This window comes from Bacillus sp. B2-WWTP-C-10-Post-4, from assembly GCF_009183805.1.
Lineage (GTDB): Bacteria > Bacillota > Bacilli > Bacillales > Bacillaceae_G > Bacillus_A > Bacillus_A cereus.
In genome coordinates this window covers 172,833-229,284 of the sequence record NZ_WEII01000001.1, presented here as the reverse complement: position 1 = coordinate 229,284, position 56,452 = coordinate 172,833, and the positions used below count along the sequence as shown (strand labels likewise).

Sequence of the window (56,452 nt, the reverse complement as noted above, 5' to 3'; positions counted from 1 at the left end):
ATTCTTAAAGTATTATAGCACGACTGTACATAATACTTTACTAATGTGCATTTCCGTTATATCATATTGGATATAACGGAATTAAATTAAAAGCGGGAGAGATGTTGTATGCCATCAGTAGAAAGCTTTGAATTAGATCATACGATTGTAAAGGCACCTTATGTAAGACATTGCGGAGTTCACAATGTAGGTAGTGACGGTATTGTAAATAAATTTGATATTCGTTTCTGTCAACCGAATAAACAAGCAATGAAACCAGATGTTATTCATACGTTAGAGCATTTATTAGCATTTAATTTACGTAAATATATTGATCGTTATCCGCATTTTGATATTATCGATATTTCACCGATGGGCTGCCAAACAGGATATTATCTTGTAGTGAGCGGAACGCCGACAGTTCGAGAAATCATTGATTTATTAGAACTAACATTAAAAGATGCGGTTCAAATTACAGAAATTCCGGCTGCAAATGAAACGCAATGTGGTCAAGCGAAGCTTCACGACTTAGAAGGAGCACAACGCTTAATGAACTTCTGGTTAAGCCAAGATAAAGATGAACTTGAGAAAGTTTTTGGATAAAAAGAAAAACTGCCTGTGAAAGGGCAGTTTTTTATTTTATTAAGAGCGAACATGTTCTTTTTTTATGAAAGTATACTAGACACTCCAACATATAAAACAAAGGCAGAACAGAGAAAATAAACAAATGCTTTCGTTTTTTGCTGCTTCTTTATTTCATCGATTCCAAAAAGGATACACATAATACTTAAAAGGATAGACACGTAAGGTAAAAGAATAGTGAAGTTTGCAAAGAAGCTAAATAGGGCGAGAGAAAGAGCGATAGTGGCGATTATAATTTGAATGTTTTTTAACATGGAATCCCCCTTAAGTAGAAAGAAATAGTTACTGAGAGAAAATAATTATAAATGCTAAATTGGTCAAAATTTCATTCTACATATAACGAAAGTAGTTTGATATTAAAAAGAAGAATATGAGACTGGAAACGAAAAAATACGGGATACTCATTGATTTTCGTCCGGATTTCAATTCATTAATTCCTAGAAGAATAAAGAAACAACTGAGAATAAATTGTACGTATGGGAGAAGTGAAAAATTATCGGTAACATGGATATAAGTGCTTAGAATGAGTAAGAGAAGCATGAGAAATGCTAAAAAACTCCGTAATATAGTTAGAGTTAGCATTGTATAGCCTCCTTTAGACCATTTACTAGAATATTTCTGTGAAACCAATAAATAAAGCAGCGGCCCCTGCTAGTAGAGCGAGCAGACTACCTCCTGTTTGTCGTTTTAATATTTCCTCTAAACTTATGGTGAGGGCCATACCTCCTAAAAAGATGAACATATAAGGCATTATTTCTCTACTACCAGTAAAAAATCCATAGATTGCTATAGATAAGGCAATAAGTGATAAAGTAATCCGACCCCCTTTTAGCATAAAAGACCTCCTCTATTTTATGTAGGTAATAATGAGAACTATCCAAATGAAAGCACCGGCAATAATACAAATAAATCCAGTTGCTGCCTCCTTTTTCTTTATTTGTTCAAATGCGATGAGAAACATTAAAGCCCCTAATAGAAATTGTGAAAGAGGTAAAAAATTATTTTGACCTGTATATAATCCAATTGCCGACATAACGATCACAGTGAGTGCTACTATGATGCGAAGTATACGAAGCATATTAGGAATTCTCCTTATTCTTTTTTGTATAAGGATTGTCTTCTAGTTTATCGACGGAATGTTTATAAGCATAGCCTTTATTAATTGTCATGATGGAGAGTACGAGGATGATTAGGACGATGATAATACCGATAATTAATATTTTGAACATAAAATCCCTCCTTTTCTTTATTTTACATAATTTTGTAATTGATGAAAACAATAGAAAATAAAAGGATGAAAGAAGGGTGTTACATGGAGACGAAAAAAACATATTATATATCAATAGGAAATGGTCAAATTTCACAAGTGAAGACGGCAGATACGTATAATTTTGAGATTTCCGCAAATGATGAGGAAATTACGGAATTAAGAGAGCACTTTGATCAAGCATATGTAGAAGATTTAGGGTCATTTGTACGCTCCCACGTTCCATTTGTTGAGTATCATCACGATTCAAATAATGACCGATATGATGAACAACTACAAAAAGCATATAAAATGATTTACGATTTAGGAAATCATGAGACGAAAGAATTAGTCGCGCAAATGGGAATAATCAATGGATTGTAATTGGATAATATTATGCAGAAAAGCGAGAATATGCTACAATTTGTGGTAGGAAAAACTTGTAACCATCAATAGGGGAGTAATGGCATGTACAAATTTAAAGATTATTACCACAACACTGTACAATTATCGTTTGAACGTTATCCATTTTCTCCTGAGCCAAAGCATGTTTGGGTTGTATGCCGGTACGGGGATCAATGGTTATTAACGCATCATTTACGTCGCGGTCTTGAATTTCCAGGTGGTAAAGTAGAACTAGGGGAAACACCGGAAGAAGCGGCAGTTCGAGAGGTTCATGAAGAAACCGGCGGCATAGTTTCTGATTTAACTTACTTAGGACAATACAAAGTATCTGGAAAAGACAAAATAATCATTAAAAACATTTATTTTGCAACAATTAGTGCGGTAGAAGAACATACGCATTACGAAGAAACGAAAGGGTCTGTTTTATTAAAAGACATTCCTGACAACATTAAAACGAATAGAAAATTTAGCTTTATAATGCGCGATGACGTATTAGCGCGTACGATGAAACATATAGAAGAAATCGGCTGTTTTACGAAGTAAAGTAGCCGGTTTCTTTTTTTGTATGTAAGAATAAATGTAAATATATCTTTACATTATTTTGGGTATATTATACAATTTTGTAAAGATATATTTACATTTTAGGAGGGGGAAGATGGATAAAAGAAAAGAAACGACTGTTACTGTTTCGATGGTTAAATTAAACTTTTCTTTATTTTTTATAATAATTGCTTTGTCGTTTGGAATTGGTTATTTGCATATATTTCTTTCAGGTGGGGTTCAAGTTGAAGTTACATTATTAACGATGTTTCTTTTTATTATCGCAATGATTGTTCTCGTTTGTATTCATGAGGCGATACATTTAATTGGCTTTCGCTATATCGGAGGTGTTCCGTGGAGTGAACTAAAATGGGGCGTTAATTGGAAATTAGGTGTTGCATATGCTCATTCTAAACAGGCGGTTACAGTAAAGCAAATGAAGAAAGTGTTAATGCTTCCGTTTTTACCAACTGGAATTTTGCCAATTGTATTGGGAGTAGCTATGAATCTGGAGCCACTCTCATTTTTAGGAATTCTACTAACAGGAGGTTGTATCGGTGACATTGCCGTATATCAAAAAGTTTCAAAGTTTCCAGATGATGCGCTAGTAAAAGATCATCCGAGTAAACCTCAGTTTACAGTGTATGAATAATAAGAGGAGGCGTTTGTGAAAAACGCCTCCTCTTATTATTGTTACTTTTGGTTGGTGAATTGATATATTGTGAAAATCGCTGATATAATTTATTTGTTATTATTGTGTTGATACCTCCACCTCTAAAAACGAAAGCACCCCCAACAAATCATCTACGATACGTGAATGCTTAAAATCACCCCAAAACGAATCTTTTTTCCAAACACCAAGAATCCCTACTTGTTCAGAACCAAGCACATCGTTTTCTGGATGATCTCCAACATAAAGACATTCTTCTGCCTTCACATCTAGTCTTTGCAAAGCACGTTCGAAAATTTCAGGATGAGGTTTTTTAATACCTTCAGCTTCTGAAACGAGAATGGTGTTTGTATACGTATGTATATGTAGTGCTCGAAGGTTGCTCATCTGAAATTCAGTAAAACCATTTGTAATAATACCAATTTTAATGTTTCGCTGTTTTAACTGTTGAAGTAGTTCATGCGTGTTTTTGAAAGGAATACAATGATGTTGGAAGTTTGTAATATAGTCGTGTAGTAGTTGTTCTTGCGTTAAAGTAGTAATGTTGTATTCGGAAAGGAGAGTAGCATATACTTTATCCTTCCACGTATAGCCATTATTATCGAGTTCAAGAAATCGAGAACAATACTTTGATTTCTCTATGCTCTTCAAATGTGAGGCGAAGCGATTATATTGCTCACAAATAAATTGTTCTAAAGATTGGCGCCGATCTAATAGTGTTCCATCTAAGTCGAATAAGATTGCACGAATCATGGGAAGCCTCCTTGCAGTTTTTATAATTAATTATCGCATATTCGCAAAAAAATGATTATGATATTTTGTAGAATGGAATAATGGGGGATTGTATGAAGAAACTGTATGGCAAGTTAGTGTGTTGTATTATAGCAAGCAGTTTAGTTGCAGGATGCGAGAGTGCTATCGAGGTTACGAAAGAAAAAGAAATTTGTAAAACAGAAGAAGAGTGCACGCAAATAGGAGATAAAACATTACAAAAAGTATATAAAAAGATAGAGGGACTTTCAGAACTTGAAAAAGTAGAGGATTATGACATAGAAGAGTATGAAAGTATGAATATGAAAGAGGCGGAACAGAAAAAAGAAGAGGATGACAATTACTTCTTTTTAGCTTCTTATTATATCGATGATGATGAAATTGTAGATCCTTATTTTGAGAAATTGGATCGTAAGAGATTGAATAAAGTTTTTGCAGATGATAAAGTAGCAAAAGATGATTTGTTAAGCCAGCGGCAAGATAGAGAGTATCATGAAACGTTATGGGACATGTATCGCACTCTCATTCCAGTGAAATATCGTGAGAATATAACAGGGTTGGATTTAATAACGGATGGTTATGACGGCGTTGTTGCCCATGTCATGCCAAGTATGGATGACCCGAGAGATTGGTTGCTTAGTTTAGACGTGCTCGATTCTGGGGTGAATATAGATGAAGTGATGAAAACATTAATTCATGAAACGGCTCACGTATTAACGATTGGGCATAAACAAGTACCAGTGGATAGGAAATATTTAGAGGCGTTTGATGAAGAGAAAGACATTTCATCATATCGAAATAAATGTAACACGGTGTTCTTGAAAAATGGATGTGCGAGAAAAACTTCGTATATTAACCAATTTTATAATGAATTTTGGAAACCAATTGAGCAAGAGTGGACAGAAAAGAAAGTAGAAGAAAGTGAAGAGGCACAAATTGAATTTTATAAAGAAAAGCATGATGATTTTGTATCGCTGTATGGAACAACAAATGTAACGGAGGATATCGCAGATACATTTACAGCGTTCATTTTACAAGATTCAAAAAAGGTGAAAGAAGGAACAGAGTTAAAATATAAAAAAATTGCTTTCTTCTATCAGTTCCCTGAGCTTGTAAAAATGAGAGCGGAAGTGCTGTCGGGATTATATGATGTTTCAAAAACGATAGAACAACAAAGTGGAGACTAATGTGAGTTATGCTTTCGATATAGTTTCGTTAAAGAAAAGCGTGAAGAATTTTTAATTCTTTGCGTTTTTTTATGTTGATAAAATTGAAAATTCTGTATTTTTATTAAAAAGAAGAAGGAACTTGCGGTATAAAATAGAATTAGTATAAAAATGTCACAATTTAGACACAATTATAATGCGCGTGTTGTAGGGACTATAAGTTTACTCTCGAGGAGGTAATGAAACGTATGAAAACGATTCTTGCTGTTGCTGGTCTCATTTGGGTAATGTCTCACGGTTTTCCGATTTTTGAAGGGGAGCAAATTCGTAGTGCTTTGAATGAAAAGTTTAATGATTATCATGTGATAGATCGAAAAGATAATGTCGTTACAGTACGTGTGAAAGACTGTTTCCATACAGTTACGGTTGCGGATGGAAACATTACAAATGAAACGAAAATGTGTGATAAAAGGTAAAAGAAAGAAGCTGACTATAGCGCACTGTTTTGAGTCAGCTTCTTTTTCTTTTTCCAATTAGAATTTTTTCAAATGCCTCAACAAATACATACATAAGAGTTGCAAGAACACATGTGAGTAGTACGCTAAGTAAGACGAGTGTGAAGTTAAAGACTTGGAATCCGTAGCTAATTAAGTAGCCAAGTCCTTGTTTGGAAACGAGAAGTTCTCCGAAAATAACACCGACCCAGGATAAACCAACATTTACTTTTAACGTTGAGATAATTGCTGGAAAGGATGCAGGGAGAACGACTTGCTTATAACATTGCCATTTATTTGCGCCAAATGTGTCCATCACTTTTATATAGTTAGAATCGACTTCTTGAAATGCACTGTAAATAACGAGAATGGTAATGATGATGGAAATGATTACTCCCATTGCGATAGAAGATGAAATGTTTGGACCGAAAATAACGATGATGATTGGACCGAGTGCAACTTTTGGCATTGCATTTAGGACGACGAGGTAAGGATCAAGTACGCGGGCTAGAAGTGGCATCCACCAAAGAAATGTGGCAATAATAGCACCGAGTACCGTTCCGAGAATGAAACCTACTCCTGTTTCCAGCAATGTCGTCCATATGTGGACCCAAAGTGAACCGTCGATCCATTTCGTTAAGAAGAGATCCCAAATACTCGAAGGAGAACTAAAGAGCAAAGGATCGATCCATTCTTTTTTGCTAGCTATTTCCCATAGTGCAAAGAAAAGAATAAGTAGTAAAAGCTGTAATGAGCGAGCAATCCAAGCACGCCTGCGTTCTTTCTTTCGAAATTGTTCATGTAGTTGTTTTATATTATCCAAGTCGTTCCAGCTCCTTCCATATATCTTGAAAGAGGGCTGGGAAATCGTAGTGATGGCGTGCTTCTAACGGTGATAAAGAACGGATACTTTCCGGGACGATAAAGGTTTTTGCGATTTTTCCAGGATTCGCTTGCAGTAAATAAATACGATCACTCATCGCAATCGCCTCTTCAATATCGTGAGTAACAAGTAGTGATGTTTTCTTATATTTATTTAGTAAGTTGAAAACGAGTTCTTCTAGTTTTAATTTCGTTTGATAATCGAGTGCGGAGAATGGTTCATCTAGTAATAAAATTTTCGGATCAGTTGCTAACGTTCGAACGAGAGCAGCACGTTGACGCATACCGCCGGATAGTTCACGAGGATATTGTCCTTCTACCCCATGTAGACCGACTTGTTGTAAAAGATTTAAAGTATGTTCTTTCATCTGTTCATCATAAATCTTTCGAATATGAAGTCCAAGCATAATATTTTCTTCAATCGTTTTCCACGGGAATAAGTAATCTTGCTGCAACATATATCCCATAGATGAAGTTTTCGTTGTAATTGGTTCACCATCTAAAAAGACGATACCATCAATTGGATCAAGTAGTCCAGCAATGATTGAGAGGAGCGTTGTTTTACCGCAACCACTTGGGCCGAGTATAGAAATAAATTCGCCTTCTTCCACTTGTAAGCTCATATCTTCGAGAATAAGTTTGGCGTTCTCTTTTGCGAAAAAACAGTGAGAAACGTTACGTATTTGTAAAAAACTCATACACTTCGCCTCTATTTCTTAATAACGCTTTCGGCAATTTTTGTATTGACGAGCGCTTCATGTGGGACTTCTTTTTGTAATTCACCAGCGTCTTTCATAATAGTTTGGAGTTGTTTCCATTCTTCCGCATCTAGTAGTGGATTTGTCGCATAAGAATGTTGTTTTTTATACCGTTCAATTACTTTTACTGTAATGTCTTTTGAAGTGTCTTTAAATAGCGGAGAAACAGCATCAGCAATCTCTTCTGGACTATGTGTATCAACCCATTGCTGTGCTTTATAGAGCGCACGTGTGAACTTTTCAGCAGCAGCTTTATCTTTCTTTAAGAAACTTTCTTTTGCCATGAACGTTGTATAAGGAACAGTACCAGATTCATTTCCGAATGAAGCGACGATATAACCTTTACCTTCTTTTTCGAATATGCTTGCAGTCGGTTCAAAGAGCTGCACAAACTCTCCTGTACCAGATGCAAAGGCATTTGCAATATTAGCAAATTCGATATTTTGAATTAAGTTCGTATCTTTCCGAGGATCAATGCCATTTTTCTTTAAAACGTATTCCCCAACCATTTGCGGCATGCCGCCTTTACGTTGTCCTAAAAATGTAACACCTTTTACGTCATTCCAATTAAAAGAGTCTAGTTTTTTACGTGAAACTAAAAATGTCCCATCTGTTTGTGTAAGCTGTGCAAAGTTAATGACAGGGTCTTTCGCTCCTTGTTGATGAACGTAAATAGACGTTTCAGAACCGACGAGAGCAATATCAATTCCGCCAGATAATAGGGCGGTCATCGTTTTATCGCCACCAGCTGTTGTTTGTAGGTCAATATTTAGTCCTTCATCTTTAAAAAATCCTTTTTCAATCCCGACATATAATGGGGCATAGAAGAGAGAATGGGTAACTTCGCCAACGCGAATGTTTTGAGTTTGTTCTCTCGTACTTTCTTTTTTACTACTACAAGCAGCAAAAGTAAAAACAGCTAGTAACATGATGCAAAAAATCGCGATTAATTTTTTCACTATATAACACCTCCTAGAAGTCACTCTACAAGCATGATATGTAGGTAAGTGCCCATATGTGAGTGTAGATAGCAGGAATTTTTTGGGTGGTAAAGAAGTACAAATATAAGGGGTGATAAAATGGAGTACGAATACGATGATAGCGTACATTTACATCTTGATTATTTCGGGACAGAATGTGATATGGAATCGATCGCTTATAAGAGGAAGAATGAAGACGTATGGGATGTGTATTTTAATTTTGGAGTATACGGTATTCAGAAAGACGATGTAGAGTTAGGTAGGTTTATGGACGAATATGCCGGTTATTACGTTTTTTCTGTACATGCTCGCGATCTTAGTTGGGAATTTGGAAGTGCCCAGTTTGAAGAGTGGGTTTTGAAAAATCGGATAGTAGAAAAAACGCTACAAAAATAGGAGGAATTTTGTGATTGGATTTCTCATCTTATTATTTATTTTTGTGGCCGGATTTTTTATTATGCAAATGCTTATTTACCGATTTGCAAAGAAAAACATCCATAAATATACAAAAATAAAATGGTTTCATATGTGGCTACATATGAATATGAAAAAAGGACCGAGATTAGATTTTTTTGATTTTGTAGTTATAGTGCTCGTATGTATCGTATGGAAAATATGGCTGCTTCCTTTTATATAATACACATACTAATCATTTTCTCTTTTCGTTATAGTAATAGTTGTAAAAAACTTGCATTTATACGTAAAACAGTGAGTGGTGTTGTGAAAGATATTTTGACAAATACAGACACACATACATACGGAATTAAAGTGTGATTACAGAATGGACAAATTGGCCGTGTGTAAAGTGTGGGGTAATAAGAAAGAGGTCGTCCAACGGTGGACGACCTCTTTCTTATTATGCTTGATTAGTGCGGAAGAATGGAAGCTTCTGCACAATGTGAATTAATCCGTATGCAAGAATTAAGCACATAAGAGGATTAATGAAAAATCCATAGCGATTAATTGCTAAGAATAAGTTTGAGAAGATAATGTAAATAATTGAACTTGCTACTAGCATCATAACGCGTTTATGTTTAAATGAATTTAGCATGAAGCAGAAGCTGCTCAAGAATGTACCGATGATAAACACTCTATGACATAGTTGCATAAAGTTGTGAATACGATATTGGTCTACAGCAGGAGCTGTTTTGAATAATTCAATTGTTTTACCGACAGTGAACCAAGAGAACCAATAAGTGAAGTCCGTCTTAAATCCGTTCTTAATTAATTCTTTTGCGTATGCACCTTTGTCATCTAAGCCTTTAGCTCTCATTTCATTTACTATATTTTCATATCCAATTTTATTAAATGGATCTGCACCGGCAATTAGTGGATCTGCACCTTGGGTTGAGAATAAAATAAATTGGTTGAGTGCTAAGTAGTTACGAACAACCCATGCGCCAATAATAAAGAAAGGTCCGATAAACCATAACAATCCGATTCGAATGGATTCTTTAAATCCATATGTAAATAACACAACAAGAACAGGAATGAGCATCATTGGAGCTGGATTTGGACGGAACATAAGTAAAATTGAAACGACAATTCCAAACCATATATGGAATTTCACTTTATTGTATTTCCATGCGAGAACAAATACATATACACATAACGCCAATAAGAATATGGATGGAACTTCTGTTAGCAATGTACGGAAGTATGTATAGTTACTTGGATAAATAGCATATAAAATACTTGCAACAATTCCATAAATGTTTTTTTCGAACAATTCTTTTCCTATTAAGAATACTAATAGCACTGTGCAAAGGTTCATGATCATGTTAATAACAGTTGCTACGTAATAGTAAGGAATTGATGTAATATCAGAAATAATCATAGCGCCAGCTAATAGTAATGGCTGACCTGGTGTAATATATGCATTTTTCCCTGGAACTTCACTAGGTTCTAAATACACATAACCAAATACACCATGTTTTAATAGTTGTTCAGCTGTTAACGAATAGTTAAAGGCATCATTTGCACCATATGTTACTTTGACTAACTCTCCATCTAATCCTGGCTGTTTTACTAAACAAAAAACGTGCAACAGGAAAGAAAGCGCCAAAATTGCATATACCGCTTTAGGCAAACTCTTAAACTTAGTAAGCAAAAATGAGCAACTCCTTTTTTATTAATTCTTTCATATTTTTATGTGAAATCTTTAATAGTATTAAGGATTTCCAAAACATAGTTATTATATCATAAAGTGGAATGCTGAAATTAAGTTTTTCAAGAATGAGTAATTTGTATACCACAATTTAACTGTTGATTAAGGGAATATTAAGACAATACATTTATGGTAGAAGCAAGTATGCAGACGAAATATGTAATATATGTTATTTTAATAGAAATAGTTCTTTCGATGCGGGGGAAATTAAGACATAGAAACGAGGGAATGAATTGAAGTATGGTTCTACACTTTTTCATCTTCCAAAAAGAAATATATTAATTTCTAGCATTATAAGTAGTATGGTGACTTTATTAGTAATAACTATGCTGTTTATGATTTTAAAGGTTTTTAATTTAGACATGATGAAAGATCATTTAAATCAAAAGCTTGTTTTAAGTGTTATGATGATTTTCATATGGGGCATAACGTTTTATATTACGCATTTCAATAAAAAAGAGATGTCTATACTTAGAGCATCCCTGCGAGTGCATTTTATATTACTTTTACTAGCTCATACAGTAGCGTTATTTTATATTGTCATGCAAGTTAATATGAGTTTCATAGAGGCAATGAATTGGATTTACTTTTATAATATGCAGTTTATATTAAGTTTTGTAGTAATTTATGCAATATATATTCTTGTATATAATTTAATAGGTAAGGTTTTTCTAAGTATGGTTTTAACGAGCTGTACGTTAGTCATTTTATGTATTGTGAATTATTTGAAGCTTATTTTCAGAGGTGATCCGTTATATCCTTCTGATTTCACACAAATTACGCATATGCAATCTGTTATACCGATGGTAATGGACTATTTTAGTTGGAGTTATATTTTTGTCATTATCGTAAGTATCGTAGCTTGTATTGTAGCAGGGATATATATGAGAAGGTACATTCAAAATGTAAAGATTCATCTAGGAATAAGAGCCTTATTAGTAGTAGGATCTATTTTTGTTCTATATGCGTACGGTAATTTTGCGAATACATTTATGAATAAAGTATTTCAAAAATCAGGTGTAGATTTTGTTTTGTGGAATCAAAATGAGAACTACGCTTCAAATGGTTTTGTACTTGGGTTTATTAGCAATTTAGATACAACAGTTATGGAAAAATCAAAAAATTATTCTAAAGAAAATATGCTTCAAATAGCAAACGATATAAAAAAACAATATAGTGGAAATATAGGGAATCAAAAGAAAAAAGAGAAACCGAATATTATTTTTGTAATGAGTGAATCGTTTTGGGATCCGACGAAAGTAACCAACCTTTCTTTTAGTGAAGATCCTGTACCAAATTTGCATCATTATATAGAAAACTTTCCTGGGGGACAAACTATTTCTCCTACATTTGGGGGAAATACAGCGAACGTTGAATTTGAGGCATTAACAAGTTATTCAATGAGTTTGTTAAAGCCAGGTTCTATACCATATCAGCAGGTTATTACAAATAAGAAAGAAGTTCCATCAATCCCTACGGCGTTGAAAAAAGAAGGTTATTATACAAGTGCAATTCATTCATTTGGTCGCACATTCTTTAAACGTGACGATGTATATAAGGTGTTAGGATTTGATAAGTTTAATGCAGAGGACACGATGGAAAATGTGGATATTGATGGAGATTATATTAGTGATTTAGCGATGAGTAAAGAGATAATTGCTGAGTTAGAGGAACAAAAACAGCCAACATTTATTCATGCAGTTACGATGCAAAATCATTTTCCATTTACAGAAGGCCGATTTGGTGAAAACCTAATAGAAATTAGCGGTCTAGAAAATGAAGAATCAAAGGGAGAATTAGAGACGTATACAGAAGGATTAAGACGTTCAGATGAGGCCCTTCAATATTTAATAGAGCAACTAGATAATTTAGATAGACCTACATTATTAGTATTCTTTGGAGATCATCTTCCATCATTAGGAACAAATAAATCTTTTTATAAAGAAAACGGGTATATAACGAATGAAAAAACACCGAGTGAACGTTTAGCGATGGCGCAAACTCCGTTATTAATGTATGCAAACTTTGATATGCCAAATGATAATTTAGGTTTAGTAAGCCCAATTCATTTTTCTAATCTTATTTTTGATTATGCAGGATTAAATAAATCCTTATTTTATCAATTTTTATCGGAACTTTACAAGGAAATACCAGTGCTTAGAGATGAATTAAAAGTTGATAAAAATGGAGAAGTAATCAATGATTTAACAAAGAAACAAAACGAAATGTTAGAGCAATATAAAATGCTTCAATATGATTTACTCGTTGGAAATCAATATAGTAAAGATATCCTCTTTAAATAAAAGAAACAAAAAGAACTTGTATAACGATACAAGTTCTTTTTTCATAGTATTTAACGGGGTAACCAGACAAGCTGGGTTTAGGGAGTATTACTTGTACATTTAGTATATATGAAAATGTAATCGTTTTATTCGTGTATTTGTGAGAAATGTGTGAATTTTATGTTTTATAAAAACGATTATGTTAACTTTCATTCTTATATTGCAGTTGTTATGTTTGTAAAAATTTTATCAGTTCTTTATTTAATTCATCCACTTGATCGATTGGTGAACCATGACCACTATTTGTAAGAGCATGTAACTGAGAATTTTTAATTCGTTGTTGTGTAAGTTCAGCACTTTTGTAAGGAATTAGTTGATCGTGAACGCCGTGGAAGATTTTTGTTGGGACGTTAATTTTATTTAAATCTTTCGTTACATCTTCATTTGCAGCTGCTTGTAAAATTTTGATAAGGGCATAAGAAGCGGACTGCATACCGAGATAAGAAAACCATTCAAGGGTTGCAGCTCCTAAGTTTCTATTGAAAAAGGATAAAGATACATCATTTAAAAATTTTGGTAAATTAGCATACATTTGATTAATGAGAGCATCTGCTTGTTCTTTCGGTACACCGTAAGGGGACTCTTGATTTTTAACGAAAGAGGGGGAGACAGCGTCAATTAATGCGAGCTTAGAAATGCGGCGGCCATTATAGCGAGACATATAGCGAATAGAAAGAGCACCACCAACTGAGAAACCGACTAATGTAGCGTTCTCTACTTGAAGTGCTTCCAGAACAATTGCGATATCATCGGCTAATCGATCATACGTGTAACCAGTCCATGGCTTATCAGATTGCCCATTCCCTCGTATATCCATGGCAATACAGCGAAAGCCATGCTCTGGTAAAACATTGAGTTGATATTGATACATTTGATGATTTAAAGGCCATCCGTGAACGAAGAAAACAGTCTTACTACCTGGACCAGGATTAACGTCTTGCACAAAAATATGCACATCTTTCTCGACAGTAACAAACATAAAACTCCCCCTGTTCTATCAATAGGCTCCATTCTAAAAGCTTTGTTTTACCTTTTAGGCCGTCTATATAAAACATCCTCCATAATATACGTATTAATGATCATAGATTTTATGCTCTGTATATAGTCTAAATATATTGCGTTTTTGGTACGATTTTCCTCAAATGTTCGATTTATCTTTGTTTGTCTATGAAAATCATTTATTATAATAAATGGTATTCTTCGAGATATTATTTTGAAGGGGTGTTGAAGTGAAAGAAAGTTTTCTATCATATAAAGAAGAAGAAAAGAATGCAAAAATCCTTTTATGGGTGTTATATGTCATTGTTATTGTATATCAAATTTTCTATGCAATCGTATTAGAAGATAAATCAATAATGGATAAGGGATACAACATAATATGGCAAGTTATTTGCGGATTAGCAATACTGTGCGTGAATATATATTTAATGAAAAAAGAGAAGGCAAACCTTGTTAAATATGCATGGATATTTGCATACATAGCGATAGAAATCGCTAATATATTTGCATATGTTTTTTATAATAAAGCGGCGTTTGATGCGACAAATATAATAGAAATTATTCTCATTTTCTTTGTACCCATATTTTTAAATAAAAAATTTTATGTGTTTTTACTTTCCTCTATTGTAGGAAAATATTTAATTTATTTATTTGTATTAGAGGAAGTAAAAGCATTTATGTTCCTTATTATGTGTACGCTTATGTTAATAGCTGCATATATCATTTTAAATCGATTTTTACAATATCTTTCAGCCGTAAAGGAAAGTATTGCGATTGCTAGTGAATCACAAAAATTAGCAGTAATCGGAAAAATGGCAGCGACTGTTGGACATGAAATTAAAAATCCACTGGCTTCATTAAAAGGATTTACGCAATTACAACGAGAGAAGCATGAAGAGGATCCTATTTATAAACGTATGATTTTTGAAATAGAAAATATGAATAATATGATAAGTGAGTTGATGGAAGTTGCTACATGCAAACCTTCTATTTATAAGAAACATGATATAGGAAAAATTGTATTACAAGTAATAACAAGTCTTCGCGGAAAAATGAATGAATTAAACGTGCAGTTTATTTCTAATGTGGAAGAAAAAACAATAGAAGTTGAATGTGATGAACGAAAAATAAGAGGAGTCTTTTTATATACGATAAAAAATGCTTTAGAGGCAATGGAACAAGGTGGCATATTACATTTGCAATTAGAGAATAAAGGGAAAGAATATGTAATAATCAGCGTAATCGATAATGGTCATGGTATTAAGCAAGAAAACTTAACCCGTGTTACAGAAGCCTTTTATACAACGAAACAAGATAAAATTGGTCTGGGACTTACGGTAGCGAATCGAATTGTCGCCGAGCACCTTGGTGAGCTGCATATTTTAAGTGAAAGAGATACTGGAACGAGAATAGACATCATTCTCCCAAGGAAGTGTGGAAATACTGAAATCCAAGTGGAAGAAAAGCTAGGAGTTACCATATGAATAAAGGCTATATATTTAAAAATGAAGAAATAAAGGCATTGAAAGTATTTTTAAGTTTATTTTTTATTATATTTTTTGTGTATGATCTTGCCTATGAATTTATCGTACCTTTAATCGCGGGAGAGCAAGAAGGCGTAGGAAAGTTTGAAGATGGTTTAGGTTTATGGCTTTACCTTTTGACGGTAGTATTGTTTTGCATTGGAATATACTTTATGAAATGGAAGAATGTTTTTGTGGTAAAGTATATTATTCTAATTGGCTATAATGTATTAGATTGTATCCATAACATTATGATTTATTATGGTAGCGATGCGGAATTTGACGGTGGAAATATAGTAGAAGTATTTTTTATTTTGTTCGCACCAATCTTTGTGAACAAAAGATATTTCTGGTTAGTTCCAGCGATACTTGTCGGGAAGTACGCTCTTACAGGAATCATTATTCAATCTTCTCTCGTTTTAATCCCAATGGCATTATATAGTGTATTTACTATTATATGTTGGATTATATTTTTGAGGGTTCAGTCTTACGTTCGTACGCTTGAGATGATGGACAAAGAAATAAAACAGACAGAAAAACTAGCAGCTGTTGGAAAAATGGCAACGGTTATTGGTTATAAGATTAGAAGACCTTTAGCAAACTTAAAAAAACTTGTGAATAAACAGGCAGACAAGCATCCAGAGGATAAAATTTATAGTGATATTATGAAACAAGAAGTAGATCGGATTCATATAATTGCTACAGAACTTAGTGGATTTGAGAAATCTAAATCACTAGAATCAGAAACTCATAACATACAAGAAATTATCTCTTATGTTATTCGAGTTATGGAAAAGCCTGCTTTAAAACAAGGAGTCCACATACAAGGTATTTACAGTAAAGACTTACCGTCCATTACATGTGATGAAAAACGATTAAAACAGGTCTTTTTTAATTTAATCAAAAATGCAATTGAAGCAATGTCAGTTGGGGGAACAATTACGATTAAAGTTACTGTAAAAGATGGAATCATCGTTCAAGTGAAAGATGAGGGATGTGGTATTCCGAAAGATAAAATTCCAAAGTTAAATGAAGCCTTTTATACAACGAAAGAAACAGGAACTGGTCTAGGTTTAGTAGTTACAGAAAAAATTATTAAAGACCACAATGGTAAAATGAGTTTTGAAAGTGAAGTTGGGGTTGGAACAACGGTTGAGGTTATGTTACCACTGCATTAAATAGAAAAAACATCACTTATTTGGAAGTAATGTTTTTGTGTTCTTCTTAGGTAGACGTTCTAAAAAAGAGGACGATAACGAAAAATAATATATTGATAGTGTAAAAAGAAAATAATGGATGTTTTACTATGAAAAATATATAATGGCTTTGTCTGTTATTTGTTGTAGTTCATTTATATTTCTATTTGTTGACCCGAATCTCGGGTCTTTTTTTATGAAATGAATTGCTATATGTCAGTGATTAGAAAAATAGAATATATATTCATGCTGTAATACTGGTAGCACCAGTAAACTCGGTGCTACCAGTAGGTTCGTTTTCCGGCACAACGAAAGCATTTACGTTGGTACAGGTGGTGCTTTCACATTTCTCTATTTTTCTGTGGTCGATTGTATTGTGTATATAAATTTAAAAAATGATAGCGTTAGAGCCACCATTTCTCCTGCGGAAGCAAAATAACATCCACATCAAAATTTTCTTTAAACCAATCATACATCAATGTCTCTTTCACTAAATATTCAGAGGCAGAGTGTGACACACCAATTAGAGACATATTCGTTTCTTTTACATAATCCATAATGAGCGAGTATTTATGTCGGCCGTAATCATTGTCGATATGACAATGGATTTCTCCTGTAATATATGCTTCAGCACCTTTTTCTTCTGCTTCCTTCATTAAAGATACAACATCGCCACACCCAGCGATAATTGCGATTTTTTTAATGGAATCATGTCGTTTACCTTCGAAGTCTGTGTAAGGAATCTGGAAGAGTTGTTTTAGATGTTTTTGGAGTGCTTCTGTTGATGTTTCATCTATTTCACAAATAAGACCAATTGGTTCTTGTTCTGGACCTCCATATGCAAAGTCGTCCACTACAGTAGCGTTTAATGCTTTTGCAATTGAAATACTCGTTCCATGCGTTTGATGAAAATCCATTGGTACATGACATGTATATATAGAAAGTTGTTTTTCTTTTATTCCTTGCAAATATTTTTCAGGAATTGGTATGAAACCGCGACCTGATCTTCCAAGCGGATCACCACACTCCATTACAAGGGGATGGTGCATAAAGAGTAAATCACCAGGTGTGGATTGTGAAATGAATGTTTCAAGAACGTCATCTGTAGGGAATACAGCTAAAAATACTTTGTTTACATTTTCAGATCCGTGCATCATAAGGCCGTTAAATAAATCTACAAAATTTGCTTCGAAAAATTGTTGCCAAGGAAATTTGATAGGATCATATACGGCTGGGATAAATCGACTAAAGGCACTATCTTTTCCGTATTTTTCAATTTGGAATAAGTGATTGAGTGATTGCTCTATTTTTTTTAAGGCTGGCATGTTTGATAATCCTCCTTAAGATGATTTTTGCTTTATGAGTTGTTTGTATTCTTCGTAGTAAAATAAGAAGCGGATAGGTAACAAATAAAACCTAGAATCCAGCCGATAGAAGGAGAATAGGGAAGTACATGCTGTAACAGTATTCCGCTAGAAATGAAGAAACTACCCAATAGACCTAATAACATAGGATATCGTTGTAGTTTGAACACGGATAGTAAACCTCCTTTCTCCTGCATGAACTATTCATAAAAGCTCGATTACTGAAACTTTATCACATACATTGTATATTAGTCTTAATTTTCTGTATATAACTTTTGAGAAAAATGGTGATACAATATATGAATGATAAGAGAAGAGAGGATGAAGATTAACGTATGTACGTTACTGTAACAGAAGCAGCATATAAAAAGATTATGGATACGATTCCAAGTGAAGCGAAATATATAAAGTTATTTTACGATAATGAAGGTTGCGGTTGTGTTATGAGCGGAATTATCGATTTAGTAGCTGTAGCAGAGAAAGATGAGCGCGATGTGGATATTGAATCAAGCACAATGAACTTTATCGCTGATCGTACAAAGCTTGTATTTATGGATGATAAGTTAACTGTTGATTGGCATGAAGGTGGAGGAACTTTTCAGTTAAAGAGCCCAAGCCAGTTTTATAATCCAAATATGAAGTTACACGTTCGAATATAGTAAAGGGAAGGTGATTCCAAAATGTATTTTGGAATCACCTTTTTTATTTTATAAGTCGCTATTATTGTCGATTTTTGTTGATAAGTCGATATATTGAAAAAATCGCTGATATAAATGGAGTTGCGCTGATATATTTGGGAAATCGCTGATATAAATGGAGTTGCGCCGATATATTCAGAAAATCGCTGATATAATTTCATTTACCAAAACGTTTCAATAGTAAAAAGATTTTTTCACATAATGAAATGTACATGTGATTGAATTTTCTGTATAATCTTCTTTGCGGAGGGGATACGCATGAGAAGATGGGGAATTGAGTTGTTAATTTTAAGTGTTGTTATTATTTGGGGGATTAACTATACAATTGCGAAGTATGGACTTTTAGAATTTACAGCAATTGAGTTTACTGCACTTCGCATGATGGCGGCGGCACCGCTTCTGTTACTCCTTACCTTTTTTATTGAAAAGTCGGTTTATATGGAGCGAAAGGATATACCTAGATTAATTATCGTTAGCATTGTAGGTATTGTACTGTATCAAACGTTATTTATGGAAACTGTCAAATATACATCTGCTACAAATGCCTCTTTACTCATTTCTATTTCACCTATTTTTACAACTGCATTTGCGATTTTCTTGAAACAAGAAAAGTTTTCTTCTCGAAAGTTAATCGGTTCTATGACTGCCTTTGTTGGTGCAGCATTAGTTTTAGTAGCAGGACATTCGCTTACTAGTTCTTTTTATGGCAATGGAATTGGACTTATTACATCAATATGCTGGGGGCTTTATCCTGTTTTAGCAGGACCATTAATTAAAAAATATTCAGCATTACGTGTTACAGCATGGTCTGCATTAGTGGGTGCGATTCCGCTATTATTGTTAAGTGGTCCACATGTGTTTGTCATGCCATTTCACATTACTCACGGAATGACACTATTTGCTTTACTATATTCTATTTTCTTTGTAACAGTATTTGGTCTAGTAATGTGGTATGTTGGTGTTCAAAAAATTGGGGCGTCACATACGATGGTATATATGTATATAACGCCGCTTGTAGCTGTTTTATTTGCAGCTGTCTGGGCAAATGAATATGTATCGTTTCAACAAATCATCGGTGGAATTATCATTTTTGTCGGTCTATGGTTTGTGAAATCGGAGAAAGTAAAAGTTCATTCTATTGCAGGGGAACCTATATCAAAATAGGAAAACAGATCACCTATGATCTGCTTTCCTATTTTTTTATTTTTGGTAAGAAGATGAGAAATAAGATAGCAGTAATAAGTGGAATTAAGTTTAAAAATGGAATACGGAAGAGTGTAATAAGAATAATACCTGGAAGAAGAACACCGAGGACAGCGTAAAAAATGCTATGGTTTTTCGTGTACCAATACAATGAAAGTCCAATAAGTGCAGGGATAATGAGGTGAATGAGAGCCATTAAAAAATAAATCATTAGACGCCCCCTTTATTTGTGTGCTTATTACATCATATCCGTATGTTCATAGATTGATATCATTTTTTTCATAAATGGACGAAAAAAGTTTGAAAAACCGTCACAAAATATGAGAATATGATGTTTGAAATCTTGTATAATATTATTTCCTAAAAATATTTAAACAACATAAACATACTGTTTATGTTGTTTTTAATTTGAGTGAAATGGATTTAAGGAATATAAATTTGAAAGAAATTTTTTGTTGGATAGATAAAAATTACTGAAGAGGAGAACAGCATGATTAGTATGTCATTAAGATCGTTTAAAATTCAATCGTATTATTTACTAGGTTTTCTTTTACTAGGCTGGATGTTAACGCCGTTTTCAGCTCATTTTCTAGGTGCTGGAATTGGGCTTATTGTAAGTATGTATTGCGTTTGGCTTTTAGGGAGACGAATTGAGAAGCTTGGAGATAGTATTGTAAAGAAGACGAAAGCACCGACACTCGGTATGTTTAACCGTTTTGCAGCTGCCATTTTGGGTGCTATTATTATGTACGAAATTGAGCACCACATGGTTATGTGGGCATTTGCAGTAGGAATTATGGGCGGTTATTTCTTAATTGTTGTTAATTTAGGATACTATAGCATGAAAGATGAGAAAGAATTAAAAAGATAAAAGACTTCTTTTTAGATGGGATAGATGATCCAGCCACGGATAGAAGCGGTCAGGGCCTTTTTTAGCCCCATACGATGTGAAACCCGAGAGATGTAGCGAGTAGGGATATAATGTATATATTCGAAGCTGTAATTTTATAATCTAGGTCACAGATGAAGAGATTAGCGTTTCACTTTATATAAGATATAGAAAGAAGCTTACGTTTTCACGTAAGCTTCTTTTTTATGTAAGTGTGTGTAATCGTTAAGCCGCATTGGGTTTTGTCGGTGAGTACGCGAAACTTTACGGTTACACGACACTTATTCATATGAGTAAAGGGTTATTTCAACAGAAAGTTTTAATTTAAGCGATTGGACCGCCTAAGTTAATAATGTCTTCAGATACGCTGTCGAACTTTTTGAAGTTAGCTTTGAATTCGTTTGCAAGTTCGATTGCTTTTGCTTTGTAAGCAGCTTTATCAGCCCAAGTTTGTTCAGGCATTAACACTTCGTCAGGTACACCTGGTACGTGAAGTGGAACTTCAAGACCAAAGATGTCATGTTTAGCTGTTTCAGTTTTCGCAAGTTCACCGTTTAATGCAGCTTGAATCATTGCACGAGTGTAACCTAAGTTCATACGTTTACCAACGCCGTATTCGCCACCAGTCCAGCCAGTGTTTACTAAGAATACTTTCGCATCGTGTTTCTCAATTTTTTCACCAAGCATTTCAGCATAGCGAGATGCATCAAGTGGTAAGAATGGTGAACCGAAGCAAGTTGAGAATGTTGCTTGCGGAGATGTAACACCGCGCTCTGTTCCTGCTAGTTTACTAGTATAACCACTTAAGAAATGATACATAGCTTGTTCTTTTGATAACTTACTGATTGGAGGCAAGACGCCAGATGCATCAGCAGTTAAGAAAATGATTGTATTTGGGTGTCCAGCAACACTTGGCAGTACGATATTGTCGATCGCATGCATAGGGTATGCAGCACGAGTATTTTCTGTTAAAGTAGTATCGTTATAGTCTGCGATACGCGTTTGGTCATTAATGATAACGTTTTCTAAAACAGATCCAAATGTGATTGCATCGAAAATTTGTGGTTCTTTCTCGTGAGAAAGGTTTACACATTTCGCGTAGCAACCGCCTTCAATATTGAATACACCGTTATCAGACCAACCGTGCTCATCATCACCAATTAATTTACGGTTTGGATCAGCAGATAATGTTGTTTTACCTGTTCCAGATAAACCGAAGAATAATGCTACATCGCCTTCTTCACCTACGTTTGCAGAACAATGCATAGAAAGAATATCTTGTTCAGGTAATAAGAAGTTCATAATAGAGAAGATTGATTTTTTCATTTCTCCAGCGTATTCTGTACCACCAATTAATACGATGCGTTTTTCGAATGAAACCATAATGAATGCTTCAGAGTTTGTACCGTCAACAGCTGGATCAGCTTTGAAATTCGGTGCAGAAACAATTGTGAACTCTGATTCATGAGTCGTTAACTCTTCTTCAGTTGGACGAATGAATAATTGATGTACAAATAAATTGTGCCATGCATATTCGTTAATAACTTGAATTGGTAGGCGGTAATTGCGGTCAGCGCCTGCAAATCCTTTGAAGACGAATAACTCTTCTTTTTCCTTTAAGTATTCTAAAACTTTAGTATATAATTTATTAAAATGTTCTTCAGAAATCGGTTGGTTCACAGCTCCCCAAGCAATTTTGTCAGCAACCGATGCTTCTTTCACAATAAATTTATCTTTAGGAGAACGTCCTGTATATTTTCCTGTTGAAGCAGAAACGGCACCAGTAGAAGTTAATTTCCCTTCATTTCGCATTAATACTTTTTCCACTAATTGCGGAACACTTAGTTGAATCTGTGCATTGCTTCCGTTCAATAATTCGTGTAAACCAATTTGGACATTCACAGTACTCATATTTATATACCATCCTTTTCATTTAATGAAATATTTCTCGTAATCCCCAACAAGAGTATAACACAATTATATAAATAATGTATACTATTTATTTCTTTTTGTTTGTGTGAATGCATTATTTCCTTATTAATATTTCATTTCAGGCGTATTGAGAAAAACTTTCAGGAAAATGTGAATATTAATTGACAAATGAATATCATTTCTTTAGTATAGGTTGGGACGGATACTCTCTTATCCCGAGCTGGCGGAGGGACAGGCCCGATGAAGCCCAGCAACCTCACTTGTATTGATAAATGCAGGTGAATAGGTGCTAAAACCTGTGCGAGGCTACAGGTCTCGAACGATAAGAGCGAAGGGCAAAAAGCAGTATGCAAGTAGCAAATTAAACCTTTCCTCTATGTAAAGTAGGAAAGGTTTTTCTGTATGCTTGTGTGGGAGAATAAATGTATGTCGCAGTTTGTGGCAAATTAAGGATGAGTTCCGTACAATATATACAATTACTGTAGGGAGGTTTACCACATGACAAAAAAACGTCATCTGTTCACATCTGAGTCTGTAACTGAAGGACATCCAGATAAAATTTGTGACCAAATTTCTGATTCAATTTTAGATGCGATCTTATCAAAAGACGCAAATGCACGTGTAGCTTGTGAAACAACTGTAACAACTGGTTTAGTATTGGTAGCGGGGGAAATTACGACTTCTACTTACGTAGATATTCCGAAAATCGTTCGTGAAACAATTCAAGGCATTGGTTACACACGCGCAAAATACGGATTCGATGCAGAAACTTGTGCTGTTTTAACATCTATCGATGAGCAGTCTGCTGACATCGCTATGGGTGTTGACCAAGCGCTAGAAGCACGCGAAGGTCAAATGACTGACGCTGAGATTGAGGCGATTGGTGCAGGAGACCAAGGTTTAATGTTTGGTTTTGCATGTAATGAAACACAAGAATTAATGCCACTTCCAATCTCGCTTGCTCACAAATTAGCTCGCCGTTTAACTGAAGTACGTAAAGATGATACATTATCATACTTACGTCCAGATGGAAAAACGCAAGTTACAGTTGAGTATGATGAAAATGGTAAACCAGTACGTGTTGATACTATCGTAATTTCTACACAACATCACCCAGATGTTACATGGGAAGAAATCGATCGCGATTTAAAAGAGCACGTAATTAAAGCTGTAGTACCAGCAGAATTAATGGATGAAGAAACGAAATTCTTCATTAATCCAACTGGCCGCTTCGTAATTGGTGGACCACAAGGTGATGCTGGTTTAACAGGACGTAAAATCATCGTTGATACTTACGGTGGATACGCTCGCCACGGTGGCGGTGCATTCTCTGGTAAAGATGCAACGAAAGTTGACCGTTCTGCAGCATATGCAGCTCGTTATGTTGCGAAAAACATCGTAGCAGCTGGTCTTGCTGAAAAAGCAGAAGTACAACTTGCATACGCAATCGGTGTAGCACAACCAGTATCAATTTCAGTTGATACATTCGGCACTGGTAAAGTATCTGAAGACGTACTAGTAGAACTAGTTCGTAACAACTTCGATCTTCGCCCAGCTGGTATTATTAAAATGTTAGACTTACGTCGCCCAATTTACAAACAAACAGCAGCTTACGGCCACTTCGGACGTACTGATGTAGATCTATCATGGGAACGTACAGACAAAGCTGCAGCTTTAAAAGAGCAAGCTGGTCTATAATATATGAAAAAAAGCTTTGCGCGGTGAGCGCAAAGCTTTTTTTATTTATAATTACGTTGGAATAAAGCGAAGAGTTCAATGTCATGCCAAGTGCCGTTGCGGAATATAGCTTCTTTACAAGTTCCTTCATGTTGAAAACCAAGTGATTTATATAATTTAACTGCTCTATCGTTAAAAGAAAATACTCGTAAAGAAAGGCGATGTAAATTTAATTCTAAAAATGCATAATCCAATAATAGGGTTAAAGCTTCCTGCCCATAACCTTGTCCCCAGTAATCCTTTTTACCAATATCAATAATGCATTCAGCGTTTCGATTATACGAATCAATATGAATTAAAGAAGTAATACCAATTGGAAGATGCGTAGCTTTTTCTTCAATGATATAGCTCTTAGAGTTCGAAGAATGAATAAATTGCTGGCAAAGTTTTTCTGTGTCTTGAAAGGAATATTTATCAAGAGTAAGTGTAGTTGAACTCATAACGTCTATATCATTATGCCATTTATAATATGTTAGAATATCATCTTCGGAAAACTTTCGTAACTGGATACGGTTGGACTCAAACAATGTAAACACCCCTTTTGTATTTACTGGTTTTTATTCATTATCTCAACACACGAACTACAATAAATTTGTCCTTCTAATTCAATATACTTTTTCATATTCGTCATGCCATTCGCCGGAAAGGGCATATGAATCCACGCTTTTTCATACGTTTGTATTTCTGTTTTACATGATTTACAAAAGATTGATTTCTTTCTGAACATATGTAATCAACCTTTCATTTGACGTGCTTTACTTGCGCAAAAGGCACTACTTAGTAAAAATAGTGTCGCAAATATAATGCTTACTAATGTAGCGTATGGAATTGCGCCTTTTAAGGAAAAGCCGACAGTGATTGAAGCGATGAATAAGAGGATAAATGTTGTTGTTAATTTTTTATAAAGTTCCATACTATGTAGACCTCCAATTTATTTTTTAGTACAAGTTTTAAAATTGAATTCTATTATGTAGAAAATATAAAGAGTAGCTAAAGATGTGTAGTCTAGGAGTATAAGAAAGTACACTTTCCTTTTTGTGGGTTAGTATACTTATATTGTATCATGCCGCATGAGTGGCTTCATACATAATTGTGTAAAGGTATGTATGATAAAATGAAGAAAAGTCTTTAAGAAAGGAAAGATAAAAAATGAGTGTAACTGAACATAAAAAGCAAGCTCCAAAAGAAGTGCGTTGCAAGATTGTTACGATTTCCGATACACGTACGGAAGAAACAGATAAGAGCGGACAACTATTACATGAATTGTTAAAAGAAGCGGGACATAAAGTAACTTCTTATGAAATTGTAAAAGATGATAAAGAAAGTATTCAGCAAGCAGTGTTAGCTGGTTATCATAAGGGAGATGTAGATGTTGTATTAACAAATGGCGGTACTGGTATTACGAAACGCGATGTTACAATTGAAGCAGTATCAGCGTTATTAGATAAAGAAATTGTTGGATTTGGTGAGCTGTTCCGTATGATTAGTTATTTAGAAGATATCGGAAGCAGCGCAATGTTAAGTAGAGCGATTGGTGGTACAATTGGGCGCAAAGTAGTCTTCTCGATGCCAGGGTCTAGCGGAGCGGTTCGACTTGCGATGAATAAATTAATTTTACCGGAATTAGGCCATATTACGTTTGAGCTGCATCGCCAATGAGGAAGTGTGCTGGAATTGTATTAGCGGGCGGTATGTCGAGTAGATTTGGTGAGCCGAAAGCGTTAGCAATTTGGAAGGGAACTACTTTTGTTGAGCATATTGTGAAAGTGATGGGAACTACTTTGCAAGACATTGTAGTAATTAGCCATACTGATATAAAAGAGCGAGTAGAGCAATTCGTACAAGTTCCTGTTATAGAAGATATCCCGCACTATAAAGGAAATGGACCGCTTGCCGGCATTGTATCAGGTATGGAATACATAGAAGCAGATTGGTACGCTATTATGCCTTGCGATGCACCAAACGTTTCGCATGAATGGTTTATCATTTTATTAGAGCAAACGAGTAATGAATATGATGCGGTTGTACCTATTATTAATGGAAGAAAACAACCGTTACTTGCAGCGTATCACAACCGCGTGAAAGAAAAGATTTATGCTTTACTTCAGGAAGAAAAAAGAAGTATGGGCCAGCTTTTATCACAATGTAATGTGAAGTATGTTTCTGGAGAAGATGTACAAGCGAATGCGGATTGGTTTATAAATGTAAATACGAAAGAAGAATATGTGCAGGCTCAAAAAGACCTTTCAAATGAATGAAAGGTTTTTTGATATACAGAATTGGGGAACAATTGCTGTATAAAGGTATGTGAGTAAGTTGATTTTAAGGGGAATTCTTAAAATCATTATACAGTTTAAAATACTGTATAACCATATATTAATTTTTATGGGTTTTTATTACAAGTCTGTTTATTTATGTTTATTTTTGATATAATTAAAATAGAAATAAAACAATGTTTAACCTTATGTATCATTTATTAAACTAAAATTTATAACCATGTAATAAACTCCCTTCGTTTTTTTGAAGGGAGTTTTTCTATTTAAGCAAGCAACTCTGATGCGTTATGCTGCAGGACTTCTTCATATTGGTTAAGCAAACCGTGAAAGATCTCATCCCAGCTCTTTGATTTCGCAAAAGATGAAGCTGCTATTCCCATCTGCTCAAGTTTTTCTTCATTTTGTAATAAAAAATAAATGGATGATAGAAATGCATCTTCATTTTTAGGCGGACAAAGAACTCCCGTTTTTCCATCTGTAATAATATTTTTAACCCCGCCACTATTTGCACCAATGACAGGTGTACCGCATGCGAGTGATTCAAGTACGACATTTCCGAATGTTTCAGTAGCTGATGGAAACACCATTATGTTAGAACAAGCATATGCTTCAGCTAAATCTGTACTTTGTAAATAGCCAGTAAAAGTGATATTTGTTTTCGGAACAGCTTCACGTAAACTTGTTGCTAGAGGACCATCTCCTGCAATGAGCCAATGAATATCGTTTCGAGTATGTGCTGTTTTAACGATAAGGTGTTGCAGCGTATCAATATCTTTTTCAGGAGCAATTCGTCCAACATAGGAAAGGACATACTTCGCTGTAATATTATATTTTTTTCGGAATAGGTCTGTATTGTAAGCAGGATGAAAGAGTGTGCAATCTACACCACGTCCCCATATAGAGAGGGTCTGAAAGCCTTTGTTTTTTAATTGATGTAATGTTTCAAAGGAAGGTACAAAATTTTTTTGCATATGACTATGAAACCATTTTAAATAGTTCCACAGCATATTGGAGAGGAATTCGATTTTGTAATAACGTAAATAGGCATCGAAATCAGTATGATAAGAACCGACAACTGGGATGTTTAACTTTTTTGCATAATACAATCCACAAAGTCCCATGTTGAAAGGTGTGGCAATGTGAATAATGTCAGGTTTAAAGGAAAGTAGTTCTCGTTTAATGCGCGGAGTAGGAAAAGAAAAACGACATTCTGGATATAATATTGTTAACGGGATACTTCTCATCTTATTCACATTCGCTACAAAATTATCTTCAGCTGTATGCTGAGGAGCGAAAACAGAATAGGCGATCTGTTCTTTCTGAAAATATTGTGTTAATCGCTCTAACGTTTTCGCAACCCCGTTAACTTGTGGCGTAAAAGTATCGGTAAAAATGGCGACTCTCATCATATCACTCCTTTATGTGAAAAGTGGGATGAATTGATAAAAAGAGATGATGCCAGAGCAAGTGCCAAGGCACATACCGACGAATACATCTGACGGATAGTGAAGTCCTAAATAAATACGTGAAATACCGACGCATAATGCTAACGGTAATAGGAAAGCAAGTAAGCTTGGATTATAGCAAATAAATGGAATGAAGACAGAGAAAACGGCTGTTGTATGACCAGACGGGAAAGAGTGGTCTTTTAATGGATGGACTGGATATTTTGCATCCTGAATTGTTAAATAAGGACGTTTTCGCGGATACCACCTTTTTAATATTTGCACAGGAATATGGCTAATTGCTAACGAAATAGCAGTTGCAATTGCAGCTTGATGCAAAGTTCCCTTTGCGAAAATTAAAAAGAAAAGTGTGAGTGCGATGGAGAAAGTCGCGCCACCGATATGAGTAATATTGCTGAAAAAGATATTTAATGTTTTTTGATCAAAGTAGCGGTTAATTCCTCTGAAAATGTAACATTCTATTTTATATAATCCACTGACCTTCATGAAAATTCTCCTCCCTCATCTACATATATATGGAGATATTAGCTTTTATTTTAATAAGATTTTGTTGAGGGAGTAATAATGTTTTGTAAAGAAAAAGTTAGATTTTATATAAAAAAAGCTGCCAATCTTATGGCAGCGGAAATTTACTTCTGTAATGATTTATAATATTGACCTTTTTCAACGTATTGCGTGCGAATACGCTCCATATCTTTACGGTCTTCTTCTGTTAATTCACGAATGACTTTCGCGGGACGACCGAAAGCTAACGTGTTCGGCGGAATTTTCTTTCCTTGTGAAACGAGGCTTCCAGCGCCGATAAAAGCTCCTTCGCCAATTTCAGCACCATCTAATATAATAGATCCCATTCCAATTAAAGCATCTTTCTTAATATGGCAACTATGTAAAATGACTTGATGCCCAATTGTTACGTCGTTTTCTAAAATAAGAGGATACTGTGGGCTTTGGTGAAGTGTACATTGGTCTTGTACATTTACTCGGTCTCCAATGATTGTCGGTGACACATCACCACGGATGACTGTATTAAACCAAATACTTGATTCCTCGCCAACGGAAACATCGCCTGTAATCGTAACATAGTCAGCGATAAAAGCACTACTCGCAATTTTCGGTTTTTTTTCTTTGTAAGGATATATCATGTAAAGTCTTCCTTTCCTAGAGACTAGTTTTAGTGTATCAAATTATGAGAAAGAGTGAAATGGAGGAGAGCCGTATGTGGAATTATGAAGCGGAGGAAGCAAAAGCTGTCATTGTTATTGTGCACGGCGCAATGGAATATCACGGACGTTACGAAGCAGTTGCGGAAATGTGGAATCATATCGGCTACCACGTCGTGATGGGGGATCTTCCGTCACATGGAACGACTTCAAGAAATAGAGGACATATTGATTCATTTGATGAATACATAGAGGAAGTTAAATTATGGGTGAAAGAAGCAAGAAAGTATAGGTTACCTATTTTTCTATTCGGTCATAGTATGGGTGGTCTTATTGTCATTCGTATGATGCAAGAAACGAAGAGAGAAGATGTAGAAGGTGTTATTTTGAGTTCGCCTTGTTTAGGGGTAGTGACTGGACCCTCTGCTCCGCTTCAATTTGCTTCAAAAATATTAAATGTTGTGGCTCCAAAATTGCAATTTGCAACGAATCTTACGGTGGAAATGTCAACACGTAACCATGAAGTAAGAGATGCAATGGAGAATGATTCTTTGTTCTTGCGCAAAGTATCAGTACGTTGGTATAGTGAATTGATCAAGTCTATCGAAATTGCTCATAAAAAAATAGATGATTTTCCAGATGTTCCGCTCTTGCTAATGCAAGCTTGTGAGGATAAACTTGTAGATAAAACACGTGTCCGCACTTGGTTTGATAATGTTAAAATAAGTGATAAGGCTTTTAAAGAATGGCCGAATTGTTATCACGAGCTATTAAATGAGTATGAGCGTGATGAAATTTTGAGTTATATTCAGTCATTTACTGAAATGCATGTCAATAATATAGTAAAAACAAACAAATAAATCATTATTTGTACATTTAATAGAGGAGATGAAGGAAGAAGTGAACGTACCGAGTAATCCCATAACGCTCATGGCGAAAGTATACCGTGATGTGTTTCCGGTTGTACACCATGAGCTAGCGATGTGGAAAGAGCGTGCCTACCATATTCCGAATGATGAGCTTCATAGTCAGGCAATCGCAAGTATTGAGCATAAAACGTTTCATTGCGAGGGCGGTGGTATTTTAGCTCTGCTAGCAAATGAACACCGAGAAGAATGTATTCGTTTTATCGTAGCGTATCAAACGATCAGCGACTATTTAGATAATTTATGTGATCGCAGTACATCACTTGATCCAAATGATTTTGCCGCACTGCATGAATCGATGTTAATGGCATTATCACCTGAAGTAGAAGGCGGCGGTAATTATTATCGTTATCGTGATGATCAAGATGATGGTGGTTATTTAGATGAACTTGTTGAAACATGCCAAGATGTTTTAAAGAAAACGAAGCACTATGACAAAATTGCTCCTGTTCTTCATGAACTTGCTTGTTATTATTGTGATTTACAAATTCATAAACATGTAAAATTAGAAGAAAGAGAACCACGATTACAAAAGTGGTTTGAAGCGCATAAAGAAAACTTACCAGAGATGAGTTGGTTTGAATTTTCAGCATGTGCCGGTTCTACACTTGGAATCTTCTGTCTTGTCGCATATGCCTTTCATGATGAATTACATGATGAAGATATTGCGAAAATTAGACAAGGATACTTCCCTTACGTACAAGGACTTCATATTTTGCTGGATTATTTCATTGATCAAGAAGAAGACCGTATAGGCGGAGATTTGAATTTCTGTAGTTATTACGAAAACGAGCAAGCGATATTAGATCGTATGAAACATTTTGTAGAAGAAGCAGAGAAGAGCATTGGTGATTTGCCTCATGCGAAGTTTCATCGCCTTATAAGCCGAGGGTTACTTGGTATTTATTTATCAGATCAAAAAGTATCAGCACAAAAGAATATGCACAAAATGGCACGGCGCATTGTAAAGTACGGAGGCCTCACTTCACGATTCTTCTATTGGAATGGGAAGATGTACCGAAAGAAAACAGCGCAGTGATGAAGAAAACCACTCATGTAGAGTGGTTTTTTTTTCATTATGATTGTATTTTTGAAAATACATATATAAGAAGTTCAATCGCAAAAATCACTAATACAGATAATCCAAATAAAGGCATGACAGCGCCCAGTATAACCATCATGATAAAGAAAACGAATATACTGTTCTTATCTCTTTGTTTTGGAGGTACTGCTAATTTTCCTTTCGGCTTTCTTGCTAACCACATTTTTACCCCGTAATAAATAAGAAGTAGTAGAGATAATGTCGTTAGTAAGCATAATATTTTATTTGGCCATCCAAATAAATGTCCTTCATGAAGCGGGATGCCGTAAGTGAACCATTGTGCAAGTAATCCATAATCACGATAGTCCGTTTTGGAAATAAGCTTTCCGCTATATTGATCAAAGTAAGCTGTTATTTCTTCATTTGGTGCAACATGCATACCTGTAATACCAGAACCGCTCGATTTCGAAACAGTGAATACACCTTTCGGATCAGCTGGTAGTGAGATAACGTATGGCTTCTTTATTTCAATTCCTTTTTGTAATTCATCGACAGAAATAGCTTTCGGTTCATTTGAATTCGATTCAGGAGGAGCTTCTTTTCTTGTTGCCCATGGCAATTCTTTTACCTTTGATTCAGGCGGCGCCATATACAATTTCGGATATCCGAGCGATTCATTCGACGACGCAATTTTATAAATTTGGTTACCCATAAATCCTGACCATGGCAATCCAGATGCGACTAGCAGAACGAGTGGAATTGTAAATATAATACCGATAATAGAATGACGTCGTTTTGCTTTTTCTCGCTTATTGGATGCTGGTGTGTTTTTGAATTGGCGTATACTCATGTACAATCCGGTTACGATTAAAAAGATTGTCCAGCACGCCGCGAGTTCTACAGTATAGTTGATGACAGTGCCACCAACTAAAAGAGAACTATGTAATTCCCGCATTATATTGGCAAACGTTTCACTTGCGTTTTGATCTCCGACAATTTGATTATTGCTATCTAAATACACATACTTTTGTTGCCCTGTATATTCATTTGTAATCGTAAGTCTCGTATTATAATCCCCATTAAACTCACTAATTTTCGCCACACTATAATGTGGATATTTTTTCTCGGTTAAGGAAATAGAATCAGACATCGAAATAGACTCTGTTTGGGCGCTCTTCCCAAAATATAAATCTTTATAGATGAAATCTTCAACTTCCTCCCGAAATAAATACCCAATTCCGCTCAGTGACAAAGTAATAAGAAGCGGCGTAATAAAAAGTCCAGCATAAAAATGCCAACGCCAAAAAATGTAATGAAGCGAACGATTTTGTTTCATACTTTCAGTTCCCCTAACCTTCCCTATATGAATAACTACTTATTTAATATAGCGAGATTAAGTGTGATTACTTTGAAAGAATTGTGAAGAAAGTTAAAAGTTTGTGGGATTTTTATTAAACAGAAAACACATTTTAGAAGGAGTGTTTTCTATGTTTATGAAGATCTCTTTATATTTGATAAGTACATCCTAACAACCGCTTTCGCAAGACATTGAGAAGAATCAACAAAATCCTCACTAGCCACAACATTCAAATCAGTACATGCGATAATTGCGGTATCTACTTCATCCTTCAATTGCACAACGAGTGCGTTCCATAATTTGTGAGCTTCTTCAACTTCTCCGCTTTTAATATACGTAATAATTTGATTAATCATCCTTTGCCATTTTTCATAATGAATGTATTCTATATTCCGTTTTGCAATCCCGTCTTGATAAATACCAGCTTGAACTGTCGCTTCCGTTGCAAGAAGAGCGACTCTTTTTGCAGTTTCAGGAATTGCTTTTAACGTTTCGTCAACTATATTTAAAATTGGGATAGAAAGAGAACGCTGTAATTCTTCAAAATAAAGATGTGCCGTATTGCACGGCATAGCGATAAAGCTTGCGCCAGTACTTTCGAGTTTTTGTGCCCCGTCAATAATCGCTTTTTTCATTGCTTCGTGATCAATAGGGCGATCCATGTAAAACGGTGTTGGGCATGAATAAATCATCATATGGGGAAAGTCCATATCATGCTTTGCTCCGTATATTGTTTGACACCCTGCTACAACTGTATCGACGAATGGTCCAGTTGATTTTGGACCCATTCCTGCTAGTATTCCGATCATTGTCTCGTCTCCTTTAAGAATGTTTATATCCATTATATAGGAGAATAAAAAAAGACGTGCAGTGAATGCACGTCTTTTTTTGTTATGTTTTGTCGAACAATCGATATATCCGAGAAATCGTTGATATATTGTAAGTTATGATAGATATATCGAAAAAATCGTTGATATATCCCGAGTTACGATAGATATAATTGAAAAATCGTTGATATATTACCCCGCATTAACGGGCAGTAAAACTTCCACCTTAAAATTCGGCTGGAGCAAAGAAGTTAGTTGGGAGATAAACTGCCCATAAATGCCCTATTGGTTCAACTAATAATCAGTGGGGATTCCCCCCACTGATTAAAGTTTCACTTTATCGTTTCTCAATCGCCACAATAAATGGCGGGTTATTTTGCTGGTTAATGAAGCCATATCGCAGTACGTGAGCTTGTTTTTGGTCTAGCTCTTCTGCAAATTTGAGAACAGCGTCGCGTTCTACTTGTCCTTCTGGGTGTCCGTGGTAAATGACGAGGACGATGATACCCTCAGGTGCCATTACTTCTAGTAATTGTTCAATTGCCGAAATTGTTGAGTTCGGTTTTGTAACGATATGCTTGTCACCGCCAGGAAGGTAACCTAAGTTGAAGATAGCGCCTGTTACTTTTCCTTTTGCGTCTTCTGGTAGTACTGATAGAAGTGTATCGTGACTATCGTGAACTAAAACAGTACGTTCAAAAAGTTCTTTTTCTTTTAGACGAGTTGTTGAGCTTTCAATCGCTTCTTTTTGAATATCAAATCCAAATACTTTTCCGCTATCCCCAACAATTTCAGCTAGGAAGCAAGTGTCATGACCATTTCCAAGTGTTGCATCTACAGCGTAGTCGCCTTCTTTAACAGCCGTTTGCAGCAGTGTGCGAGCAAACGGTAATACACGTTCTAATTTCATTGTTGTTTCTCCTCATTTGCATATTTTCCTTGCCAGCTTCCGCGGCGTACAAATTCTGCATCGATGGAATTTAATACTTCCCATTTATTTAAGCTCCACATTGGACCAATCATTAAATCAGGTGGGCCGTCACCTGTGATACGGTGCACAATTACGTCTTCTGGAATAATTTCAAGTTGGTCAACAACAAGACTTACGTAATCCTCAAGAGAAAGGAATTCGAGTTGTCCTTTTTCATATTGCTTCACCATTGGCGTTCCTTTTAATAAGTGAAGTAAGTGGATTTTAATTCCTTGTACGTCAAGTTTCGCTACTTCACGAGCTGTTTCCATCATCATGTCGTAATCTTCAAGTGGAAGACCGTTAATAATATGAGAGCAAACTTTAATGCCGTGCTTACGTAATTTATTTACGCCTTCCACGTAAGACGGATAATCGTGAGCGCGATTAATAAGGTTTGCAGTTCGTTCGTGAACAGTTTGTAAACCGAGTTCAACCCAAAGGTATGTGCGTTTATTTAAGTCCGCTAAATATTCAACAACATCATCTGGTAAACAATCTGGACGAGTTGCGATAGAAAGACCGACAACGTCTTTTTCTGCTAGAAGCGGTTCGAATTTTTCTTTTAACACTTCAAGTGGTGCATGTGTATTTGTGTACGCTTGGAAATAAGCGATACATTTGCCATCTTTCCACTTTGAACGCATTTTTTCTTTCATTTCATGATATTGTGTTATAACATCATCGCGGCGATCACCAGCGAAGTCGCCAGATCCGGCAGCGCTACAAAATGTACAGCCACCGTAAGCAACTGTACCGTCACGGTTTGGACAATCGAAGCCAGCATCTAATGAAACTTTAAAGATTTTTTCACCAAATTCATTTCGTAAATGGTAATTCCATGTATGATAACGTTTATTGTCGTTTGTATATGGAAAAGGGTTTTGAACCTTCATTATTTTCCCTCCTAAGCCGAGTCAAAATGAAACAAAATCCATTATAACATACTCATAAGGTAGAGATGGAAGGGACACACTAAAGGGGAATTGAAGCAAGGAGGGACAATTATGGCAGAGCGTCAATCACTTGAATCGTATATTACACAAGCGGAACAAGCGGTGGAATATGCAAAAGAACAATTAGAACAAGGCATGAGACAAGAGCATTACAATACGATGGAGTATTCAGATGCACAGTTACAATTAGAACAAGCGTATAACGATTTACAAACGATGCAACAACATGCGAATGATGAGCAACGTGAGCAATTAAATAGAGCACGTATGGCAATTCGCCAATTGCAACATCAAATGATTATTACACCGCACTAAGAAGGAGTGAATGTAATGGCGAAACGTTCAGATCAAAATAATCCAGAGCAAAAAACACAAAATGGACATAACGCTGAGTTTTCGAATGAACTTGATCCCATTGTTCAAGTAAAACAGCGTAATAGTAAAAAAGGACAATCTCAAAAATCAAAACAATCAGAGTAAACCAGGTCGAAATATGACCTGGTTTTATTTTGCTATATGACAATAGTGTAAGATTTCTGTAAGGTTTGCCGATAGTTGTAATTGTCCTTTTCCAGTAGAGTAAGGGAGGATTAAATTTTGGACAAGGAGTTGCTTTATGGGGAACAATATTACAAACAAGCGAATTGATGAGTTAGATTACATTCGTGGCTTCGCATTACTGGGGATTATTTTAGTAAATATTCTAGCGCTACTTAATATTAAAACTCCATATCCTAATACAGTAGATGCTAGCTATCAAAGGTTTTTATACTTATTTGTAGAAGGTCGTTTCTTCTCAATCTTCTCATTCTTATTTGGAGTGGGATTCTATATCTTTATTTCAAGAGCGATTGCAAAAGGGAAGAATGGCTATGTTTTATTTTTACGTCGCTTAGTAGCATTATTTATTTTTGGTTTAATTCATCAAATGTTTCAGCCTGGAGAAGCACTAGCGTTATACGCAATTTGTGGGTTAATCGTTTTGCCGTTTTATAAAGCGAAAAAAGAAGTGAACCTAGCACTAGGACTTATTTTGACAATTGCCTTCAGTGTAATGGGAGTTAAAGAACTATTACCACTTGGCTTAATTTTATTAGGACTTGCTGCAGGACAATATCGTGTATTTGAAAATCTCACGCAAAATATAAAGAAAGTCGCTATTTTTACAGGTATTATGTTTGTTTTAAGTGTCATAGCAGTATGGTATCAATATGGGCACGCTCCTGCTGAACCATTTATAAATGGGATAATGGAAACTGAAGAGGGAACAATGGATGTTGCAAGCCAGTTTCTAAAAATTGGTATTACTGTTGGACCAATTATTTCAGCTTTCTATGTAGGAGCATTAATTTTATTACTTCAGTTAAAACCAGTTCAAACATTATTAGCACCATTGAAATACTACGGTCGTATGGCTTTAACAAATTATATCGGACAAACGGCAATGATTTTAATTGCTGGTAGTGTATTTAACTTTGCAGGAAATTTAACATACATGCAGACGTTATATGTATGTATCGCAATTTATGCAATTCAAATTGTGTTTAGTGTAATTTGGATGAAAATCTTTAAAATGGGTCCATTAGAATGGATTTGGCGTGTTATTACGTACTGGACGGTAACACCTTTAAAGAAATAAAGTGAAACTTTAATCAGTGGGCTGTTCCTTTCGCGGAACAGCCTATTTTTATTGTCATCTTTTGTCGATAAGTCGATATATTTTGGTAATCGCTGATAAAAGTGTAAGAATCGCCGATATATTTGAAAAATCGCTGATAAAAGTGTAATAACCGCTGATATATTTTAACAATCGCCGATATAATTTCATTTACCGATTTACTATGTCGAAATGTGAACTAGTATGAAAAGCCAACCTTACACGCATCCATTTTCTATCTTACAAAAGTGTAAGGTAATTGTAATGTTAACAAATAGCAGTTCACTTCTAAAAAGCGCAAAATAGGTAATGGAAAAACAAGCGTAGGAGGATATATATGACGAAACCAGTTGTAGACGTGAAAAACGTTCAAAAAGTGTACGGTAAAAAAGGTGAGAACCAATCACACGCGTTAAAGGGTGTTTCATTCTCAATTCAAGAGGGTGAGTTTGTTGGAATTATGGGACCATCTGGTTCCGGTAAAACGACATTATTAAATGTAATTTCAACGTTAGATAAGGCAACAGGTGGCGTTGTTGAAATTGCGGGAACGGATATTACAAAAATGAAGCAAGGTGAGCTTTCAGATTTCCGTTCGCAAAAATTAGGATTTATCTTCCAAGATTTTAACTTATTAGAGAACTTATCTATTTATGAAAACATTGCACTTCCACTTTCTCTTCAAGGTGTCGCATCACGTAATATTGGACCGAAAGTAGAAAAAGTAGCGGATATGTTAGGGATTACAGAAATACTTCAAAAGTATCCATCTGAAGTATCTGGTGGACAGAAACAACGTTCAGCAGCAGCGCGTGCTTTAGTGCATGAGCCGGCAATTATTTTAGGGGACGAGCCAACAGGAGCGCTTGATTCTAAAAATGCAACGAGTTTACTTGATGCGATGACAAACTTAAATAAAGATCAAGGCGTATCGATTATGATGGTTACGCATGATCCATATAGTGCAAGTTACTGTCAGCGTATTTTATTCATTCAAGATGGTGAGCTATATAAAGAAATTCATCGCGGTGGTACGCGTGAAGAGTTCTACAAAGAAATTTTAGATGTACTTGCAGATTTAGGTACACAAAAGGCGTAAGAAAGGAGGTTCCAGTATGTTATTTAAACTTTCCATGTCGGGGCTGAAAAGTAAGCTGAAAGATTATATCGTCTTACTTGTCGGTCTTGTCATGTCGATTTCCATTTTTTACATGTTCCAAACGTTAGCACTGAATAAAGCATTTTTAGAATCTAATTCAGTGATTAAATCTATTGGATTCGTATTCCAAGCAGGATCATTTTTATTAGCAATTATAACGTTCTTCTACATTTTATATGCAAACTCTTTCTTATTATCTCTTCGTCAAAAAGAGTTCGGTATGTATATGATGTTAGGTGCGAAAAAACATAAAGTTACATTACTTATGTTTATTGAAACAATCGTATTAGGTGCTGCGTCTCTTGCAATCGGGATTGCAGTTGGAGTAGGACTTGCAGAAGGTATTGGACAGTTATTAATGAAACAGCTTGAATTTGCTGGTGAAGGGTATAAAGCATTTTATCTACCATCTATGACTGTTACTTGCATCTTCTTCTTTGCACTATTTGTATTATCAGCAATTATGAACAGTATTAAATTGTCACGTATTTCTGTATTGCAACTAGTACATGCAGATGCACAAACAGAGCGTGTTGCAGTAAAAGGTAAAAAGACAGTTGTAGTGGCATTCCTTGCTGTTATTTTATTAGGTATAGGTTATGCATCTATGATCTATATGGAAAAACTAAAAGAGATGGGAATCCTTATTGCATTAATTACAACGACAGCTGGTACTTACATGCTATTTGGCTCACTTCTTCCAGTCATTATTAAAAAGTTAAAAAGTAATAAAAAGCGTAGTGAAAAAGGACTTAATGCTTTTACATTTGCACAATTAAACTTCCGAATTAATAGTTTAACAAAAGTACTTGCAACAGTGGCAATGTTAGTTGCACTTGGAGCTGGTGCAATTTCAGGTGGTATGGCATTTAAAAATAACGTTATAAAAATGGTAGATGGTTTAGTAATATATGATTCAGTAGTTCATAATCCAACAGCTGAAGAAAAGAAAATTTTAGATGGTATTACATTTAAAGAGAAAAGCGAATATCGTTACAAAGTTGATGATAAATACGTTTACTATGTAAAAGAAGATTTAGAGAAAAATCGTCCTTTCGTAAAAGATATGGCAAAGATGAAGTCTATGAAGGATTTAGTAAATACGAAAAAAGTTTCAGAGGAACTACCGGTAGGTGCAGTTTCTAGAGAGATGAATCAAAAAGATGGGAATACTAAAGAACTTTCAGCGGAATGGACAGATGCTTTTAGTACAATCCATCCATATTATTTATACAATGATCATGCAATTAAAATTGTAGATCAAAAAATGTATGATGGGATAAATGGTAAAGAAGGTATAGCATTTATCGGAAAAACAGATGATTTTTTAACATATAAAAAAGAATGGAAAAAACTTGACGAGTTGCAGCTAGATAAATATAAAAATGTAAAAGCTGAACAAATGGATAGTAAATATCAAGCTTATAGTGGGTTCTATGGCATTGCGAGTGGAACAGTATTTATGGGATTCTTCCTTGGAATTGCGTTCTTAGCAATGATGGCAAGCTGTCTTATGTTTAAAATTCTTTCTGGTGCATCAAAAGATATTACGCGTTATCAAATGCTTCGTAAAATCGGTGTGCGCCGTGAGTTATTAACGAAATCGATTTATAAAGAGCTATTCTTAGTATTCTTATTCCCAGCAATTGTGGGTATCGCTCACGTATTAGTTGGTATGAATATTTTCGGATTTATTTTAATCGATCCGTACTTCCGTATTTGGATACCAATCGTAATTTTCGTAGTTATTTATGCGATTTATTACTTCATTACAGTTCAATTGTATAAAGGAATTGTTCTTCCGAAAGAAGATTAATAATAAAAACCGAGCAAAAACGCTCGGTTTTTATTATTTTCAGAAAAAACACTTTAATGTTACTGAAATGTATAATATAATGTAAGTAAGTAACGTAATATAAAAGTAGAAGTAGCTGTATAAGGAAAGGAGGAATCCAATCTGTAGAAAGAAGCTGAACTTTTATCCCCACATTTTTTTACCGCAACGTATTTATACAATCGTAAGTTTCCACATTGAAAGTTTTCAGAACCACCTGAGTATATTGTGAAAATAATGGATAACACATGGAAATCTCATAGCATGATAAGGTAAAATGGACAACATAATGAGAAAATTACCGTTCATAAGATGAGGAGAATACATGTATGGAAGTTGTAGAGGCATTAAAAGATATAAGCCAAATTGAGGCTATGAAAAAATATTTAAAAGAGCACTCCCAGCGAGATTATCTTTTATTTGTTATTGGAATTAACACAGGATTAAAAATTACAGAACTACTTAGCATGAAATTTGAAGATGTATTAAATGAAGACGGGACTGTTAAAGAGTTTTATGCTCTTCCTGTGAAAGATGAAAAATTTAAACAAGATATTTATTTAAATACAAAAGTAAAAGAAGCGCTTTTAGATTACGTACAATCTATTGGCGTTAAAAGAGAAAATTACGTATTCCAATCTAATAAAACGCCAAATTCAATTACGCGCCAACAAGCGTATCGTGTAATTCATAATGCTGCAGAAGCAGTTGGAGTTGTTGGTAAAATCGGAACGAATTCAATGCGAAAAACGTTCGGATTTCATGCGTACAAAAGAGGGATAGCGATTGCACTATTGCAAAAACATTTTCATCACGCGACTCCATCAGAGACACTAAAGTATTTAGGTATCTCAAAGGATGAGAGCTTTAAAACGGAGATTGATGTCGATTTATAAAAGCCGTAACTAAAAAATTAGGAGGCGGAAAATATGAATATTAGAGAGAGTGAACTGCCGGGTATTGGATGTAAGTTTGAAGTGATTACAAAAGGTAATGAAAAGATGGTTATCGTTATTCATGATGATGGCCGAAGAGAAATGTACCATTTTGATGCTGATCATGAAGAGAGTATTTCAAGCGTCTCTCTTCGTGATTCTGAAGCGAGACAAATTGCAGCTATATTGGGCGGAATGGTATATAGGCCACAAGCTTTAGATACGATTGAAATGGCTTTTGAGGGATTATCAATTGAGTGGTTTAAGGTGGAAAATAATGCACCAGTTGTACAAAAAACAATTGGTAGTTTACATGTTCGAAACACATATAATATAACGATTATTGCCATTTTGAAAAAGAATATGAAGAAGTTCTTTAATCCAGGCCCAGATTCTATCATTGAAGCTGGCGATATGCTCGTATTATCAGGTGAAAGACATGAAGTGAAAAGAATTATTAATGAGTTGCTTTCAGTAGGAGGGGATTCATAATCGATGGATACTTTAATCTTTGAAGTTGGAACTGCGTTAGTATTAGTCGCTTTTGCAGCTATTCTCGCTGCAAAGTTAAAGTTCTCGATTATTCCGTTTCTTATTATACTCGGTATGCTAGTGGGGCCTCATGCCCCAGATTTAGGGCTTATCGATTTAAGATTTATTGAAAGTGGAGAAGTTATTTCCTTCCTCGGCCGTGTTGGCGTCATATTCCTCCTATTTTACTTAGGTTTAGAATTCTCAATTAAAAAATTAATTAAATCAGGAAAATCAATTGCTTTTGGGGGAACTGTTCATATATCGCTTAATTTTATATTAGGTTTACTTTACGGATATATAATGGGTTTCCCCTTATTAGAAACATTAATTATTGCTGGGATCATAACAATTTCATCGAGTGCAATTGTTGCGAAAGTAATTGTTGATTTAAGAAGATCTGGTAATAAAGAGACGGAGCTAATTTTAGGAATCATTATGTTTGATGATATCTTTTTAGCGGTATATTTATCAGTCGTTTCAGGATTAGTACTTGGAGGGGCAACATCATTTGTAGGTGCTCTTACATCTATTTTAATCGCAGTAGGTTATATGCTACTATTCTTTGTAGTTGCTAGAAAAGCTACACGGTTTTTAAATAAAATGTTAGATATTTCGTCCAATGAAATTTTTATTATTGTAATATTCGCTATTTTGTTCTTTGTAGCAGGATTTTCAGAAACGATTCATGTTGCAGAGGCAATTGGAGCATTATTACTAGGACTCGTTTTTTCTGAAACAGAGCATAGTGATCGAATTGAACAGCTTGTCGTTCCGTTTCGTGATTTCTTTGGAGCTATATTCTTTTTCAGCTTCGGTTTAAGTATAGACCCATTTTCACTTGGCGGAGCAGTGTGGTTGGCATTAGGAGCAGTTTTCATTACTCTTATCGGTAATTTTACTGCTGGAATGGTTGCGGGGCGTAAAGCTGGGTTATCGCATAAGGCTTCTACGAATATCGGTTTAACACTTGTATCACGCGGAGAATTTTCTATTATCGTCGCGAATATTGGAATTGCGGGTGGCTTAATGGCAGCGATTAAACCGTTCTCAGCTTTGTATGTTTTAATATTAGCATCGTTAGGACCTTTGTTAACGAAAGAATCTGGGAGAATATACTCGCTACTAGATAAGGTGTTTAAATGGAGTGCTAAAGAACGTGTGAAGCGAGAAAAGGAAGTTGGATAGTACAAATAAGGGTAGACTGCATGAAAATTTCATGCAGTCTACCCTTTTATATATTGTTACTGTTGTCGTTTTTTGTCGGTAAGTCGATATATTTTAATAATCGCTGATATATTTGTAGTTGCGCCGATATATTCTGATAATCGCTGATATAATCCAAGAAGCAACCAATATAAATTCATTTACCGACGAACTATTATCTGAATTTCATCAACTATTAATCAGTTGCCTTCCTATTTAAAAACGACTACAATTTTACTGTTATATATATGAACGAAAAAAATAGAATAGGAGGGGAAGCTATGCCAAGGAAAGTATGGCTATTAGTAGCTGGGATGATTATTAATGTCACGGGTGCTTCTTTTTTATGGCCTTTTAATACAATTTATTTGCATGATCACCTAGGAAAATCTTTATCTGTGGCCGGAATGGTATTAATGATCAATTCGCTTACTGGTGTAATAGGAAACTTGCTCGGCGGTGTTTTATTTGATAAATGGGGCGGTTATAAATCAACTTTAGTAGGGATTGTGATTACACTTGTATCAATTTTAGGTCTTGTGTTCTTCCACGGTTGGCCGTTATATGTTGTATGGCTAGCGTTAATCGGCTTCGGTTCTGGAATGGTCTTCCCATCGATGTATGCGATGGTTGGTACGGTTTGGCCAGAAGGCGGAAGACGGGCATTTAATGCGATGTATGTTGGACAAAATGTTGGTATTGCGATCGGAACAGCATGTGGTGGATTAGTTGCATCGTATCGTTTTGATTATATTTTCTTAGCGAACTTTATTTTATACTTTGTTTTCTTCTTAATTGCTTTTATTGGATTCCGCGGTATGGAAGACAAGAAAGAGCCAGGAGTGCAAAAAGAAGTCGAAACGAAAAAAGGGTGGTCACTTACACCTGGATTTAAAGCACTTCTTATCGTGTGTGTAGCATATGCTTTATGCTGGGTTACATACGTACAGTGGCAAGGAGCGATTGCAACACATATGCAGGAATTAAACATTAGTCTTCGTCATTATAGTTTATTGTGGACGATAAACGGAGCAATGATCGTTTGTGCGCAGCCACTTGTTAGTATGTTAATTCGCTGGATGAAGCGTTCCTTAAAACAGCAAATTATGATTGGAATTTTCATTTTTGCGGCGTCATTCATTGTGTTAAGTCAAGCGCAGCAATTTACGATGTTCCTCGTTGCGATGGTAACATTAACAATTGGTGAGTTATTTGTATGGCCTGCGGTTCCAACGATTGCAAATATACTTGCACCAAAAGATAAATTAGGATTTTATCAAGGGGTCGTAAATAGTGCGGCGACTGTAGGGAAAATGTTCGGACCGGTCGTTGGCGGAGCAATTGTAGATTTATACAATATGGAAGTATTGTTTATAGCAATCATGGTAATGCTTGTAGTAGCGCTTGTAGCAACAAGTATTTATGATAAACGAGTAAAAGTAGAAGAAACAGTTGAAGAAAAAATTGCAGTTTAGTTTGACGGAACATGTTCACATGTTTTAGAATATATTTAAATAAAACAACCTTTAGAACAAGGGAGATAGCTCGGCTGTCTTAAGATGAATTCGTTAGTTATGAAGAGTAACGATTAACCGAGAAGTCCTCGCTTTAGTAAGCTCTTAAGAGATACTAGGTGAAGGATAGTTCACGTAACTTATATGTGTAATAACAGTGAGAAGGAGTAGTAGTAATAGAAGCTGGTTTAGAGAGTTGACGGTCGGTGCAAGTCAATCCACGTTTCGTTATGAACTCGCCTTTGAGTTGCAGTTGTGAAATTAATAGTAGCAATTGCCGTTAATCCACGTTACGGATCTAAGCGAATGTACATTTGTACATTAATTTAGGGTGGTACCGCGGGAATCTATAACCTCTCGTCCCTTTTTAGGGATGAGAGGTTTTTTGTATTTTGGGCGGTGAAAATAAATAGAATTTCAAGGAGGGTATCTCATGAGCTTTAATCATCAAGAAATTGAGAAGAAGTGGCAAGGGTACTGGGAAGAAAATAAAACATTCCGTACGCCAGATGAGACAGAAAAACCAAAATTTTATGCACTAGATATGTTCCCATATCCATCAGGTGCAGGCCTACACGTAGGACATCCAGAAGGTTATACAGCGACAGATATTTTATCTCGTATGAAGCGTATGCAAGGATATAACGTTCTTCATCCAATGGGATGGGATGCATTCGGTCTTCCAGCAGAGCAATATGCACTTGATACTGGAAACAGCCCAGCTGAATTTACAGAGCATAATATTAATACGTTCCGTAACCAAATTAAATCATTAGGTTTCTCTTACGATTGGGACCGTGAAGTAAATACAACAGATCCAAACTACTATAAGTGGACGCAATGGATCTTCCTAAAACTATTTGAAAAAGGCTTAGCTTACGTTGATGAAGTACCTGTAAACTGGTGCCCAGCACTTGGTACAGTACTTGCAAACGAAGAAATCATTGACGGTAAGAGTGAGCGTGGTGGACATCCAGTTGAGCGTCGTCCGATGAGACAGTGGATGTTAAAAATTACAGCTTACGGAGATCGTCTATTAGAAGATCTAGATGAGCTTGATTGGCCAGAAAGCTTAAAAGATATGCAACGTAACTGGATCGGTCGTTCTGAAGGTGCAGAAGTACACTTTAACATCGATGGTACAGACGAGAAGTTCACAGTATTCACAACGCGCCCTGATACATTATTTGGTGCAACATACTGTGTACTAGCTCCGGAACATGCGCTTGTTGCAGAAATCACAACAGCGGAACAAAAAGAAGCAGTAGAAGCTTACATTAACGCTGTAAAAATGAAGAGTGACCTAGAGCGTACAGAACTTGCGAAAGAAAAAACTGGTGTATTCACTGGTGCTTACGCAGTTAACCCAGTAAACGGTGAGAAATTACCAATCTGGATTGCTGATTATGTTCTTGCAACTTACGGAACAGGTGCTGTAATGGCAGTTCCAGCTCACGATGAGCGTGACTATGAATTCGCATCAGTATTTAATCTTCCAATGAAAGAAGTTGTAAAAGGCGGAGATATTACGAAAGAAGTGTACACAGGTGATGGTGCACACGTAAACTCAGCATTCCTTGATGGTTTAAATAAAGAAGAAGCAATCGCAAAAATGATTGAATGGCTTGAAGTAACGAGCGCAGGAAATCAAAAAGTAACGTACCGTCTACGTGACTGGTTATTCAGCCGTCAACGTTACTGGGGTGAGCCAATTCCAGTAATTCACTGGGAAGATGGTACAATGACAGCTGTGAAAGAAGAGGAATTACCATTAGTTCTTCCGAAAACAGAAAACATCCGTCCTTCAGGTACAGGTGAATCACCACTTGCCAACATTGACGAGTGGGTAAATGTTGTTGATCCTGAGACTGGTAAAAAAGGTCGTCGTGAAACAAATACAATGCCGCAATGGGCTGGTAGCTGTTGGTATTACCTACGTTACATCGATCCAAACAATAGCGAAGCACTTGTAGATCCTGAAAAAGTAAAACAATGGCTTCCAGTTGATATTTATATCGGTGGCGCGGAGCACGCTGTACTTCACTTACTATATGCTCGTTTCTGGCATAAAGTATTATACGATATCGGTGTAGTTCCAACGAAAGAACCGTTCCAACAATTATTCAACCAAGGTATGATTCTAGGTGAAAACAACGAGAAAATGAGTAAATCAAAAGGTAACGTTGTAAACCCTGATGATATCGTAGCAAGCCACGGTGCAGATACACTTCGTCTATACGAAATGTTCATGGGACCATTAGATGCTTCAATCGCTTGGTCTGAAAATGGTCTTGACGGAGCTCGTCGTTTCCTAGACCGCGTATGGCGTCTATTCGTTCAAGATAACGGTGAATTAAGTGAGAAAATTACTGACGCACCAAATAAAGAGCTTGAAAAAGCTTACCATCAAACAGTGAAGAAAGTAACAGAAGACTATGCAGAGCTTCGCTTCAACACAGCGATTTCTCAAATGATGGTATTCATCAACGATGCATACAAAGCTGAAACACTTCCAAGAGAATATGTAGAAGGTTTCGTAAAAATGATTGCACCAGTTGCACCTCATATCGGGGAAGAGCTATGGAGCAAACTTGGATACAATGAAACAATCACATATGCAAGCTGGCCAACATTTGATGAGTCTAAACTTGTAGAAGATGAAGTTGAAATCGTTGTTCAAGTTATGGGTAAAGTTCGCGCAAAACTAACAATGAGTAAAGACGCATCAAAAGAAGAAATGGAACAACTTGCACTTGAAGCAATTCAAGACCAAATTGAAGGGAAAACAGTTCGTAAAGTAATTGTTGTTCCTGGAAAACTTGTTAACGTTGTTGCAAACTAATTAACGCTAAATAAAAGCTCAGAGCATTTAGGCTCTGAGCTTTTTTGTGTAGAAAATAATCTCAGGGTCACCTTCATCTAAGTTTTCAACTATTCCGCTACGTATAAAACCATTCGAGTTAAATACTTTCTGCATACTGTCATTCGATTCGTTCGTTGAAGAAAATATTTTTCGAGTAGGAGAATGACTTAACATATATGAGATTAACGATCTTGCATAGCCTCGCCTTCTTTTAGTTGGCGAAACAATGATTAATGAGAGGAAAGTACAACTAAAGAAGTTTGTATCGTATGTTAGAAAACCGGAAATAGAATTATCTTCTTTTACAATGATGCATCTACCTTCATTAATAGTCTCCTTAATATAATCTCGTCTACTATCGTTTCCTATTACATCAATATCTATATGTAAGATTGCATCTAAGTCATTGATAGAAGCCTTTATTACGTTTTTCAATAGAAATACCTCCTAGAAAAAATATTCAGTTAATTAATTTTATCATGAATGAAGAAAAAGGAGCGGAATTCTAGTGCAGACAAACACCTATTTTTCTATAGGAAATATGATAAAAAAGGTAGGCTAAATTGAGTAGAAGAGGTGAAAGGAATGAAAGGGATGGACAATAATGCACCACATGGCTTCTTCGGAGGTGGGTCGGGTAGTTATGAACAAATGATGTTAATGGGAGGAGCTGGCCAACAAGGATACGGTGGAATTCCGAGCTGGATGGGTGGAGCAGCAGGAGGATTTCCAACATCGGTAGCGGGCATGCAAACTGGAATGCCTACATCAATGGGAGGCTTTTCAACATCAGGGGCTGGAATTCCTACAGTAACAGGGAGCTTTCCGACATCAGTAGCTGGCGTGCAAACAGGGATTCCAGTAGGAGCACCAACTACATTTCCTTCTTTCGTTGGAGGAGTGCAGACAGGATTTCCGGTACCAGGAGTAGGTGTTGTAGCTGGAGGGATAGGCGGGTATCCGCAAGTTGTTCACGGTCATCATGAACATCACCACCATCATGGACACCATCATCACCAAGGCCATCACGGCCATCATGGACACCATCATCATCAAGGTCACCAAGGCCATCATGGACATCACCACCATCAAGGTCACCATGGACACCATCATCATCAAGATCACCAAGGTCATCAACAACAAGTACATCACCATGGACACCACCACATTCATCCGCAAGCTGTTCTTTATCAAACGCACCAAGGCCAACATGGTCACCATGGACATCACCACCACGGCCAACATCATGGACACCAAGGTCACCACCATCACCAAGGTCATCAAGGCCAACACGGTCATCATGGACACCAAGGTCAACAGCACCAACACCAACAATATCAGCAATATCAACAACAGCAACAATCTTCTCCTTGGACAGGTGGAATTGGAGCAGGAGGAGCAGGGGCAGCGGCAGGAGCGGCTAGCATTAGTGGAGCAGCAGGGCACGCGGGACACGTGGGTCATTAACAAGCCAACAGAAAAAAGACATAATAAAAAACTGCTAGGAAATCCTAGCAGTTTTTTTCAGCTTCTTGGCGCTGACGTTCAATTTCAGCACGAAGTTGTGGTTCCGGTGCTTGCCAGCCTTCTGGCTTTAGAATCTTACCGTCGCCTTCACGGAATCGAGGCTTCCCATCAGGGAATAGTTTTGCCATGTTGGCGTTGTTTACAATTTCGAATCCTTTATCTGGACGTACGCCCATTTCTGCAAACGTTCCGAATGCAAAGTAAATAAGGTCAATCAGTGCATCGTATTGATCTTCAACAGTCGTTGCCTCAAGAAATTCTTCTAGTTCTTCCTGCATAAAACTTGCACGGATTTTTGCACGCTCTTCTGTTAATTTTGTTGGAGTATTTGTTACAGGATGTCCGAATACTTCATGCATTTTTGCAACAAGTTCATATCCTTTATCTAAACCTTTTTCGTTTGTCATGTTGTTTCATCCTTTCTTACGTTATGCCGAAGTTTATTGTAACATAAGGTGATTATGAAATGAAAAGAACATCTTATAGAAATAAGATGTTCGCTCGTTATTCTTCTTTCTTAATTAAAATAGATAAAATAAGATCAATACCGAATATACCAACGAGTAACATTGGTATAACGACAAGTAAATAACGTGTGAAGGAAACATTTTTTAAGTATGTATGAGCAAATAAAAAGACGGCGAGAAATAAAATACCATTTAAAATAGGCTTTACTAATTTTTTAGACATAAGCTCCCCCATAAATATCTTCTCTCTATTTGATAATAAAAAACTCCTCTCTCCGTTGTATCATGCTGGAGAGAGGAGTTCAATCATTTCTCATTCAATTACACCAGAATTTGTAATGTCTACGGTATATTTTATAGTAACGGGAACATCTTTGTACATTTGTTTCCACTCTTCTAATTTGAATGGGCGATAATGTTGCTTATATTTAGCTCCTAGCCCAAGAGGGTCGACATCTAGAGATTTAAAATGCTTAATTAATTTCTTACCTTGTGTCTCCAATTGTTTTTGAACGACCTTCTCAATCTTTTTTGTATTCTTAGCATTCTCTAAGTTAATCTGTTTCGATACTTCTTGAATACGAGCCTCAAGTTTAACATGAATGGAAAAGGAAGGCTTACCATTTTTTATTTTTATATCGTATGTTGGAATAGAACGAATATTATTAATCATTACGTACCCAGGATCTGCTTTAAATTCATGTGAATCTAACTTATGCTTTTCTAAAAGTCCTTTGAATATAAACATATCTTTTTCTGCAATTTTACCAACATATTTATCCTTTTTAAAAAGACCAATTCCCGTTATTTTTATTTTATCACCATGTTTCTTTAAAATTGGAATATAGTAGTCTTGCCCTTCTTGATAATAACGGAATGCTCCTATATGCAGATTATCTGTTGGTAAAGGACCGGTCTCCATATTATGTTCTAGCATTTTTTTTATATAAATTGCAACGTTGGATGAAGTCGTGTACTTTCCTTTTAAAAGTTCAGTACCATTACCTTCAAGTAAAGCAACATATAAGGCATTCCCGATGTTTACATCACGAATTAATGTATCGAAGGAAGCAACCATTCCTTTCTTAGCAATTCGGGTGGTAAATAGAGCAACCCGCATTTGCCCGCTAGCAAATGGTTGAGAAGACTCTAAAGATGTGTCAGCTTTTACTTGTTTTACCGCATTTGCTGTTCCTTCAAAAACTTGAACTTTGTTTCCTTTTTGCTGAATAGGACAAACAAATGTTACCTTTATTTTATTATCTTTTGCTACATCGAAGACAGTTCCTTGGATAAGGTGTACGTCATCGATAATATTTTTTTGTAAACATCCAGTTAGACTAAAGAGTGCTATACAAGAGATAAGTATTAATTTTCTTTTGATTTTTTCCATTTTCTTTTCACCCACACAATAATAAATAGAATTGGGATGTATACATAAATGAGCCAAAAGCTTCCTTTTGATGCATTACTAATAAAATTATTAATATCGTGTCTGTTTGTTAGAAGTTGTGAAACAATGAGGGTGATAAACATAAAAGCGATTAAAACACCTCTTTGTTTTACAAGGAATATTTCGTGCGTTGCTCTCGTTGCCGCCCACAAAGGTAGAATAAAACTTGTAATGATAACGAGGGAATAAGCTGAAATTGCGATATATTCTAGCCTTTCTATGAATGGTAATTGAACAACTTGGGTCATAGAAAGTTGGGCCCATATCGTTTTTAACAATTGTTTTTCACTAAAAAACGAAAAGGCTAAAAGAGTGCTAAATAAATATAGAAGGTTTGAAAATAGTGCCCCATATTGAGCAAATTTATGAGATTGTTTAGGGTTTTTCACAAATGGATAAACCATGAGGTAAATCTCAAAACCAGTCATACTGTAGATTGACAGTTGAGCGGATTTTAAAATGTCTGAAAAAGAATGTGTGAATATAGGTAGTAAATTATCCCAATGTGAATATTTCAAAACGAATAAGCTTAGAAATAAATACCCTAGTGTACCACCAACAGAGATGACGCAAATGCCTGTAATGACACGAAATCCAGAAGAAATGATGTAATAGCTAACTAGGCACAAAAAGAGTGTTAACATAAAGGTGGAGGCAGTTGGGAACATCCATACTTGAATAATTTCAACGTATGTTCGAATAACCGAAATACTGACGATTAAAAAATAAGTTGCAAAGATGATATTAAAGACGTTCCCTATCCACTTTCCAAAGGTTTGTCGTTGTAAATCAATTAAATTCCCGTTTGTTTCCCTTAATAAAAAATACATCATCCACATAAGAACATGGATAACGATGCCTGTGATTACAACGCCTATCCAGCCGTCGTATCCAGCGGCCTTTGCGGTGATTCGAGCAAATCCGAGAACGCCAGCTCCAAACTGTGCACCGTGAATTAAGAAGAAAACAAAGATAGGAGATATTTGATATTTTTCTTGAACTTTACTCATCAATGCACCTCATCTCTTAATCATCAAAGTCTGATCTATGTTTTGTTGAAATTCCTTTAGCAGCTTTTTTTACATGTTGTGGTCTTGCTTGTACATCTCTTGTATCGATCATTGTTAACGGGAAACGAATCCAAGAGTCTTTAACAGATTGTTGTCTTGTCGGATAAAACAAAGCGTACGGTTTACGTAAGGAAGTAAGTCTAAATAGATGGGTAAATAAAAAGATAAACCCAAGAGAGATACCGAAAAGCCCCCCTATTTCCGCGAATGCTAGAAACGGGAAACGTAGTAATCGAACAGCATTACCCATTTTATAAATAGGTGTAATAAAAGAAGCGAGTGCTGATAGTGCAACGATAATTAATAAAATATTACTCGTTAACCCAGCTTGTACAGATGCTTGCCCGATTACGATACCGCCTACAATACCGAGTGTTTGCCCAACTTTCATCGGTAACCTCGCCCCGGCTTCTCTTAATAAATCGATTGCGAGTTCTAGAAAGAGCGCTTCAATTAAAGGTGGGAATGGTACTTGTGCCCTTGATAAAATCAAAGTTTCAAGTAAATCACTCGGAATAAGTTCATAATGATAATTTAAAACTGCAACGTATAACGGTGTAGCACATATCGAGAATAGAACGGCGATAAGGCGTAAAATCCTTGAAAATGTAGCGTACATCCAGGAGACGTTATAGTCTTCTGGTGAAATGAAAAAATCAAAATAGGATACGGGTGTTAGTAAAACACTTGGAGAACCATCAACAAAAATAGCGATTTTTCCATCAATTAGTGCTTTTGTAACTCTATCAGTACGTTCTGTATTGATATAGAGAGGGAAAATCGATTTTTCACCCATTAATTCTTGTAAATAAGCACTATCATTAATTTGATCATATTCAAGAGCGCGTAATGACTCTTCTAGAAAATCTACATTATCTTTTTCAGCAAGGTTGTCTAAATACATCATGACAACTTTTGTTTTGGAAAACTCGCCGATAATCATTTCTTTTGTTTGTAAATCTAAAACAGGAAGACGTTTTCGAACTAAATTAATGTTTGTATCAATATCCTCTACGAAACCTTCTTGCGGACCAATAACAGTTGATTCGTTTAAAGGAGGGGTTGGTGCACGATAATTATCAATTGCAATGTTTGCAAGCATACATTTTTGATCTTGCTGATTCAATTGAATAATCGCATGCCCCTTTAAAACCATATCCTCAATTTTTTGTAAGTCGTTCGTAATTGTAATGCCGCTCATCGGGATATGTTCCTTAAGCTCTTCTAGTGATGCGTTAGGTCGTTCTAAAAGAGTGGGCATTAAATACTTTTGTAATTTTTCTCCATCAAGTGAAGGGCGATAGTAAGAAATCCAATAAGGCATCGTTTCATCGTCGGATGTATGATAATTTACAAAATCACTAGACTTTTTCAGCTTCTCTATTAAATTTTGTAAAGAATGAATACGATCTTTTTCTGGTTTTGTAAAGTCATAAATACTATTACCTCCAGAGCTTTGTTGCTTACTTTGAGAAGGTTCATCTTGCTTAGCGTTTTGCTGTTTATCTTGAAACGAATCACCTTGTTTAGCACTTTGTTGTTTATCTTGAGACGAATCATCTTGTTTAGCACTTCGTTGCCTATCTTGAGAGGGATCATCCTGTTTAGCGCTTTGTTGCTTATCTTGAGAGGAATCATCCTGTTTAGCGTTTTGTTGCTTATCCTGAGAAGGGTCATTTTGTTTAGCACTTTGCTGCTTATCCTGAAACGAATCACCTTGTTTAGCACTTTGCTGCTTATCCTGAGACGAATCATCTTGTTTAGCGTTTTGTTGCTTATCCTGAGACGAATCACCTTGTTTAGCGTTTTGTTGCTTATCCTGAGAGGAATCCTCTTGTTTAGCACTTTGTTGCTTATTCTGAGAAGAATCTTTTTGCTCGTTATTTTTACCTTTATTATGTTTCATACTTCTAGTCTGTTCTTTGTTATCATCCTCTTGATTGTTAGAATGCTGCTCCTGATTATCTGTTTCGTTTGCTTCTGGTTTATTTGATTTTTTTTTCTTACGTAACCAATTCCAAATCATATGTACGCCCTCTTTAATCTTGTAATATAGTGCTATTTTGTGGCTAATTTTGTATATTATTCATTTATTTATGAAAAGAAGAAGGAGATTAGTTTGCATAGAAAAAAAACTTTAGTAAGCAGTTCATACTATAACGGGGAGAGGGAGAGCCTGTGCAAATTGTAAAAAAGGAGAAGTTTGTTTTAAAAGGGTTTACGTTTGAAAATGGCAGAGAAATTCCTGTTCAAATGGGATACGAGACATATGGCACTTTAAATAGAGAAAGGTCAAATGTGATTTTGGTTTGTCATTATTTTAGTGCAACAAGTCATGCGGCAGGAAAATATACAGTGCATGATGAGGAGTCTGGTTGGTGGGATGGGCTAATTGGACCTGGAAAAGCAATTGATACAAATAAGTATTTTGTTATATGTACGGATAATCTTTGTAATGTGCAGGTGAGGAATCCATATGTAATTACAACAGGACCGAAATCAATTAATCCAGAAACTGGAGAAGAATATGCTATGGATTTTCCGATTTTTACATTTCTTGATGTAGCTTGTGTGCAATATGAGTTAATAAAAGGTATGGGAATTTCAAGGTTACACGCTGTAATCGGACCGTCGGCGGGGGGAATGATTGCACAACAATGGGCGGTTCACTATCCACATATGGTAGAGCGGATGATTGGCGTTATTACGAACCCACAAAATCCAATTATTACGTCAGTAAACGTAGCGCAAAATGCGATTGAAGCAATTCAACTCGATCCAAATTGGAAAGATGGAAAATATGGAGAACAGCAGCCGATAAAGGGGCTTCATTTAGCAAATAGAATGATGTTTATGAACGCGTTTGATGAGCATTTTTATGAAATGGCATTTCCTCGTAATAGTATAGAGATAGAACCTTATGAAAAGTTTGCTACACTAACATCATTTGAAAAAGAAATAAATAAAGCGACATATAGAAGTATGGAGCTAGTAGATGCGAATTCATGGATATATACTGCGAAGGCAGTTTTATTGCATGATATTGCACATGGGTTTTCTTCACTAGAAGAATCTCTTTCTAACATAGAAGCGAATGTACTTATGATTCCGTGTAAACAAGATTTGCTTCAGCCGTCTCGTTATAATTATAAAATGGTAGATATTTTGCAAAAACAAGGAAAATATGCGGAAGTATATGAGATAGAAAGTATAAATGGGCATATGGCAGGAGCATTGGATATTCATTTATTCGAAAAGAAAGTTTATGAATTTTTGAATCGGAAAGTATCTAGTTTTGTGTAGAAGGAAAATGATGGGGAAAAGGTGCAGTGTTTGAAGTAGGCACCTTTTTTTACATGATTTGTAGACGGAAAATATATGTAGCAATTGCTATACCGAAAAACGCTATGCTAAGCAATAGAAATAAGAATGACATTTCTTGTGGCGATTTTATCTTTTTATTATTTTTCATACTAAGTACAATAATTGCAGCGAGTAAGAACACAATGCCTATAATGAAAAGAAAAAGCGTCATTTTAATCGACTCCTTTCATAAAACAAGTATATTGAGGATACAATGTGCTAGTTATGTTTGTAAAGAATAAGTTTTACGAGAAAATTGAGAAATAGCTTTTCGATTCTTTGCGTTCTTTCTTTTGCATGCTAAAATTGGTAGAGAATGTTTGTGAAAAAGAAACTAAAGGTTTTATTGTATATAAGGAGGAACTACATATGACAGAAGTTAAAACAATTACTACAGAAGAGGTGCAAGAGCGTTTAGAAAATGGAGAAACGTTATTTTTAGTAGATGTAAGAGAAGATGAAGAAGTAGCGGCAGGAAAGATTCCAGAAGCTGTACATATTAAAATGGGCGATATCCCACATAAAGTAGATTTCTTTAATAAAGAGAATGAATATATCTTTATTTGTCGTTCAGGAATGCGCAGTGAAAATGTATGTCATTATTTAAATGAACAAGGGTTTAAAACAGTGAACATGGTTGGCGGTATGCTTCAATATGAAGGTGAAACGAAATAGTTAATTGTAAAAAACTTGAAACGAGTCTGTTTCAAGTTTTTTTCTTTTGCATACAGTATAAAAAAGGAGGAGGGGTAAATGGGGATTAATTTGCGTAAAGTAAAAATTATTAATAATACAGGAGCTGTTAATGTCGGTGACTGTTATGATCTCTCACCTTTAGCTGTAGCAAAAGTATATGCAGGTGCTGGAGGATCGAGTGCGGCTATTTTTTTAAATGGAAAAAGGCAGCCAGAAGCGGTCATTAGAACATCAGTATTTCTTCCGCCTTTGGCAACGAGTACACGTACGTTAGGTTCATAGAGGAAAGGTAGAGTGTAATTATGCCTGCTCATATAAAAGAGTTTGTTATTGTGAATAACACTGGAAATATATTTACCGGTGATAATTTGAGTGACACTTCATTTACTGCTTCGAAATCATATAGTGGTTCAATGGGGTGTACTTGGATTGATGTTGTTACAGTAATAGGGACGGAGACGAAGCTTTGTTTACAGCCGGGAGATTCGGTGACGACGACGTATACAAGGGGCACTCCTGCTGGTACTGTAACAGGAGCAAATATGGGGCAAAATGTAAATACATCGAGTATAGCGCAAGCTGTCCCTAATACAGATAATATGGATTCAATTGCA

65 protein-coding genes, 1 pseudogene, 1 riboswitch and 1 other annotated feature (1 of these 68 running past the window's edge) are annotated in these 56,452 nt (G+C 35.7%); of the genes and pseudogenes, 35 read left to right on the top strand and 31 right to left on the bottom strand.

The annotated features are described in order from the left end of the window. Positions 1-108: 108 nt before the first annotated feature. Positions 109-582 carry an S-ribosylhomocysteine lyase LuxS gene (gene luxS, locus GBN78_RS01255; protein WP_001141371.1) on the top strand — a complete coding sequence of 158 codons (474 nt, stop codon included), beginning with the start codon at positions 109-111 and terminating at the stop codon, positions 580-582. A gap of 62 nt (positions 583-644) precedes the next feature. Here luxS and GBN78_RS01250 read toward each other — a convergent pair whose 3' ends face one another. The 4 genes from GBN78_RS01250 to ytzI form a co-directional block, all read right to left on the bottom strand. Next, positions 645-875, bottom strand: a complete 231-nt coding sequence (locus GBN78_RS01250; protein ID WP_000916673.1) for a YczI family protein — start codon at positions 873-875, stop codon at positions 645-647. Between the two features lie 353 nt (positions 876-1,228). Continuing rightward, entirely contained in the window at positions 1,229-1,456 is a 228-nt protein-coding gene (locus tag GBN78_RS01245) for a DUF3953 domain-containing protein (protein WP_000911652.1), read from the bottom strand. A gap of 12 nt (positions 1,457-1,468) precedes the next feature. Next, positions 1,469-1,699 carry a DUF3953 domain-containing protein gene (locus GBN78_RS01240; RefSeq protein ID WP_000944456.1) on the bottom strand — a complete coding sequence of 77 codons (231 nt, stop codon included), beginning with the start codon at positions 1,697-1,699 and terminating at the stop codon, positions 1,469-1,471. Position 1,700: 1 nt separating this feature from the next. Further along, a complete protein-coding gene (gene ytzI, locus GBN78_RS01235; protein ID WP_000472791.1) occupies positions 1,701-1,850 on the bottom strand; it encodes a YtzI protein in 150 nt (49 codons plus the stop codon). Positions 1,851-1,933: 83 nt separating this feature from the next. Between ytzI and GBN78_RS01230 the strand changes: the two genes are divergently transcribed. The 3 genes from GBN78_RS01230 (at position 1,934) to GBN78_RS01220 (ending at position 3,464) form a co-directional block, all read left to right on the top strand. Next, on the top strand, positions 1,934-2,251 hold the full coding sequence (locus tag GBN78_RS01230; RefSeq protein ID WP_000448409.1) for a hypothetical protein: 318 nt from the start codon (positions 1,934-1,936) through the stop codon (positions 2,249-2,251). 84 nt (positions 2,252-2,335) lie between these two features. After that, positions 2,336-2,815, top strand: coding sequence for an antimutator 8-oxo-(dGTP/GTP)ase (gene mutTA / locus GBN78_RS01225; RefSeq protein ID WP_000276385.1), 480 nt, complete (start codon positions 2,336-2,338; stop codon positions 2,813-2,815). 112 nt (positions 2,816-2,927) lie between these two features. Beyond that, the gene (locus tag GBN78_RS01220; RefSeq protein WP_000361291.1) at positions 2,928-3,464 is read left to right on the top strand and encodes a DUF3267 domain-containing protein; all 537 of its coding nucleotides are present in this window, start codon (positions 2,928-2,930) and stop codon (positions 3,462-3,464) included. A gap of 99 nt (positions 3,465-3,563) precedes the next feature. Here the strand turns inward: GBN78_RS01220 and GBN78_RS01215 are convergent, their stop codons facing one another. Further along, entirely contained in the window at positions 3,564-4,235 is a 672-nt protein-coding gene (locus tag GBN78_RS01215; protein ID WP_000617253.1) for an HAD family hydrolase, read from the bottom strand. A gap of 92 nt (positions 4,236-4,327) precedes the next feature. Here GBN78_RS01215 and GBN78_RS01210 point away from each other — a divergent pair, with 92 nt between their 5' ends. After that, positions 4,328-5,440, top strand: a complete 1,113-nt coding sequence (locus GBN78_RS01210; protein WP_000737831.1) for a hypothetical protein — start codon at positions 4,328-4,330, stop codon at positions 5,438-5,440. A 227-nt stretch (positions 5,441-5,667) separates the two neighbouring features. Then, positions 5,668-5,895, top strand: a complete 228-nt coding sequence (locus tag GBN78_RS01205; protein WP_000849112.1) for a hypothetical protein — start codon at positions 5,668-5,670, stop codon at positions 5,893-5,895. A 34-nt stretch (positions 5,896-5,929) separates the two neighbouring features. On the opposite strand, the gene GBN78_RS01200 is transcribed toward GBN78_RS01205, so the two are convergent. From GBN78_RS01200 to GBN78_RS01190, 3 genes are read right to left on the bottom strand one after another with little or no spacing between them, the layout of a single operon-like run. Further along, the gene (locus GBN78_RS01200; protein ID WP_000368771.1) at positions 5,930-6,736 is read right to left on the bottom strand and encodes an ABC transporter permease; all 807 of its coding nucleotides are present in this window, start codon (positions 6,734-6,736) and stop codon (positions 5,930-5,932) included. Next, positions 6,729-7,493 (bottom strand): ABC transporter ATP-binding protein, encoded by a 765-nt coding sequence (locus GBN78_RS01195; RefSeq protein ID WP_000009029.1) that lies wholly within the window; start codon positions 7,491-7,493, stop codon positions 6,729-6,731. Before GBN78_RS01195 ends, GBN78_RS01200 begins: the two co-directional genes overlap by 8 nt. Before the next feature lie 11 nt (positions 7,494-7,504). Continuing rightward, positions 7,505-8,512 carry an ABC transporter substrate-binding protein gene (locus GBN78_RS01190; RefSeq protein WP_152126889.1) on the bottom strand — a complete coding sequence of 336 codons (1,008 nt, stop codon included), beginning with the start codon at positions 8,510-8,512 and terminating at the stop codon, positions 7,505-7,507. Between the two features lie 120 nt (positions 8,513-8,632). Here GBN78_RS01190 and GBN78_RS01185 point away from each other — a divergent pair, with 120 nt between their 5' ends. The 3 genes and pseudogenes from GBN78_RS01185 to GBN78_RS30560 all read left to right on the top strand — a co-directional run. Next, positions 8,633-8,929, top strand: a complete 297-nt coding sequence (locus tag GBN78_RS01185; RefSeq protein ID WP_000455580.1) for a DUF3986 family protein — start codon at positions 8,633-8,635, stop codon at positions 8,927-8,929. Between the two features lie 10 nt (positions 8,930-8,939). Continuing rightward, positions 8,940-9,170, top strand: a complete 231-nt coding sequence (locus tag GBN78_RS01180; RefSeq protein WP_000578981.1) for a hypothetical protein — start codon at positions 8,940-8,942, stop codon at positions 9,168-9,170. A 65-nt stretch (positions 9,171-9,235) separates the two neighbouring features. Then, positions 9,236-9,307, top strand: a pseudogene (locus GBN78_RS30560) (DUF2196 domain-containing protein); the annotation flags it as partial. Positions 9,308-9,389: 82 nt separating this feature from the next. On the opposite strand, the gene GBN78_RS01170 reads toward GBN78_RS30560, so the two are convergent. Continuing rightward, positions 9,390-10,643, bottom strand: a complete 1,254-nt coding sequence (locus tag GBN78_RS01170) for a glycosyltransferase family 39 protein (RefSeq protein WP_000956220.1) — start codon at positions 10,641-10,643, stop codon at positions 9,390-9,392. Between the two features lie 290 nt (positions 10,644-10,933). On the opposite strand from GBN78_RS01170, the gene GBN78_RS01165 reads away from it, so the two are divergent. Next, complete coding sequence (locus tag GBN78_RS01165) at positions 10,934-13,003, top strand: LTA synthase family protein (RefSeq protein ID WP_152126887.1); 2,070 nt, start codon at positions 10,934-10,936, stop codon at positions 13,001-13,003. A 208-nt stretch (positions 13,004-13,211) separates the two neighbouring features. Here the strand turns inward: GBN78_RS01165 and GBN78_RS01160 are convergent, their stop codons facing one another. After that, on the bottom strand, positions 13,212-14,021 hold the full coding sequence (locus GBN78_RS01160) for an alpha/beta fold hydrolase (RefSeq protein WP_152126884.1): 810 nt from the start codon (positions 14,019-14,021) through the stop codon (positions 13,212-13,214). Between the two features lie 250 nt (positions 14,022-14,271). Here GBN78_RS01160 and GBN78_RS01155 point away from each other — a divergent pair, with 250 nt between their 5' ends. Next, entirely contained in the window at positions 14,272-15,525 is a 1,254-nt protein-coding gene (locus GBN78_RS01155; RefSeq protein WP_128267167.1) for an ATP-binding protein, read from the top strand. Then, positions 15,522-16,742, top strand: coding sequence for an ATP-binding protein (locus tag GBN78_RS01150; RefSeq protein WP_001032638.1), 1,221 nt, complete (start codon positions 15,522-15,524; stop codon positions 16,740-16,742). The genes GBN78_RS01155 and GBN78_RS01150 overlap by 4 nt, the downstream gene beginning before the upstream one ends. Before the next feature lie 422 nt (positions 16,743-17,164). Here the strand turns inward: GBN78_RS01150 and GBN78_RS01145 are convergent, their stop codons facing one another. Together GBN78_RS01145 and GBN78_RS30050 are read right to left on the bottom strand one after the other, a co-directional pair. Continuing rightward, entirely contained in the window at positions 17,165-18,085 is a 921-nt protein-coding gene (locus GBN78_RS01145) for a Nif3-like dinuclear metal center hexameric protein (RefSeq protein WP_001111132.1), read from the bottom strand. Between the two features lie 32 nt (positions 18,086-18,117). Continuing rightward, entirely contained in the window at positions 18,118-18,294 is a 177-nt protein-coding gene (locus GBN78_RS30050) for a hypothetical protein (protein WP_033685738.1), read from the bottom strand. 165 nt (positions 18,295-18,459) lie between these two features. On the opposite strand from GBN78_RS30050, the gene GBN78_RS01140 reads away from it, so the two are divergent. Both GBN78_RS01140 and GBN78_RS01135 read left to right on the top strand, forming a co-directional pair. Continuing rightward, complete coding sequence (locus GBN78_RS01140; protein WP_000289569.1) at positions 18,460-18,783, top strand: iron-sulfur cluster biosynthesis family protein; 324 nt, start codon at positions 18,460-18,462, stop codon at positions 18,781-18,783. A gap of 297 nt (positions 18,784-19,080) precedes the next feature. Continuing rightward, the gene (locus GBN78_RS01135) at positions 19,081-19,986 is read left to right on the top strand and encodes a DMT family transporter (RefSeq protein WP_001255414.1); all 906 of its coding nucleotides are present in this window, start codon (positions 19,081-19,083) and stop codon (positions 19,984-19,986) included. Positions 19,987-20,014: 28 nt separating this feature from the next. Here GBN78_RS01135 and GBN78_RS01130 read toward each other — a convergent pair whose 3' ends face one another. After that, positions 20,015-20,236: a hypothetical protein gene (locus tag GBN78_RS01130; protein ID WP_000639042.1), complete on the bottom strand. Its 222-nt coding sequence runs from the start codon at positions 20,234-20,236 to the stop codon at positions 20,015-20,017. Positions 20,237-20,515: 279 nt separating this feature from the next. Between GBN78_RS01130 and GBN78_RS01125 the strand changes: the two genes are divergently transcribed. Then, positions 20,516-20,896, top strand: coding sequence for an ATP synthase subunit I (locus GBN78_RS01125; RefSeq protein WP_128267164.1), 381 nt, complete (start codon positions 20,516-20,518; stop codon positions 20,894-20,896). 342 nt (positions 20,897-21,238) lie between these two features. On the opposite strand, the gene pckA is transcribed toward GBN78_RS01125, so the two are convergent. After that, positions 21,239-22,825: a phosphoenolpyruvate carboxykinase (ATP) gene (pckA, locus tag GBN78_RS01120; protein WP_000108802.1), complete on the bottom strand. Its 1,587-nt coding sequence runs from the start codon at positions 22,823-22,825 to the stop codon at positions 21,239-21,241. A 228-nt stretch (positions 22,826-23,053) separates the two neighbouring features. Next, positions 23,054-23,175: riboswitch (SAM riboswitch) on the top strand. A 169-nt stretch (positions 23,176-23,344) separates the two neighbouring features. On the opposite strand from pckA, the gene metK reads away from it, so the two are divergent. Then, on the top strand, positions 23,345-24,544 hold the full coding sequence (gene metK / locus GBN78_RS01115; protein ID WP_074596457.1) for a methionine adenosyltransferase: 1,200 nt from the start codon (positions 23,345-23,347) through the stop codon (positions 24,542-24,544). A gap of 41 nt (positions 24,545-24,585) precedes the next feature. Here the strand turns inward: metK and GBN78_RS01110 are convergent, their stop codons facing one another. The 3 genes from GBN78_RS01110 to GBN78_RS01100 are packed head-to-tail and all read right to left on the bottom strand — an operon-like array spanning position 24,586 to position 25,496. Then, the gene (locus GBN78_RS01110; RefSeq protein WP_000464119.1) at positions 24,586-25,110 is read right to left on the bottom strand and encodes a GNAT family N-acetyltransferase; all 525 of its coding nucleotides are present in this window, start codon (positions 25,108-25,110) and stop codon (positions 24,586-24,588) included. A 20-nt stretch (positions 25,111-25,130) separates the two neighbouring features. After that, on the bottom strand, positions 25,131-25,310 hold the full coding sequence (locus GBN78_RS30555) for a hypothetical protein (protein ID WP_000488709.1): 180 nt from the start codon (positions 25,308-25,310) through the stop codon (positions 25,131-25,133). A gap of 6 nt (positions 25,311-25,316) precedes the next feature. Continuing rightward, on the bottom strand, positions 25,317-25,496 hold the full coding sequence (locus GBN78_RS01100; RefSeq protein ID WP_000424800.1) for a hypothetical protein: 180 nt from the start codon (positions 25,494-25,496) through the stop codon (positions 25,317-25,319). A gap of 236 nt (positions 25,497-25,732) precedes the next feature. Here GBN78_RS01100 and GBN78_RS01095 point away from each other — a divergent pair, with 236 nt between their 5' ends. Continuing rightward, the gene (locus GBN78_RS01095; RefSeq protein ID WP_000117128.1) at positions 25,733-26,242 is read left to right on the top strand and encodes a MogA/MoaB family molybdenum cofactor biosynthesis protein; all 510 of its coding nucleotides are present in this window, start codon (positions 25,733-25,735) and stop codon (positions 26,240-26,242) included. After that, the gene (locus GBN78_RS01090; RefSeq protein WP_098300188.1) at positions 26,239-26,841 is read left to right on the top strand and encodes a molybdenum cofactor guanylyltransferase; all 603 of its coding nucleotides are present in this window, start codon (positions 26,239-26,241) and stop codon (positions 26,839-26,841) included. Before GBN78_RS01095 ends, GBN78_RS01090 begins: the two co-directional genes overlap by 4 nt. A gap of 281 nt (positions 26,842-27,122) precedes the next feature. Here the strand turns inward: GBN78_RS01090 and GBN78_RS01085 are convergent, their stop codons facing one another. From GBN78_RS01085 to GBN78_RS01075, 3 genes are all read right to left on the bottom strand, one after another. Further along, positions 27,123-28,265: a glycosyltransferase family 4 protein gene (locus tag GBN78_RS01085; RefSeq protein ID WP_074596461.1), complete on the bottom strand. Its 1,143-nt coding sequence runs from the start codon at positions 28,263-28,265 to the stop codon at positions 27,123-27,125. Between the two features lie 12 nt (positions 28,266-28,277). Then, complete coding sequence (locus GBN78_RS01080) at positions 28,278-28,811, bottom strand: phosphatase PAP2 family protein (RefSeq protein WP_000868592.1); 534 nt, start codon at positions 28,809-28,811, stop codon at positions 28,278-28,280. Between the two features lie 143 nt (positions 28,812-28,954). After that, a complete protein-coding gene (locus GBN78_RS01075) occupies positions 28,955-29,467 on the bottom strand; it encodes a gamma carbonic anhydrase (RefSeq protein WP_000640186.1) in 513 nt (170 codons plus the stop codon). Positions 29,468-29,541: 74 nt separating this feature from the next. On the opposite strand from GBN78_RS01075, the gene GBN78_RS01070 reads away from it, so the two are divergent. Both GBN78_RS01070 and GBN78_RS01065 read left to right on the top strand, forming a co-directional pair. Beyond that, complete coding sequence (locus GBN78_RS01070; RefSeq protein WP_000267425.1) at positions 29,542-30,345, top strand: alpha/beta hydrolase; 804 nt, start codon at positions 29,542-29,544, stop codon at positions 30,343-30,345. Positions 30,346-30,385: 40 nt separating this feature from the next. Next, a complete protein-coding gene (locus GBN78_RS01065; RefSeq protein WP_001102467.1) occupies positions 30,386-31,450 on the top strand; it encodes a tetraprenyl-beta-curcumene synthase family protein in 1,065 nt (354 codons plus the stop codon). Between the two features lie 37 nt (positions 31,451-31,487). Here GBN78_RS01065 and GBN78_RS01060 read toward each other — a convergent pair whose 3' ends face one another. The 4 genes from GBN78_RS01060 to mnmL form a co-directional block, all read right to left on the bottom strand. Next, a complete protein-coding gene (locus GBN78_RS01060; RefSeq protein WP_128267163.1) occupies positions 31,488-32,789 on the bottom strand; it encodes a PepSY-associated TM helix domain-containing protein in 1,302 nt (433 codons plus the stop codon). Between the two features lie 155 nt (positions 32,790-32,944). Further along, a complete protein-coding gene (locus GBN78_RS01050; RefSeq protein ID WP_152126882.1) occupies positions 32,945-33,619 on the bottom strand; it encodes an aspartate/glutamate racemase family protein in 675 nt (224 codons plus the stop codon). 355 nt (positions 33,620-33,974) lie between these two features. Beyond that, positions 33,975-34,547 (bottom strand): tRNA 5-(aminomethyl)-2-thiouridylate-methyltransferase MnmM, encoded by a 573-nt coding sequence (mnmM, locus tag GBN78_RS01045; protein ID WP_000764497.1) that lies wholly within the window; start codon positions 34,545-34,547, stop codon positions 33,975-33,977. After that, complete coding sequence (gene mnmL, locus GBN78_RS01040; protein WP_000868030.1) at positions 34,544-35,503, bottom strand: tRNA modification radical SAM protein MnmL/YtqA; 960 nt, start codon at positions 35,501-35,503, stop codon at positions 34,544-34,546. The genes mnmM and mnmL overlap by 4 nt, the downstream gene beginning before the upstream one ends. 111 nt (positions 35,504-35,614) lie before the next feature. Between mnmL and GBN78_RS01035 the strand changes: the two genes are divergently transcribed. The 10 genes from GBN78_RS01035 (at position 35,615) to leuS (ending at position 47,241) form a co-directional block, all read left to right on the top strand. Further along, on the top strand, positions 35,615-35,878 hold the full coding sequence (locus GBN78_RS01035) for a YtzC family protein (RefSeq protein WP_000840871.1): 264 nt from the start codon (positions 35,615-35,617) through the stop codon (positions 35,876-35,878). A 15-nt stretch (positions 35,879-35,893) separates the two neighbouring features. After that, the gene (locus GBN78_RS01030) at positions 35,894-36,043 is read left to right on the top strand and encodes a glycogen biosynthesis protein GlgD (RefSeq protein WP_098300181.1); all 150 of its coding nucleotides are present in this window, start codon (positions 35,894-35,896) and stop codon (positions 36,041-36,043) included. 136 nt (positions 36,044-36,179) lie between these two features. Continuing rightward, a complete protein-coding gene (locus GBN78_RS01025; protein WP_000527736.1) occupies positions 36,180-37,202 on the top strand; it encodes a DUF418 domain-containing protein in 1,023 nt (340 codons plus the stop codon). Positions 37,203-37,557: 355 nt separating this feature from the next. Next, a complete protein-coding gene (locus tag GBN78_RS01020; RefSeq protein WP_000165837.1) occupies positions 37,558-38,319 on the top strand; it encodes an ABC transporter ATP-binding protein in 762 nt (253 codons plus the stop codon). Positions 38,320-38,335: 16 nt separating this feature from the next. Beyond that, complete coding sequence (locus tag GBN78_RS01015) at positions 38,336-40,195, top strand: FtsX-like permease family protein (protein WP_098300179.1); 1,860 nt, start codon at positions 38,336-38,338, stop codon at positions 40,193-40,195. Positions 40,196-40,542: 347 nt separating this feature from the next. Next, a complete protein-coding gene (locus GBN78_RS01005) occupies positions 40,543-41,109 on the top strand; it encodes a tyrosine-type recombinase/integrase (protein ID WP_000454205.1) in 567 nt (188 codons plus the stop codon). A gap of 33 nt (positions 41,110-41,142) precedes the next feature. After that, complete coding sequence (locus GBN78_RS01000; RefSeq protein ID WP_128267161.1) at positions 41,143-41,640, top strand: cation:proton antiporter regulatory subunit; 498 nt, start codon at positions 41,143-41,145, stop codon at positions 41,638-41,640. Positions 41,641-41,643: 3 nt separating this feature from the next. Further along, positions 41,644-42,867: a cation:proton antiporter gene (locus tag GBN78_RS00995; RefSeq protein WP_000380174.1), complete on the top strand. Its 1,224-nt coding sequence runs from the start codon at positions 41,644-41,646 to the stop codon at positions 42,865-42,867. A 299-nt stretch (positions 42,868-43,166) separates the two neighbouring features. After that, on the top strand, positions 43,167-44,360 hold the full coding sequence (locus tag GBN78_RS00990) for an MDR family MFS transporter (RefSeq protein WP_001137563.1): 1,194 nt from the start codon (positions 43,167-43,169) through the stop codon (positions 44,358-44,360). A 187-nt stretch (positions 44,361-44,547) separates the two neighbouring features. Further along, positions 44,548-44,767, top strand: a binding site (T-box leader). A gap of 65 nt (positions 44,768-44,832) precedes the next feature. Then, positions 44,833-47,241 carry a leucine--tRNA ligase gene (gene leuS / locus GBN78_RS00985; protein ID WP_000009466.1) on the top strand — a complete coding sequence of 803 codons (2,409 nt, stop codon included), beginning with the start codon at positions 44,833-44,835 and terminating at the stop codon, positions 47,239-47,241. Between the two features lie 27 nt (positions 47,242-47,268). On the opposite strand, the gene GBN78_RS00980 is transcribed toward leuS, so the two are convergent. Next, positions 47,269-47,697 carry a GNAT family N-acetyltransferase gene (locus tag GBN78_RS00980; RefSeq protein ID WP_000800044.1) on the bottom strand — a complete coding sequence of 143 codons (429 nt, stop codon included), beginning with the start codon at positions 47,695-47,697 and terminating at the stop codon, positions 47,269-47,271. A gap of 150 nt (positions 47,698-47,847) precedes the next feature. On the opposite strand from GBN78_RS00980, the gene GBN78_RS00975 reads away from it, so the two are divergent. Next, complete coding sequence (locus GBN78_RS00975; RefSeq protein WP_152126880.1) at positions 47,848-48,729, top strand: hypothetical protein; 882 nt, start codon at positions 47,848-47,850, stop codon at positions 48,727-48,729. A 44-nt stretch (positions 48,730-48,773) separates the two neighbouring features. Here GBN78_RS00975 and GBN78_RS00970 read toward each other — a convergent pair whose 3' ends face one another. The 5 genes from GBN78_RS00970 to GBN78_RS00950 form a co-directional block, all read right to left on the bottom strand. Further along, positions 48,774-49,196: a pyrophosphohydrolase domain-containing protein gene (locus GBN78_RS00970; protein WP_000180554.1), complete on the bottom strand. Its 423-nt coding sequence runs from the start codon at positions 49,194-49,196 to the stop codon at positions 48,774-48,776. Between the two features lie 97 nt (positions 49,197-49,293). Further along, positions 49,294-49,479, bottom strand: a complete 186-nt coding sequence (locus tag GBN78_RS00965; RefSeq protein ID WP_000038775.1) for a hypothetical protein — start codon at positions 49,477-49,479, stop codon at positions 49,294-49,296. Between the two features lie 90 nt (positions 49,480-49,569). After that, complete coding sequence (locus GBN78_RS00960) at positions 49,570-50,649, bottom strand: Ger(x)C family spore germination protein (RefSeq protein ID WP_000411371.1); 1,080 nt, start codon at positions 50,647-50,649, stop codon at positions 49,570-49,572. Further along, the gene (locus tag GBN78_RS00955; RefSeq protein ID WP_152126878.1) at positions 50,625-51,719 is read right to left on the bottom strand and encodes a spore germination protein; all 1,095 of its coding nucleotides are present in this window, start codon (positions 51,717-51,719) and stop codon (positions 50,625-50,627) included. The genes GBN78_RS00960 and GBN78_RS00955 overlap by 25 nt, the downstream gene beginning before the upstream one ends. A gap of 16 nt (positions 51,720-51,735) precedes the next feature. Next, the gene (locus tag GBN78_RS00950) at positions 51,736-53,805 is read right to left on the bottom strand and encodes a spore germination protein (RefSeq protein ID WP_128267160.1); all 2,070 of its coding nucleotides are present in this window, start codon (positions 53,803-53,805) and stop codon (positions 51,736-51,738) included. A 152-nt stretch (positions 53,806-53,957) separates the two neighbouring features. Here GBN78_RS00950 and GBN78_RS00945 point away from each other — a divergent pair, with 152 nt between their 5' ends. Next, positions 53,958-55,082 (top strand): homoserine O-acetyltransferase family protein, encoded by a 1,125-nt coding sequence (locus tag GBN78_RS00945; protein ID WP_001167633.1) that lies wholly within the window; start codon positions 53,958-53,960, stop codon positions 55,080-55,082. Between the two features lie 49 nt (positions 55,083-55,131). Here GBN78_RS00945 and GBN78_RS00940 read toward each other — a convergent pair whose 3' ends face one another. Further along, complete coding sequence (locus GBN78_RS00940; RefSeq protein WP_000171881.1) at positions 55,132-55,314, bottom strand: hypothetical protein; 183 nt, start codon at positions 55,312-55,314, stop codon at positions 55,132-55,134. A gap of 197 nt (positions 55,315-55,511) precedes the next feature. Between GBN78_RS00940 and GBN78_RS00935 the strand changes: the two genes are divergently transcribed. From GBN78_RS00935 to GBN78_RS00925, 3 genes are all read left to right on the top strand, one after another. After that, entirely contained in the window at positions 55,512-55,817 is a 306-nt protein-coding gene (locus GBN78_RS00935; protein ID WP_000141207.1) for a rhodanese-like domain-containing protein, read from the top strand. A gap of 78 nt (positions 55,818-55,895) precedes the next feature. Further along, positions 55,896-56,120, top strand: coding sequence for a spore germination protein (locus GBN78_RS00930; protein ID WP_000512465.1), 225 nt, complete (start codon positions 55,896-55,898; stop codon positions 56,118-56,120). A 20-nt stretch (positions 56,121-56,140) separates the two neighbouring features. Next, a protein-coding gene (locus tag GBN78_RS00925; RefSeq protein ID WP_001110848.1) for a hypothetical protein crosses the window boundary here: on the top strand, positions 56,141-56,452 show its 5' portion. Its footprint extends 12 nt past the window's final position; 312 of the gene's 324 nt are visible here — the first part of the coding sequence; it begins with the start codon at positions 56,141-56,143; its stop codon lies off the right edge, out of view.

Bases quoted from the DNA above. Each gene is read 5' to 3' on its own strand.
- GBN78_RS01100 (WP_000424800.1), bottom strand. From the start codon at position 25,496: ATGGAACTTTATAAAAAATTAACAACAACATTTATCCTCTTATTCATC.
- GBN78_RS01030 (WP_098300181.1), top strand. From the start codon at position 35,894: ATGGCGAAACGTTCAGATCAAAATAATCCAGAGCAAAAAACACAAAAT.
- GBN78_RS01195 (WP_000009029.1), bottom strand. From the start codon at position 7,493: ATGAGTTTTTTACAAATACGTAACGTTTCTCACTGTTTTTTCGCAAAA.
- GBN78_RS01135 (WP_001255414.1), top strand. From the start codon at position 19,081: ATGAGAAGATGGGGAATTGAGTTGTTAATTTTAAGTGTTGTTATTATT.
- GBN78_RS01035 (WP_000840871.1), top strand. From the start codon at position 35,615: ATGGCAGAGCGTCAATCACTTGAATCGTATATTACACAAGCGGAACAA.
- GBN78_RS00960 (WP_000411371.1), bottom strand. From the start codon at position 50,649: ATGGAAAAAATCAAAAGAAAATTAATACTTATCTCTTGTATAGCACTC.
- pckA (WP_000108802.1), bottom strand. From the start codon at position 22,825: ATGAGTACTGTGAATGTCCAAATTGGTTTACACGAATTATTGAACGGA.
- GBN78_RS01160 (WP_152126884.1), bottom strand. From the start codon at position 14,021: ATGTTTGTTACTGTCGAGAAAGATGTGCATATTTTTGTGCAAGACGTT.
- GBN78_RS01245 (WP_000911652.1), bottom strand. From the start codon at position 1,456: ATGCTAAAAGGGGGTCGGATTACTTTATCACTTATTGCCTTATCTATA.
- GBN78_RS01080 (WP_000868592.1), bottom strand. From the start codon at position 28,811: ATGAAGGTCAGTGGATTATATAAAATAGAATGTTACATTTTCAGAGGA.
- GBN78_RS01050 (WP_152126882.1), bottom strand. From the start codon at position 33,619: ATGATCGGAATACTAGCAGGAATGGGTCCAAAATCAACTGGACCATTC.
- GBN78_RS00965 (WP_000038775.1), bottom strand. From the start codon at position 49,479: ATGTCTAAAAAATTAGTAAAGCCTATTTTAAATGGTATTTTATTTCTC.
- GBN78_RS01020 (WP_000165837.1), top strand. From the start codon at position 37,558: ATGACGAAACCAGTTGTAGACGTGAAAAACGTTCAAAAAGTGTACGGT.
- ytzI (WP_000472791.1), bottom strand. From the start codon at position 1,850: ATGTTCAAAATATTAATTATCGGTATTATCATCGTCCTAATCATCCTC.
- GBN78_RS01005 (WP_000454205.1), top strand. From the start codon at position 40,543: ATGGAAGTTGTAGAGGCATTAAAAGATATAAGCCAAATTGAGGCTATG.
- GBN78_RS00955 (WP_152126878.1), bottom strand. From the start codon at position 51,719: ATGAGTAAAGTTCAAGAAAAATATCAAATATCTCCTATCTTTGTTTTC.
- GBN78_RS01150 (WP_001032638.1), top strand. From the start codon at position 15,522: ATGAATAAAGGCTATATATTTAAAAATGAAGAAATAAAGGCATTGAAA.
- mnmM (WP_000764497.1), bottom strand. From the start codon at position 34,547: ATGAAATTAGAACGTGTATTACCGTTTGCTCGCACACTGCTGCAAACG.
- GBN78_RS00935 (WP_000141207.1), top strand. From the start codon at position 55,512: ATGACAGAAGTTAAAACAATTACTACAGAAGAGGTGCAAGAGCGTTTA.
- GBN78_RS01220 (WP_000361291.1), top strand. From the start codon at position 2,928: ATGGATAAAAGAAAAGAAACGACTGTTACTGTTTCGATGGTTAAATTA.
- GBN78_RS01025 (WP_000527736.1), top strand. From the start codon at position 36,180: ATGGGGAACAATATTACAAACAAGCGAATTGATGAGTTAGATTACATT.
- GBN78_RS01130 (WP_000639042.1), bottom strand. From the start codon at position 20,236: ATGATTTATTTTTTAATGGCTCTCATTCACCTCATTATCCCTGCACTT.
- metK (WP_074596457.1), top strand. From the start codon at position 23,345: ATGACAAAAAAACGTCATCTGTTCACATCTGAGTCTGTAACTGAAGGA.
- GBN78_RS30555 (WP_000488709.1), bottom strand. From the start codon at position 25,310: ATGTTCAGAAAGAAATCAATCTTTTGTAAATCATGTAAAACAGAAATA.
- GBN78_RS01210 (WP_000737831.1), top strand. From the start codon at position 4,328: ATGAAGAAACTGTATGGCAAGTTAGTGTGTTGTATTATAGCAAGCAGT.
- GBN78_RS01090 (WP_098300188.1), top strand. From the start codon at position 26,239: ATGAGGAAGTGTGCTGGAATTGTATTAGCGGGCGGTATGTCGAGTAGA.
- GBN78_RS00950 (WP_128267160.1), bottom strand. From the start codon at position 53,805: ATGATTTGGAATTGGTTACGTAAGAAAAAAAAATCAAATAAACCAGAA.
- GBN78_RS01230 (WP_000448409.1), top strand. From the start codon at position 1,934: ATGGAGACGAAAAAAACATATTATATATCAATAGGAAATGGTCAAATT.
- GBN78_RS01070 (WP_000267425.1), top strand. From the start codon at position 29,542: ATGTGGAATTATGAAGCGGAGGAAGCAAAAGCTGTCATTGTTATTGTG.
- GBN78_RS01145 (WP_001111132.1), bottom strand. From the start codon at position 18,085: ATGCCAGCCTTAAAAAAAATAGAGCAATCACTCAATCACTTATTCCAA.
- GBN78_RS00975 (WP_152126880.1), top strand. From the start codon at position 47,848: ATGAAAGGGATGGACAATAATGCACCACATGGCTTCTTCGGAGGTGGG.
- GBN78_RS01085 (WP_074596461.1), bottom strand. From the start codon at position 28,265: ATGAGAGTCGCCATTTTTACCGATACTTTTACGCCACAAGTTAACGGG.
- GBN78_RS00995 (WP_000380174.1), top strand. From the start codon at position 41,644: ATGGATACTTTAATCTTTGAAGTTGGAACTGCGTTAGTATTAGTCGCT.
- luxS (WP_001141371.1), top strand. From the start codon at position 109: ATGCCATCAGTAGAAAGCTTTGAATTAGATCATACGATTGTAAAGGCA.
- GBN78_RS00940 (WP_000171881.1), bottom strand. From the start codon at position 55,314: ATGACGCTTTTTCTTTTCATTATAGGCATTGTGTTCTTACTCGCTGCA.
- GBN78_RS01060 (WP_128267163.1), bottom strand. From the start codon at position 32,789: ATGAAACAAAATCGTTCGCTTCATTACATTTTTTGGCGTTGGCATTTT.
- GBN78_RS01095 (WP_000117128.1), top strand. From the start codon at position 25,733: ATGAGTGTAACTGAACATAAAAAGCAAGCTCCAAAAGAAGTGCGTTGC.
- mnmL (WP_000868030.1), bottom strand. From the start codon at position 35,503: ATGAAGGTTCAAAACCCTTTTCCATATACAAACGACAATAAACGTTAT.
- GBN78_RS01205 (WP_000849112.1), top strand. From the start codon at position 5,668: ATGAAAACGATTCTTGCTGTTGCTGGTCTCATTTGGGTAATGTCTCAC.
- GBN78_RS00930 (WP_000512465.1), top strand. From the start codon at position 55,896: ATGGGGATTAATTTGCGTAAAGTAAAAATTATTAATAATACAGGAGCT.
- GBN78_RS01015 (WP_098300179.1), top strand. From the start codon at position 38,336: ATGTTATTTAAACTTTCCATGTCGGGGCTGAAAAGTAAGCTGAAAGAT.
- GBN78_RS01240 (WP_000944456.1), bottom strand. From the start codon at position 1,699: ATGCTTCGTATACTTCGCATCATAGTAGCACTCACTGTGATCGTTATG.
- GBN78_RS01185 (WP_000455580.1), top strand. From the start codon at position 8,633: ATGGAGTACGAATACGATGATAGCGTACATTTACATCTTGATTATTTC.
- GBN78_RS01215 (WP_000617253.1), bottom strand. From the start codon at position 4,235: ATGATTCGTGCAATCTTATTCGACTTAGATGGAACACTATTAGATCGG.
- GBN78_RS00970 (WP_000180554.1), bottom strand. From the start codon at position 49,196: ATGACAAACGAAAAAGGTTTAGATAAAGGATATGAACTTGTTGCAAAA.
- leuS (WP_000009466.1), top strand. From the start codon at position 44,833: ATGAGCTTTAATCATCAAGAAATTGAGAAGAAGTGGCAAGGGTACTGG.
- GBN78_RS01000 (WP_128267161.1), top strand. From the start codon at position 41,143: ATGAATATTAGAGAGAGTGAACTGCCGGGTATTGGATGTAAGTTTGAA.
- GBN78_RS01125 (WP_128267164.1), top strand. From the start codon at position 20,516: ATGATTAGTATGTCATTAAGATCGTTTAAAATTCAATCGTATTATTTA.
- mutTA (WP_000276385.1), top strand. From the start codon at position 2,336: ATGTACAAATTTAAAGATTATTACCACAACACTGTACAATTATCGTTT.
- GBN78_RS00990 (WP_001137563.1), top strand. From the start codon at position 43,167: ATGCCAAGGAAAGTATGGCTATTAGTAGCTGGGATGATTATTAATGTC.
- GBN78_RS01075 (WP_000640186.1), bottom strand. From the start codon at position 29,467: ATGATATATCCTTACAAAGAAAAAAAACCGAAAATTGCGAGTAGTGCT.
- GBN78_RS01250 (WP_000916673.1), bottom strand. From the start codon at position 875: ATGTTAAAAAACATTCAAATTATAATCGCCACTATCGCTCTTTCTCTC.
- GBN78_RS01140 (WP_000289569.1), top strand. From the start codon at position 18,460: ATGTACGTTACTGTAACAGAAGCAGCATATAAAAAGATTATGGATACG.